Annotated in this window: 56 protein-coding genes, 1 tRNA gene and 1 pseudogene (1 of these 58 cut by a window edge); 38 read left to right on the top strand and 20 right to left on the bottom strand. The window is 64.8% G+C overall.

Annotated features, from left to right (window positions below; genetic code table 11):
- The 11 genes and pseudogenes from LB528_RS16345 to LB528_RS16295 form a co-directional block, all read left to right on the top strand.
- Nucleotides 1-433: the 3' portion of a glutathione S-transferase family protein gene (locus LB528_RS16345; protein ID WP_224715575.1), read on the top strand. The gene continues 260 nt to the left of window position 1, outside the view; the window shows 433 of its 693 coding nt (coding positions 261-693); its start codon lies beyond the left edge, outside the window; it ends in the stop codon at nt 431-433.
- Nucleotides 414-1,559, top strand: coding sequence for a tRNA epoxyqueuosine(34) reductase QueG (gene queG, locus LB528_RS16340; RefSeq protein ID WP_224715525.1), 1,146 nt, complete (start codon nt 414-416; stop codon nt 1,557-1,559). The genes LB528_RS16345 and queG overlap by 20 nt, the downstream gene beginning before the upstream one ends.
- A gap of 11 nt (nt 1,560-1,570) precedes the next feature.
- Nucleotides 1,571-2,473, top strand: a complete 903-nt coding sequence (locus LB528_RS16335; protein ID WP_224715524.1) for an SDR family oxidoreductase — start codon at nt 1,571-1,573, stop codon at nt 2,471-2,473.
- A 140-nt stretch (nt 2,474-2,613) separates the two neighbouring features.
- Entirely contained in the window at nt 2,614-3,693 is a 1,080-nt protein-coding gene (mepA, locus tag LB528_RS16330) for a penicillin-insensitive murein endopeptidase (protein ID WP_224715523.1), read from the top strand.
- Between the two features lie 295 nt (nt 3,694-3,988).
- On the top strand, nt 3,989-5,008 hold the full coding sequence (locus LB528_RS16325; protein ID WP_224715522.1) for a glucokinase: 1,020 nt from the start codon (nt 3,989-3,991) through the stop codon (nt 5,006-5,008).
- Nucleotides 5,009-5,141: 133 nt separating this feature from the next.
- On the top strand, nt 5,142-7,013 hold the full coding sequence (locus LB528_RS16320) for an ABC transporter ATP-binding protein (protein WP_224715521.1): 1,872 nt from the start codon (nt 5,142-5,144) through the stop codon (nt 7,011-7,013).
- Complete coding sequence (gene dapB / locus LB528_RS16315) at nt 7,010-7,831, top strand: 4-hydroxy-tetrahydrodipicolinate reductase (protein WP_224715520.1); 822 nt, start codon at nt 7,010-7,012, stop codon at nt 7,829-7,831. The genes LB528_RS16320 and dapB overlap by 4 nt, the downstream gene beginning before the upstream one ends.
- Nucleotides 7,832-7,866: 35 nt before the next feature.
- Nucleotides 7,867-8,487, top strand: coding sequence for a 2,3-bisphosphoglycerate-dependent phosphoglycerate mutase (locus tag LB528_RS16310; protein WP_224515243.1), 621 nt, complete (start codon nt 7,867-7,869; stop codon nt 8,485-8,487).
- Between the two features lie 80 nt (nt 8,488-8,567).
- Nucleotides 8,568-8,652 (top strand) — tRNA-Leu (locus LB528_RS16305).
- Nucleotides 8,653-8,803: 151 nt separating this feature from the next.
- A pseudogene (locus LB528_RS16300) lies at nt 8,804-10,476 on the top strand (FAD-dependent oxidoreductase).
- A complete protein-coding gene (locus LB528_RS16295) occupies nt 10,476-10,781 on the top strand; it encodes a UBP-type zinc finger domain-containing protein (protein WP_224715519.1) in 306 nt (101 codons plus the stop codon). Before LB528_RS16300 ends, LB528_RS16295 begins: the two are co-directional and overlap by 1 nt.
- 34 nt (nt 10,782-10,815) lie before the next feature.
- Here LB528_RS16295 and LB528_RS16290 read toward each other — a convergent pair whose 3' ends face one another.
- From LB528_RS16290 to LB528_RS16265, 6 genes are all read right to left on the bottom strand, one after another.
- Nucleotides 10,816-10,998, bottom strand: coding sequence for a hypothetical protein (locus LB528_RS16290; protein WP_224515246.1), 183 nt, complete (start codon nt 10,996-10,998; stop codon nt 10,816-10,818).
- A gap of 322 nt (nt 10,999-11,320) precedes the next feature.
- Nucleotides 11,321-12,142: an aspartate/glutamate racemase family protein gene (locus LB528_RS16285; protein ID WP_224715518.1), complete on the bottom strand. Its 822-nt coding sequence runs from the start codon at nt 12,140-12,142 to the stop codon at nt 11,321-11,323.
- Between the two features lie 41 nt (nt 12,143-12,183).
- A complete protein-coding gene (locus LB528_RS16280) occupies nt 12,184-13,425 on the bottom strand; it encodes a D-amino acid dehydrogenase (protein WP_224715517.1) in 1,242 nt (413 codons plus the stop codon).
- A gap of 279 nt (nt 13,426-13,704) precedes the next feature.
- Nucleotides 13,705-14,871, bottom strand: a complete 1,167-nt coding sequence (locus tag LB528_RS16275) for a cystathionine gamma-synthase (protein ID WP_224715516.1) — start codon at nt 14,869-14,871, stop codon at nt 13,705-13,707.
- A complete protein-coding gene (locus LB528_RS16270) occupies nt 14,868-16,304 on the bottom strand; it encodes a pyridoxal-phosphate dependent enzyme (RefSeq protein WP_224715515.1) in 1,437 nt (478 codons plus the stop codon). The genes LB528_RS16275 and LB528_RS16270 overlap by 4 nt, the downstream gene beginning before the upstream one ends.
- Nucleotides 16,305-16,507: 203 nt before the next feature.
- The gene (locus LB528_RS16265; RefSeq protein ID WP_224515253.1) at nt 16,508-16,906 is read right to left on the bottom strand and encodes a RidA family protein; all 399 of its coding nucleotides are present in this window, start codon (nt 16,904-16,906) and stop codon (nt 16,508-16,510) included.
- Between the two features lie 171 nt (nt 16,907-17,077).
- Between LB528_RS16265 and LB528_RS16260 the strand changes: the two genes are divergently transcribed.
- Nucleotides 17,078-17,407: a hypothetical protein gene (locus LB528_RS16260; protein ID WP_224515255.1), complete on the top strand. Its 330-nt coding sequence runs from the start codon at nt 17,078-17,080 to the stop codon at nt 17,405-17,407.
- Nucleotides 17,404-18,051 carry a cysteine hydrolase gene (locus tag LB528_RS16255; protein WP_224515256.1) on the top strand — a complete coding sequence of 216 codons (648 nt, stop codon included), beginning with the start codon at nt 17,404-17,406 and terminating at the stop codon, nt 18,049-18,051. Before LB528_RS16260 ends, LB528_RS16255 begins: the two co-directional genes overlap by 4 nt.
- Before the next feature lie 93 nt (nt 18,052-18,144).
- Here LB528_RS16255 and LB528_RS16250 read toward each other — a convergent pair whose 3' ends face one another.
- Nucleotides 18,145-18,498: a winged helix-turn-helix transcriptional regulator gene (locus LB528_RS16250; RefSeq protein WP_224515258.1), complete on the bottom strand. Its 354-nt coding sequence runs from the start codon at nt 18,496-18,498 to the stop codon at nt 18,145-18,147.
- Between the two features lie 112 nt (nt 18,499-18,610).
- Between LB528_RS16250 and LB528_RS16245 the strand changes: the two genes are divergently transcribed.
- Nucleotides 18,611-19,381, top strand: coding sequence for a type 1 glutamine amidotransferase domain-containing protein (locus tag LB528_RS16245; protein ID WP_224515260.1), 771 nt, complete (start codon nt 18,611-18,613; stop codon nt 19,379-19,381).
- Nucleotides 19,382-19,477: 96 nt separating this feature from the next.
- On the opposite strand, the gene LB528_RS16240 is transcribed toward LB528_RS16245, so the two are convergent.
- On the bottom strand, nt 19,478-20,818 hold the full coding sequence (locus LB528_RS16240; protein WP_224715514.1) for an FAD/NAD(P)-binding protein: 1,341 nt from the start codon (nt 20,816-20,818) through the stop codon (nt 19,478-19,480).
- 692 nt (nt 20,819-21,510) lie between these two features.
- Between LB528_RS16240 and tauA the strand changes: the two genes are divergently transcribed.
- From tauA to LB528_RS16200, 8 genes are all read left to right on the top strand, one after another.
- Entirely contained in the window at nt 21,511-22,524 is a 1,014-nt protein-coding gene (gene tauA, locus LB528_RS16235) for a taurine ABC transporter substrate-binding protein (RefSeq protein ID WP_224715513.1), read from the top strand.
- Nucleotides 22,525-22,756: 232 nt separating this feature from the next.
- Complete coding sequence (locus LB528_RS16230) at nt 22,757-23,530, top strand: taurine ABC transporter ATP-binding protein (RefSeq protein ID WP_224715512.1); 774 nt, start codon at nt 22,757-22,759, stop codon at nt 23,528-23,530.
- Entirely contained in the window at nt 23,527-24,387 is an 861-nt protein-coding gene (locus tag LB528_RS16225; RefSeq protein WP_224515269.1) for an ABC transporter permease subunit, read from the top strand. Before LB528_RS16230 ends, LB528_RS16225 begins: the two co-directional genes overlap by 4 nt.
- A 23-nt stretch (nt 24,388-24,410) precedes the next feature.
- Nucleotides 24,411-24,626 (top strand): hypothetical protein, encoded by a 216-nt coding sequence (locus tag LB528_RS16220; protein WP_224715511.1) that lies wholly within the window; start codon nt 24,411-24,413, stop codon nt 24,624-24,626.
- A 182-nt stretch (nt 24,627-24,808) separates the two neighbouring features.
- On the top strand, nt 24,809-25,783 hold the full coding sequence (locus LB528_RS16215; protein WP_224715510.1) for a sulfonate ABC transporter substrate-binding protein: 975 nt from the start codon (nt 24,809-24,811) through the stop codon (nt 25,781-25,783).
- A 74-nt stretch (nt 25,784-25,857) separates the two neighbouring features.
- Nucleotides 25,858-27,015, top strand: coding sequence for an FMNH2-dependent alkanesulfonate monooxygenase (ssuD, locus tag LB528_RS16210; protein ID WP_224715509.1), 1,158 nt, complete (start codon nt 25,858-25,860; stop codon nt 27,013-27,015).
- Complete coding sequence (locus LB528_RS16205; RefSeq protein WP_224515277.1) at nt 27,012-27,791, top strand: ABC transporter permease subunit; 780 nt, start codon at nt 27,012-27,014, stop codon at nt 27,789-27,791. Before ssuD ends, LB528_RS16205 begins: the two co-directional genes overlap by 4 nt.
- Before the next feature lie 8 nt (nt 27,792-27,799).
- Nucleotides 27,800-28,597 carry an ABC transporter ATP-binding protein gene (locus LB528_RS16200; RefSeq protein WP_224515279.1) on the top strand — a complete coding sequence of 266 codons (798 nt, stop codon included), beginning with the start codon at nt 27,800-27,802 and terminating at the stop codon, nt 28,595-28,597.
- A 47-nt stretch (nt 28,598-28,644) separates the two neighbouring features.
- Here the strand turns inward: LB528_RS16200 and LB528_RS16195 are convergent, their stop codons facing one another.
- Nucleotides 28,645-28,830, bottom strand: coding sequence for a hypothetical protein (locus tag LB528_RS16195; protein ID WP_224715508.1), 186 nt, complete (start codon nt 28,828-28,830; stop codon nt 28,645-28,647).
- Between the two features lie 309 nt (nt 28,831-29,139).
- On the opposite strand from LB528_RS16195, the gene LB528_RS16190 reads away from it, so the two are divergent.
- The 4 genes from LB528_RS16190 to LB528_RS16175 all read left to right on the top strand — a co-directional run bounded on the left by LB528_RS16190 (nt 29,140) and on the right by LB528_RS16175 (nt 32,289).
- Nucleotides 29,140-29,502 (top strand): septal ring lytic transglycosylase RlpA family protein, encoded by a 363-nt coding sequence (locus LB528_RS16190; RefSeq protein WP_224515283.1) that lies wholly within the window; start codon nt 29,140-29,142, stop codon nt 29,500-29,502.
- A gap of 347 nt (nt 29,503-29,849) precedes the next feature.
- Entirely contained in the window at nt 29,850-31,127 is a 1,278-nt protein-coding gene (locus LB528_RS16185) for a polyhydroxyalkanoate depolymerase (RefSeq protein ID WP_224715507.1), read from the top strand.
- Nucleotides 31,128-31,311: 184 nt separating this feature from the next.
- On the top strand, nt 31,312-31,929 hold the full coding sequence (locus tag LB528_RS16180; protein ID WP_224715506.1) for a transglutaminase-like cysteine peptidase: 618 nt from the start codon (nt 31,312-31,314) through the stop codon (nt 31,927-31,929).
- A 111-nt stretch (nt 31,930-32,040) separates the two neighbouring features.
- Nucleotides 32,041-32,289, top strand: coding sequence for a hypothetical protein (locus LB528_RS16175; protein WP_224715505.1), 249 nt, complete (start codon nt 32,041-32,043; stop codon nt 32,287-32,289).
- A 72-nt stretch (nt 32,290-32,361) separates the two neighbouring features.
- Here LB528_RS16175 and LB528_RS16170 read toward each other — a convergent pair whose 3' ends face one another.
- Genes LB528_RS16170 through LB528_RS16155 form a run of 4 tightly spaced genes read right to left on the bottom strand, consistent with a single transcriptional unit; the run spans nt 32,362 to nt 35,095 of the window.
- Entirely contained in the window at nt 32,362-32,730 is a 369-nt protein-coding gene (locus LB528_RS16170; protein ID WP_224515389.1) for a helix-turn-helix domain-containing protein, read from the bottom strand.
- A 10-nt stretch (nt 32,731-32,740) separates the two neighbouring features.
- Nucleotides 32,741-33,265: a Smr/MutS family protein gene (locus LB528_RS16165; RefSeq protein WP_224715504.1), complete on the bottom strand. Its 525-nt coding sequence runs from the start codon at nt 33,263-33,265 to the stop codon at nt 32,741-32,743.
- Complete coding sequence (locus tag LB528_RS16160) at nt 33,262-34,365, bottom strand: murein transglycosylase A (RefSeq protein WP_224715503.1); 1,104 nt, start codon at nt 34,363-34,365, stop codon at nt 33,262-33,264. Before LB528_RS16160 ends, LB528_RS16165 begins: the two co-directional genes overlap by 4 nt.
- Before the next feature lie 22 nt (nt 34,366-34,387).
- A complete protein-coding gene (locus LB528_RS16155; protein WP_224715502.1) occupies nt 34,388-35,095 on the bottom strand; it encodes a Tim44/TimA family putative adaptor protein in 708 nt (235 codons plus the stop codon).
- A gap of 204 nt (nt 35,096-35,299) precedes the next feature.
- Here LB528_RS16155 and LB528_RS16150 point away from each other — a divergent pair, with 204 nt between their 5' ends.
- Nucleotides 35,300-35,794 (top strand): FxsA family protein, encoded by a 495-nt coding sequence (locus LB528_RS16150; protein WP_224715574.1) that lies wholly within the window; start codon nt 35,300-35,302, stop codon nt 35,792-35,794.
- Between the two features lie 116 nt (nt 35,795-35,910).
- A complete protein-coding gene (secB, locus tag LB528_RS16145; protein WP_040986315.1) occupies nt 35,911-36,414 on the top strand; it encodes a protein-export chaperone SecB in 504 nt (167 codons plus the stop codon).
- Nucleotides 36,415-36,712: 298 nt separating this feature from the next.
- On the opposite strand, the gene dnaQ is transcribed toward secB, so the two are convergent.
- The 5 genes from dnaQ to LB528_RS16120 all read right to left on the bottom strand — a co-directional run bounded on the left by dnaQ (nt 36,713) and on the right by LB528_RS16120 (nt 40,700).
- Nucleotides 36,713-37,417 (bottom strand): DNA polymerase III subunit epsilon, encoded by a 705-nt coding sequence (gene dnaQ / locus LB528_RS16140; protein ID WP_224715501.1) that lies wholly within the window; start codon nt 37,415-37,417, stop codon nt 36,713-36,715.
- A 181-nt stretch (nt 37,418-37,598) separates the two neighbouring features.
- Nucleotides 37,599-38,204: a dephospho-CoA kinase gene (coaE, locus tag LB528_RS16135; RefSeq protein ID WP_224715500.1), complete on the bottom strand. Its 606-nt coding sequence runs from the start codon at nt 38,202-38,204 to the stop codon at nt 37,599-37,601.
- Nucleotides 38,204-39,037: a shikimate dehydrogenase gene (locus LB528_RS16130; RefSeq protein ID WP_224715499.1), complete on the bottom strand. Its 834-nt coding sequence runs from the start codon at nt 39,035-39,037 to the stop codon at nt 38,204-38,206. Before LB528_RS16130 ends, coaE begins: the two co-directional genes overlap by 1 nt.
- On the bottom strand, nt 39,030-39,629 hold the full coding sequence (locus LB528_RS16125; protein WP_224715498.1) for a Maf-like protein: 600 nt from the start codon (nt 39,627-39,629) through the stop codon (nt 39,030-39,032). Before LB528_RS16125 ends, LB528_RS16130 begins: the two co-directional genes overlap by 8 nt.
- A 249-nt stretch (nt 39,630-39,878) precedes the next feature.
- Nucleotides 39,879-40,700, bottom strand: coding sequence for a pyruvate, water dikinase regulatory protein (locus tag LB528_RS16120; protein ID WP_224515310.1), 822 nt, complete (start codon nt 40,698-40,700; stop codon nt 39,879-39,881).
- Nucleotides 40,701-41,101: 401 nt separating this feature from the next.
- On the opposite strand from LB528_RS16120, the gene hemE reads away from it, so the two are divergent.
- The 3 genes from hemE (at nt 41,102) to rho (ending at nt 44,174) form a co-directional block, all read left to right on the top strand.
- Nucleotides 41,102-42,130, top strand: coding sequence for a uroporphyrinogen decarboxylase (gene hemE / locus LB528_RS16115; protein WP_224715497.1), 1,029 nt, complete (start codon nt 41,102-41,104; stop codon nt 42,128-42,130).
- Nucleotides 42,127-42,654: a protoporphyrinogen oxidase HemJ gene (gene hemJ, locus LB528_RS16110; protein WP_224715496.1), complete on the top strand. Its 528-nt coding sequence runs from the start codon at nt 42,127-42,129 to the stop codon at nt 42,652-42,654. The genes hemE and hemJ overlap by 4 nt, the downstream gene beginning before the upstream one ends.
- Before the next feature lie 254 nt (nt 42,655-42,908).
- The gene (gene rho, locus LB528_RS16105; protein WP_127230347.1) at nt 42,909-44,174 is read left to right on the top strand and encodes a transcription termination factor Rho; all 1,266 of its coding nucleotides are present in this window, start codon (nt 42,909-42,911) and stop codon (nt 44,172-44,174) included.
- 48 nt (nt 44,175-44,222) lie between these two features.
- Here rho and LB528_RS16100 read toward each other — a convergent pair whose 3' ends face one another.
- Nucleotides 44,223-46,238 carry a thioredoxin domain-containing protein gene (locus LB528_RS16100; protein WP_224715495.1) on the bottom strand — a complete coding sequence of 672 codons (2,016 nt, stop codon included), beginning with the start codon at nt 46,236-46,238 and terminating at the stop codon, nt 44,223-44,225.
- A gap of 121 nt (nt 46,239-46,359) precedes the next feature.
- On the opposite strand from LB528_RS16100, the gene mnmE reads away from it, so the two are divergent.
- The 7 genes from mnmE to LB528_RS16065 all read left to right on the top strand — a co-directional run bounded on the left by mnmE (nt 46,360) and on the right by LB528_RS16065 (nt 54,389).
- Nucleotides 46,360-47,664 carry a tRNA uridine-5-carboxymethylaminomethyl(34) synthesis GTPase MnmE gene (mnmE, locus tag LB528_RS16095; RefSeq protein ID WP_224715494.1) on the top strand — a complete coding sequence of 435 codons (1,305 nt, stop codon included), beginning with the start codon at nt 46,360-46,362 and terminating at the stop codon, nt 47,662-47,664.
- A gap of 159 nt (nt 47,665-47,823) precedes the next feature.
- Nucleotides 47,824-49,698, top strand: coding sequence for a tRNA uridine-5-carboxymethylaminomethyl(34) synthesis enzyme MnmG (mnmG, locus tag LB528_RS16090; protein ID WP_224715493.1), 1,875 nt, complete (start codon nt 47,824-47,826; stop codon nt 49,696-49,698).
- Nucleotides 49,695-50,336 (top strand): 16S rRNA (guanine(527)-N(7))-methyltransferase RsmG, encoded by a 642-nt coding sequence (gene rsmG, locus LB528_RS16085; protein WP_224515322.1) that lies wholly within the window; start codon nt 49,695-49,697, stop codon nt 50,334-50,336. Before mnmG ends, rsmG begins: the two co-directional genes overlap by 4 nt.
- Before the next feature lie 17 nt (nt 50,337-50,353).
- Nucleotides 50,354-51,151 (top strand): ParA family protein, encoded by a 798-nt coding sequence (locus LB528_RS16080; RefSeq protein WP_040999223.1) that lies wholly within the window; start codon nt 50,354-50,356, stop codon nt 51,149-51,151.
- Between the two features lie 62 nt (nt 51,152-51,213).
- Nucleotides 51,214-52,107, top strand: coding sequence for a ParB/RepB/Spo0J family partition protein (locus LB528_RS16075; RefSeq protein ID WP_224715492.1), 894 nt, complete (start codon nt 51,214-51,216; stop codon nt 52,105-52,107).
- Nucleotides 52,108-52,942: 835 nt separating this feature from the next.
- On the top strand, nt 52,943-53,569 hold the full coding sequence (locus tag LB528_RS16070; protein WP_224715573.1) for a DUF1326 domain-containing protein: 627 nt from the start codon (nt 52,943-52,945) through the stop codon (nt 53,567-53,569).
- 34 nt (nt 53,570-53,603) lie between these two features.
- The gene (locus LB528_RS16065; protein ID WP_224715491.1) at nt 53,604-54,389 is read left to right on the top strand and encodes a DUF2182 domain-containing protein; all 786 of its coding nucleotides are present in this window, start codon (nt 53,604-53,606) and stop codon (nt 54,387-54,389) included.
- Between the two features lie 134 nt (nt 54,390-54,523).
- Here LB528_RS16065 and holA read toward each other — a convergent pair whose 3' ends face one another.
- Nucleotides 54,524-55,570 (bottom strand): DNA polymerase III subunit delta, encoded by a 1,047-nt coding sequence (gene holA / locus LB528_RS16060; protein ID WP_224715490.1) that lies wholly within the window; start codon nt 55,568-55,570, stop codon nt 54,524-54,526.
- Nucleotides 55,571-55,807 lie beyond the last annotated feature (237 nt).

The raw sequence follows: 55,807 nt of genomic DNA, 5'->3' as shown, positions 1-55,807 counted from the left end.
GGACCCGATGCAGCGCGCCGAAATCCGCCGGCTGACCGACTGGTATCTGGCGAAGGCCGAAAGCGAAGTGACGCGGCATCTGGTGCGCGAGCGCGTGCTGAAGCCGGTCATGCCGGAAACCGCCGGCGGCGGCTCGCCGGATTCGGCCGCGATCCGCGCCGCGCGCGCCAACATCCGCCAGCACATGAAATACACCAACTGGCTGGCCGGCACCCGCCATTGGCTGGCCGGCAACAAAGTGACCTATGCCGACCTCGCCGCGGCGGCGACGCTTTCGGTGCTCGATTATCTCGGCGAGATCGACTGGCGCGAACATGGCGCCGCGCGCGAATGGTACACACGGGTGAAATCACGGCCGTCGTTCCGGCCGCTGCTCTCCGACCGGGTGCGCGGCCTGTCGCCGGTATCGCATTATGCGGACCTCGACTTCTGAAAAACTGCGCGCGCTGATCGAGGCGGAGGCGCGCCGCGCCGGCTTCGAGGCGGTTGCCGTCACCAGGCCGGATGCGATCCCGCTGGCGCCCGCGCGCTTGGCCGAATTCGTCTCCGACGGTTTCCACGGCTCGATGGCGTGGATCGCCGAGACGCTTCAGCGCCGGGCCGAGCCCTCGACGCTGTGGCCGGAGGTGCGCTCTATCATTGTGCTGGCGATGAATTACGGCCCGGACCGCGACCCGCGCGATGTTCTCGCAAAGTCCGACCGCGGCGCGATCTCGGTCTATGCGCAAAACCGCGACTATCATGACGTGATGAAGGGCCGTCTGAAGGAGATCGCCGGCAAGATCGTCGCGCGCGCCGGCGGCGATGTGAAGGTGTTTGTCGATACAGCACCCGTGATGGAAAAGCCGCTGGCGGAAGCCGCGGGGCTCGGCTGGCAGGGCAAGCACACCAATCTGGTCAGCCGGGCACATGGTTCGTGGCTGTTCCTCGGCACGATCTTCACCACGGCCGAGCTGGAGCCGGACAAGCATGAGATCGACCATTGCGGCTCCTGCCGCGCCTGTCTCGACGTATGCCCGACCGGCGCGTTTCCCGCGCCCTACCGGCTCGATGCGCGGCGCTGCATCTCCTACCTCACTATCGAGAACAAGGGGCCGATCCCGCGCGAATTCCGCGAGGCGATCGGCAACCGCATCTATGGCTGCGACGATTGCCTGGCCGCCTGCCCGTGGAACAAGTTCGCCAGTGCGGCTTCGGAGGCGAAGCTTGCCGCGCGCACCGATCTGCGCGAGCCGCCGCTTTCGGAGCTGTTGCTCCTCGACGATGCAGGGTTTCGCTCATTCTTCTCGGGCTCGCCGATCAAGCGCATCGGCCGCGACCGTTTCATCCGCAATGTGCTGATTGCCGCCGGCAATTCGGGCGACGCTTCGCTATCGCCCATTGCGCGCCGCCTGCTGGGCGACGCCTCGCCGCTGGTGCGGGGTGCGGCAATCTGGGCTCTGTCGCGACTGCTCTCCAAGGGCGAGTTTGGCAGCCTTGCCGCGACCGCTGCGAAAACCGAGACCGATGCGACGGTCCGGGAGGAATGGCTTGCAGCGCTGGCCGTAAAGGCCGGGTGATGGGGTTTTTGATGGGCGAAAGACGCTTCTTCATCTTCGGCGCTGGCTATTCGGCCAAGGCTTTCGCGCGAGCAAACGCCCAACATGCACCGACCCTTGGCACCACCCGGGCGCCAGAAAAGTTCGAGGCGCTGCGATCGGCCGGCATCGAGCCGCTGCGCTTCGACGGCGCACTATCGACCGAACTGGGTGAGGCGCTTGCAGGGACGACGCATCTCATCGTCTCGATCGCCCCCGACGAGGCCGGCGACCCGGTGCTCAGCGCCGCCGGCGAAACGATCCGGGCAAACATGCCGGCGCTGGAATGGATCGGCTATCTCTCCACCGTCGGCGTCTATGGCGACCATGGCGGCGCCTGGGTGGACGAGACCAGCGACTGCCGGCCGGTATCGAAGCGTTCGACCATGCGGGTGGCGGCCGAACAGGAATGGCTGAAGCTTGGCCGGGAGATCGGCAAGCCGGTGGCGATCCTGCGGCTTTCCGGCATCTACGGGCCGGGGCGCAATGCGCTGGCCAATCTCGAGGACGGCACGGCGCGGCGGCTGGTCAAAAGGGACCAAGTGTTCAACCGCATCCATTGCGACGACATCGCCGGCGCGCTCTGGCATCTTGCCGAAAAGAATCTCGGCGGGATCTTCAACGTCACCGATGACGAGCCGGCGCCGCCGCAGGATGTCGTGGCTTACGCCGCCGGGCTGATGGGCGTCACACCGCCGCCGGAAATTCCCTTCGAGACCGCCCAACTTTCGCCCATGGCGCGGTCTTTCTATGGCGAGAATAAGCGCGTCGCGAATCAGACGATCAAGGCGGCCGGCTACCGCTTCCGGTTTCCCAACTACCGGGTGGCGCTGGAGCGGATGTGGGCCGAAGGCAACTGGCGGGACGGAGAGCCGCGTAGCTCGATGAGAAGATGACGGCGGAGTGAAGCGGTCGGACGAGACATCGTGTTCTACTGCTTTGATCGATGCGGGACGGGCGGCGTGGTATGATTCGTTCCTGGCCGGGTTCGCCTGACCGCGCGGCAACGTGATAGACTGGAGAGGGACCCAGCCTGATGAATTTGCGATCGCTGCCTGACCGCAAGCCGTTCCTGACCGCCGCCCTGGCGCTGGTGGCCCTGGCCGCGCTGGCGGCTGTGGCCATTTCGGCCGAACCCCGCGCCAAGGAGTTGTTCGGCGCCCGAAAACTGCCGGCCGTGGCGCCCGCGCAATCGTTCGGCTTCTACTCCAAAGGCTGCTTCACCGGCGGCGTGGCGCTGCCGATGGACGGCCCGACCTGGGAAGTGATGCGCCCGTCGCGCAACCGGCGCTGGGGCCATCCGGCGATGATTGCGCTGATCGAAAAGCTTTCGCGCGATGCTCAGGCCGACGGCTGGCCGGGGCTTCTGGTCGGCGACGTCTCGCAACCGCGCGGCGGACCGATGATGACCGGCCACGCCTCGCATCAGATCGGGCTCGACGCGGATATCTGGCTGACGCCGATGCCGAAGCGGCCGCTGACCATCGCGCAGCGCGAGACCATGAGCGCGACGCTGATGGTCGACGAGAAGACGCATCTGGTGAAGGACGCGCTGTGGACGCCGGCGCATACGCGGCTTTTGAAGCGCGCGGCGAGCTACCCAGAGGTCGAGCGCATCCTGGTCAATCCGGGTATCAAGAAGAAGCTCTGCGACACCGTTACCGGCGACCGCTCCTGGCTGCGTAAGATCCGGCCGTTCTGGGGCCATGACTATCATTTCCATATGCGCATCGGCTGCCAGCCTGGCTCGCCCTTCTGCAAGGGGCAGGAAGCGACGCCGGGCGACGACGGCTGCGGCAAGCCGCTGGCCTGGTGGTTCACCGAGGAGCCGTGGCGGCCGAACAAGAACCCGGATGCGCCCAAGGCGCGCGACCTGATGACGATGGCCAACCTGCCGAAGCAATGCGAGGACGTGGTCAACGCACCTGACGCGCCATCGCTGGAGGCGGTGACCTATCGTGGCGGCGGCGCCGCGATCGCCGTGGCCGAACCTCAGCCGGCCGAACCGGCGGAAACGATCTCCAGCGGCAGCGCCGCGATCCCGGCGGCGGCAAGCGCTTTCGCGCCGACGCCAAAGATCGGCATCCCGCTCCCAAGGCCAAGGCCGGGGAACTGAGGCCCTGGGTGATCTCCCCTCTTGCGGGGGAGATGTCGCCGAAGGCGACAGAGGGGGTCGCCGAGCGTAAAGCGCCCGCGTCTTCCGCGACGAAAGACAACGCTGGCGATCTATGTGAGACGGCCCCCTCTGGCCGCTTTGCGGCCATCTCCCCCTCAAGGGCGAAGCGCCGGCGAGCCAGGAGTTCAAGCCTGACGCCGAACCCGCTTCCCCTTTGCGGGGTCATGCGCTAGTCAATCGATTGAATGGGCGATTGAAACGCCGCAGCGGCGCCACAACGAGGACGATCAAGAGCATGGCAGGCGAAGACGAGAAGGGACTGCGGTTTCCGGTCCTGATCGGCGACATTGGCGGCACCAATGCGCGCTTCTCGATCGTGCTCGACGCCAATTCGGAAGCGACCGAGCCGCAGATCGTCCAGACGGCGAATTTCAGGACCATCGACGAGGCGATCCAGGCGGCGGTGCTCGACCGTTCGTCCATCCGGCCGAACTCGGCCGTGCTGGCGGTCGCCGGGCCGGTCGACGGCGACGAGATCCCGCTCACCAACTGCCCCTGGGTCGTAAAACCCCGGCAGATGCTTGCCAATCTGGGCCTGGGCGAGGTCGTCGTGCTCAATGATTTCGAAGCGCAGGCGCTGGCGGTGGTGGCGCTCGGCGAGGAGCATATGGAAAAGATCGGCGGCGGCGCGCCGGAACCCCATGCAAGCCGCGTCGTGCTCGGCCCCGGCACGGGCCTTGGCGTCGCCGGGCTGATCCATGCGCTCAACCACTGGATCCCGGTGCCGGGCGAGGGCGGCCATATGGATATCGGCCCGCGCACACCGCGCGACTTCGCGGTGTTCCCGCATATCGACAAGCTCGAAGGCCGCATCTCCGGCGAGCAGATCCTGTGCGGACGCGGGTTGGTCAACGTCTACCGCGCCGTGGCCAGGACGGATGGCAAGCCGATGCCCTTGACGACGCCGGCCGAGATCACCGCGGCCGCGCTCGCCAAATCCGATCCGGTAGCCGAGGAGGCGCTGGAGCTGTTCGTCACCTGCCTCGGCCGCACCGCCGGGGATCTGGCGCTGGTGTTCATGGGCCGCGGCGGCGTGTTCCTCACCGGCGGCATCGCGCAAAAGATCGTGCCGGCGCTGAAGGAAGGCAATTTCCGCACCGCCTTCGAGGACAAGGCGCCGCACAGGGCGCTGATGCGCGAAATGCCGGTCTATGTCATCACCCATCCGCTGGCGGCGCTGCTCGGGCTTGCCGCCTATGCCAGGACGCCTTCGCTGTTCGGCGTGCAGACGGCGGGACGGCGCTGGCGGGCCTGATCGCGCCCGGTTTCGGGATATTGATCGGGCGCCGCGACGAAGTTTCGCCATAGGCAAGCCGTAGCCGGGGCGTTAAGAGGATGCCGGAAATGCGGCCCATCCGACCCGCGGAAAACCACGAAGCGCCCCTGATTTGACTGTTCAAACTTCGCTCAAACTGAAAGTCCAGCCCGCCGAGGTCAGCGCGGTGCTGCGCCGCATCCTGGCTGAAAACGGCAGGGAATACCGCTGGACCTATGTCGTCGCCGTCGCCTGCCTGCTGATCGTCTCCGGCACCACCGCCTTCACGGCGTGGATCATGGCCCCGATGATCAACCAGATCTTCTACGAGCGGCGTAGCGACATGATCGTCTGGATCTGCGCCGGTTTCATGGGCGCCTCCCTGCTGCGGGGCTTCGCCGGCTACGGCCAGGCCGTGGCGCTTGCCAGGATCGGCAACAATCTCGTCGCCCGCTACCAGAAGCGCAGCTTCGACCATCTGATGAAGCTCGGCGTCGACTTTTTCAACGAGACCCGTTCCGGTCGGCTGGCGGCGCAGGTCAATGAGAATGTCGGCGGCATTCGCGACCTGCTGTCGCTGACGCTGACCTCCATCAGCCGCGACGCGGTCTCGCTGGTCGCGCTTGTCGGCGTGATGATCTACCAGGACCCGGTGTTGTCGCTCAGCTCGCTGCTGATCGGGCCGCCGCTTATCTGGGCCGTCGTCTACATCACCCGCCGGCTGCGGCGGATCAACCGGGAATCGGTGCTGATCAACTCGCGGCTGAACGGGTCGGTGCAGGAGGCCACGCAAGGCATCGCCATCGTCAAGGCCTTCACCCTTGAGGACGAGCTGGCGCGCCGCATCGGCATCATGGCCGACGCCGCCGAGCAGCGTAACAACAAGATCGCCCGCGTCGCGGAGCGGCTGTCGCCGATTTCCGAGATTCTGGGCGGCCTCGCCATCACCGCCGTGCTTGCCTATTCCGGCTATCGGGCGCTTGTGCTTGGACAACCGCCGGGCGCGGTGTTCTCCTTCATCACCGCGCTGATCATGGCCTACGACCCGGCAAGACGCCTGGCGCGCACGCAGGTCGGCATGGAACGCGCGCTGGTCAATGCGCGCATGATCTACGAGCTGCTCGATCTCGAGCCGAAGCAGGGCGACGCGCCCGATGCGGTCGAGGCGAAGGTCACCACCGGCGAGGTGCGCTTCAACAATGTGACCTTCGGCTACAAAGCCGACACGCCGGTGCTGAGGGACCTGAGCTTTACCGCGGCGGCCGGCAAGGTCACGGCCATCGTCGGCGCCTCGGGCGTCGGCAAGTCGACGATAGTGGCGCTGCTGCAGCGCTTCTACGACGTCGACAAGGGCTCGATCGAGGTCGACGGCCAGGATATATCGAAGGTCACGAAGCATTCGCTGCGCCAGTCGATCGCCTATGTGGCGCAGGCGCCTTATCTCTTCGAAGGCACGATCCGCGACAATATCCGCTACGGCCGGCTGTCGGCCACCGACGCCGAGATCGAGCAGGCGGCGAAACAGGCGGCGGCCGACGAGTTCATCCGCCAGCAGCCGCAAGGCTACGATACGCCGGTCGGCGAAGGCGGCTCGACGCTTTCCGGCGGACAGCGGCAGCGCGTGTCGATCGCGCGCGCCATCGTTCGACACGCGCCGATCCTTTTGCTCGACGAGGCGACCTCGGCGCTCGACAACGAGGCCGAGGCGCGGGTTCAGGAAGCGCTGACCCATGTGATCGAAGGGCGCACGACGATCGTGATCGCGCATCGGCTGTCGACCGTGGTCAATGCCGACCACATCATCGTGCTGGAAGAGGGGCGGTTGGTCGAGGAAGGCACGCATGCCTCGCTGATGGCCGACCCGCACAGCATCTATGCCCGCTTCCACCGGATCCAGGGCAAGAAGGGGCTGGGGCTTGTCGACGACGTCAAGGCAAGCCAGACTTCGGCCCAAACTCCCGCACCGCGCAGCCGCACCAAGAAAACCGTCAGGAGAAGCGCATGAGTGAAGCCGGCGATATGGGCCTGGTGGTGGTGGGCGCCGCCGGCCGCATGGGCCAGACTCTGATCCGCGCCATCCACTTCATGCCCGGCGCGCGCGTCGCCGCCGCGGTCGAGCGGCCGGACTCGGCCCATCTCGGCAAGGATGCCGGCGAGCTCGCCGGCATCGGCATCATCAACGTGCCAATCGTCGACGATCCGCTGCCGGCCTTCGCCAAGGCCGACGGCGTGCTCGATTTCACCGCGCCCGCGGCAAGCGTGGAATTCGCCGGCTATGCCGCGCAGGCGCGCATCGTCCATGTCATCGGCACCACCGGCTGCTCGGCCGAGGACAATGCGAAGATCGCCGCCGCCGCGCGCCATGCCACGATCGTCAAATCCGGCAATATGAGCCTCGGCGTCAATCTTTTGGCCGTGCTGGTCGAGCAGGCGGCGAAGGCGCTCGACCCTGAGGATTTCGACATCGAGATCCTGGAGATGCACCATCGCCACAAGGTGGACGCGCCGTCCGGCACGGCGCTGCTGCTCGGCGAGGCGGCGGCGAAGGGGCGCGGCATCGACCTTGCCGAGAACAGCGTGCGGGTGCGCGACGGCCATACCGGCGTGCGCAAGGCCGGCTCGATCGGCTTCGCGACGCTGCGCGGCGGCTCCGTCGTCGGCGACCACAGCGTGATCCTTGCCGGCACCGGTGAGCGCATCACGCTGTCCCACCATGCCGAGGACCGGGCCATCTTCGCCCGCGGCGCCGTCAAGGCTGCGCTTTGGGCGCGCGGCAAAAAACCCGGGCTTTATTCCATGCGGGACGTGCTCGGCTTGAGCTGAGGCGTCTCTCTTCTGCAAATCTCGAAGGAGCAAACATGTCGGGAACTCTCGTGCTCGTGCGCCACGGCCAGAGCGAATGGAACCTGAAGAACCTGTTCACCGGCTGGCGCGACGTCGACCTGACCGACCAGGGCACCGCCGAGGCGCTCGCGGCCGGCGAGAAGCTCAAGGCGCGCGGCCTGAAATTCGACATCGCCTACACGTCTGCCTTGAAGCGGGCGCAGAAGACCTGCCAGCACATTCTCGACATCGTCGGCCAGAGCGAGCTCAAGACGATCCGCGACCAGGCGCTGAACGAGCGCGACTATGGCGATCTCTCCGGCCTCAACAAGGACGACGCGCGCAAGAAGTGGGGCGAGGAGCAGGTGCATATCTGGCGCCGCTCCTACGACATCGCGCCGCCCGGCGGCGAAAGCCTGAAGGACACCGGCGCGCGCGTGTGGCCCTATTACCTGCACGAGGTGCAGCCGCATGTACTGCGCGGCGAGACGGTACTGGTCGCCGCGCACGGCAATTCGCTGCGCGCGCTGATCATGGCGCTGGACGGCAAGTCAGGCGATGAGATCGTCAAGCTCGAGCTCGGCACCGGCGTGCCGGTGATCTACAAGCTCCACGCCGATTCCACCGTTGCAAAGAAAGAAGTGCTGGAGGGGTGAGGCAAGCCGGCTCAGGCAATGCGGTCTCGAAAAAAGCGCGTTGACACATATCGCTTGCCCGCTTACATGAGCGCCCACCAGCCCAGATGGCGGAATTGGTAGACGCGCACGGTTCAGGTCCGTGTTCCGCAAGGAGTGGAGGTTCGAGTCCTCTTCTGGGCACCATCTCATCCCGACTGTCAACGGGATAGCTTGTGAGATGGCATTCACAATTACCCCTGGCCTCTGAGTTGCAGGCCGTGGGCCAACCTCCCTTCCGGCCAGCCCCCCAACAAACCGCTTCAAACACATCGCCCCTGACGCTACGGTCCGTCTCATGGCCCCTTCCGTCAGCCCGACCATCGCCGCGCGCCGCGACCAAATGTTTCCGATCCTCACCGACGCAGACATCGAGCGCATGCGCCGGTTCGGCGAGGCACGTGCCTATGCCGCCGGCGATCGCATCGTGACCGCCGGCACGGTTTCGCCAGGCGTGATCCTCATCCTGTCGGGCAAGGTCGACATCACCGAGGCCGGCGGGCTTGGCCCGCGCGAGGCGATCATCACCTACGGCCCGGCAACTTTGTCGGCGAGCTGGCGCAGTTGTCGAACCGGCCGTCGCTGGTCAATGCCGAGGCGAACGGACCGGTCGAGGCGATCGTCATCCCCTCGCAGCGGCTGCGCGACCTGATGGTGCAGGAGGCCAATCTCGGCGAGCGCGTCATGCGCGCGCTGATCCTGCGCCGTGTCGGCCTGCTCGAAAGCGGCGTCAGCGGGCCGGTCGTGATCGGCCCGCCGGGCAATGGCGACGTGCTGCGGCTGCAGGGTTTCCTGCGGCGCAGCGGACTTCCCCATCGTGCTCTCGATTCCGACACCGACCCTTGCGCGAAAACGCTGATCGAGCGCTTTCACGTCGACCCGCACCACTTGCCGATCGTGCTCTGTCCGAACGGCAAGCTGATGCACAATCCGGGCGAGACCGAGCTTGCCCGCTGTGTCGGCCTGCTGCGGCCGATCGACGCCGATAAGGTCTATGACGTGGCGATCGTCGGCGCCGGGCCGGCGGGGCTGGCGGCCGCGGTCTATGCCGCCTCGGAAGGGCTGTCGACCATCGTGCTCGATTGCCGCGCCTTCGGCGGGCAGGCGGGCGCCTCGGCGCGGATCGAAAACTATCTCGGCTTCCCGACTGGTATCACCGGCATGGCGCTGATGGCGCGCGCCTACAACCAGGCGCAGAAATTCGGCGTCGAGATGGTCATCCCCGACGAGGCGAAGCTGCTCGACGACGCCGGCGACGGCGCCCGCTACCAGCTTGCCATCGGCGACGGCCAGAGCGTGCGCTCACGCGCGGTGGTGATCGCCAGCGGCGCGCGCTACCGCCGCCTTGACATCGCGAACCTCGCGCAATTCGAGGGAACCTCAGTGCATTACTGGGCTTCGCCGATCGAGGCGCGGCTTTGCCAAGACCAGGAGGTGGCGCTGGTCGGCGCAGGCAATTCGGCGGGACAGGCGGCCGTCTATCTGGCGAGCCAGGTGCGCAAGGTGACGCTGCTGGCGCGCCGCGACAGCCTCGACGCCACCATGTCGCGCTATCTGGTCGAGCGCATCGCGGCGCAGCCCAACATCGAGGTGCTGACGGAGACCGAGATCGCGGCGCTGGAGGGCCAAGACGGCAATCTGGAAGCGCTGCGCTGGCGCAACCGGACGACCGGCGAAGAGACGACGCGCGCCATCCGCCACCTCTTCCTGTTCATCGGTGCCGACCCGAACACCGACTGGCTGGCGAATTGCAACGTGGCGCTGGACGCCAAGGGTTTCGTGCGCACCGGGCCGGACGTGGCGCCGGGCCGCGGCCTGATGGAGACCAGCCGCAGCGGCGTGTTCGCCATCGGCGACGTGCGCTGCGGCTCGACCAAGCGTGTCGCGGCCGCCGTCGGCGAGGGCGCGCAGGTGGTGGCGGCGCTCCATGGCTATCTGGCGCAAAATGCCGAACCGGCGAGGAGACCGTGATGGACGAATGCAGGCACACCAAGGACATCAAAAAGGTCACGCCGAGCGCGCTGGGCTGCGAGGAATGCCTGAAGAGCGGCTCCTGGTGGGTGCATCTCAGGCTCTGCCGCACCTGCGGCCATGTCGGCTGCTGCGACGACTCGCCCAACCGCCACGCGACAAAGCATTTTCATGCCACGCGGCATCCGATCATCGAGGGCTACGACCCGCCGGAAGGCTGGGGCTGGTGCTTCGTCGACGAGGTGTTCATCGACCTCGAAGGCGATACGACGACGCAGAACGGGCCGATCCCGAAGTTTGTTTGACGGCGCCGGGCAAGCCGGCGGCCAAGCGTCCGGTTTAACGCACCGAGCTCGTCACGGTCGGATCGACGGCGTCGGGAACGGATTTTCGCTCATTGCCGGCGACGAGACCGATGAGGAGGAGGCTGAGCACAACCGGCACAAACAGGATAGCGACGCGCGCCTGCACGTAAAAGATAGCACGCCATTCATTTCGCTTTTCGGGGCTGTCGTTCATCATGCTCGCTCTGTCTTTGCCTCCCGGGGGAGGGACATAGAGAGGAAGCGTTAAACATCTCCTTCCGATTCGGTTAACACGGCGATCTGCGTTAATCGCAAAAGGGCAGCGCTCCCCCTCTCCGTCCGCTGCGCGGCCACCTCTCCCCCACTTTGTGGGGGCAAGGAAACGCCAATCGCCTAGGCAGCGCCCTTCGCAAGGGTTCCTCGCCCCCGCCAAAGGCGGGGGAGAGGTGGCTCGGCGAAGCCGAGACGGAGAGGGGAGCGCCCTATGCGATTGGATGCCGGATGCGCTTCCGATCGGCCCGAAAGTCCGCCTCCGCCGATCAAACGGCAGGCAGCGCGAAAAGCCTCCCACCCGCCGGCACGATGTCGTCGATGCCGGCAAGGCGCAGGCAATGCCAGGCCATAGCGTGGTTGGAGGAGGTGACCGGAATGCCGATGCGCCGCTCCAGCTCGGCGACCGCTTCCGCTACGCGCAGGCTGGTGCAGGAGATGAAGATCGCGTCCACCCCCGGCACGGCGGCCATGCGCTCTGCCGCCGACTCAATCGAGGCGAGCGAGATGCGGGCAGCCTCGCGGTCGTCGCGCCGGTCGAAAGTGGCGACGGCTGATATGTCGAGGCCGCGGCCGGTGAAGTAGCGGACAAGGCCCTGGTTGATCTCCGGCGCATAAGGCGTCAGCAGGCCGATGCCCCTGGCGCCGAGCGCTTTGAACGCGGCAAGCGCGCCGGTGACCGGCGTGGTGCAGGCGACGCCCGGCCGCGCCTTCCTGATCTCGGCAAAGACGGCTTCCTCGCCGAGCGTCATGGTGGCCGAGGTGCAGCCGAAGCCGACGACGTCGAGCGGGATGCTGGGCAAAATGAGATCGACGGTGGGCGCGATGCGTGGGCCGATGGCGCGCAGCGTGTCGGGCGTGATGTCGTTGTCGTTGAACAGGCGCGCCTCGTAGAAGGCGACGCCCGGAATGCGGATCAGCGCGCGGAACTCGTGCTCCAGCGTCTGGTCGGTGGCAAGAATCGCCAGGCCGATCGCGGCGCGCGAGGCGAGGCCGCCGTCGATCTCGGAGGGCAGCACGCCCAAGTCGACAGGCTTGGGGTCGACAGGTCCTGACGATTGAGGGCGGGTAGCGGCCGCGCTGACAGACATGGCATTCCCTTTCCTGGTCGATCCGTTGCCGGATCATGCGCTCAATTCAAAAGTCCATCCATTGAAATCGCCGGCTCGCGGCCGGCGATCAGGTCGGCGGTGATACGGGCCGAGCCGTGCGACATGGTCCAGCCGATATGGCCGTGCCCGGTGTTCAGATAGAGGTTGCTGAGGCGCCGCCGGCCGAATTCGGGCAGATTGTTGGGCGTCATGGGCCGCAAGCCCGCCCACATCTCGGCGCGGTCGTAATCGGCGCCTTCGGGATAAAGCTCCTCGGTCACGCCCTTCATGAAGGCGAAATCGGCCGGCTTGTGGCTGGTGTCGTAGCCGGCGAACTCGGCGGTAGCGGTGACGCGCAGCCGGTCGCCGAAGCGCGAGACAGCGACCAGATTGTGCTCGTCGACCGCGGCGATGGTCGGGGGCCGCGGCTGGTTGCCGATCGGAATGGTCAGCGAATAGCCCTTGATCGGATAGATCGGCAAGCTGATGCCGACCGACTTCGCGATCAGCGGGCTGTAGGAGCCGAGCGCCAGCACATAGGCATCGCCCTTGACGCTTCCCTTGTCGGTGAGCACCCGGGCGACGCCGTCGCCGGATGTCTCGATGCCGGTGACGGTCGTGCCGGTGCGGATCTCGCCGCCGCGCTCGGCGACCTTGGCGGCCAGCGCGCGGGTGAATTTCGCCGGGTCGCCGGTCTCGTCGGTCGGACAGTGGATGCCGCCGGCGATCTTTTCCTTGGCGGAAGCCAGCGACGGGTCGAGCGCGACGATGCCGTCACGGTCGAGCACCTTGATCAGCTGGCCGTCGGATTCAAGCAGCCGCATCTGCTCGACGCCTTTGTCGAGCGCCTGCTGGCTGCGATAGAAATAAAGGATGCCGCGATCGTTGCGGTCATAGTCGATCGCCTCGTCGGCGACGACCTCATGCAGGACCGATTGCGAATAGGCGGCGAGCCGATGCTTAAGCAGCGTGTTGCGCCTGGCCTTTTCGGCCGTGCATTCCATCAGGAACAGCCATGACCAGCTGTAGAGCCGGAGATCGGCCGAAAGCCTGAAGCGCAGCGCTTGGTCCTTCAGCACCAGCGATTTCAAGAGGATCATCGGCGCCTTGGGCGACGACCAGACGAAGGAATGCCCCGGCGCGATCATGCCGGCATTGCCCCAGCTGGTTTCGGCGGCGACTTCGGCGCGGCGCTCGAGGATGGCGACCTCGTGCCCGTCCTTCTGCAACTGATAGGCCGTGGTGACGCCGACCACTCCGCCACCCAACACGATCACGCGCATGGCGCCTCCGGAGATCGCAAGTGGGAGCAGTTTAGAACGTAGATGGCGGTGCGCAATGGCACACATCGCGATATGTCAGCGGGACAGCACCCCCTCTGCCCTGCCGGGCATCTCCCCCGCAAGGGGGGAGATGCGCAGCTCCGCCGGCGGCGGGCTTCCTGCAACGTCGATGATTGGCGAAGGCGGTCCCGACGTCCATTCTCCCCCCTTGCGGGGCAGATGGCCGGTAGGCCAGAGGGGGGTGTGACGGAACTCGACGACTGCCCCCAAGACCCTCACCTATCCCAGCGCCTGCTCCAGATCCGCGATCAAATCATCGCCGTCCTCGATCCCACACGACAGCCGCACCAGCGAATCCGATATTCCGATCGCGCCACGCTTTTCCGCCGGGATCGAGCCGTGCGTCATCAGCGCCGGGTGCTCGATCAGGCTTTCGACGCCGCCGAGGCTTTCGGCCAGCGTGAAAAGCTGCGTGCGTTCGAGGAAGCGTTTCGTGCCGGCCAGGTCGCGGTCGAGGTCGACCGAGATCATGCCGCCGAAGGCGTGCATCTGCTGGACGGCGATGGAATGCTGCGGATGGCTGGCAAGGCCGGGATAGATGACCCGGCGGACATCTTTTCGCGTCTCCAGCCATTGCGCTATTTTGAGGCCGTTGGCCGAGTGACGCTCCATCCTGAGCGCCAGGGTTTTTATGCCGCGCAAAGCGAGAAAGCTGTCGAACGGACCGGAGATGGCGCCGATGGCGTTCTGCAGGAATTTCAGCTGGTCGGCGAGATCCTTGTTGTCGCCGACGACCGCCACGCCGCCGACCATGTCGGAATGGCCGTTGAGATATTTCGTCGTCGAATGCACGACGATGTCGATGCCGAGCTCCAGCGGGCGCTGGATATAGGGGCTGCAAAAGGTGTTGTCGGCGACGGTGAGCAGTCCCTTGCGCCTGGCAAGCGCGGCGACGCCTTCGAGATCGACGATGCGCAGCAGCGGGTTGGTCGGCGTCTCGACCCAGAGCAGTTTTGTTTCCGGGCGGATCGCGGCTTCGACCGCGGCGAGGTCGGTGAAGTCGGCAAAGCTCACCTCAAGCCCCGCCGAGCGCTTGCGCACCCGCTCTATCAGGCGGAAGGAGCCGCCATAAATGTCGTCGGTGGCGACGATATGGGCGCCGCTGTCAAGCAGCTCGAGCACCGTGCCGATCGCCGCCAGGCCGGAAGCGAAGGCGAAAGCCTTGCTGCCGCTTTCGAGATCGGCCACGGCGCGCTCGAAGGCGAAGCGGGTCGGGTTCTGGCTGCGGGCATATTCAAAACCCTTGTGCACGCCGGGCGACTGCTGGCTATAGGTGGAGGTGGCATAGATCGGCACCATCACCGCGCCGGTGAGCGGATCGTGGCTCTGGCCGCCATGGATAGTGCGGGTGGAAAAGGCCAGGCGGTTCTTGCCGTTCGAAGTCATTTTGCGCGGCGCCTCAGATGGTTGATCAGGTCGATACGGGTTATCAGGCCGATGAACTCGTCGCCGTCGAAGACGATGGCGACCTCGTTGCGGTCGAAGACAGGCAGCAGCGCGTCCAGCGTCTGATTGGCCTGCAGCGTGTGCAGGTTCGACGTCATGGCGGTGCGCACCGGCGCGTTGAAACGGTCCCAGCGGCCGTCATAGGGGCCGTCGACCTTGGCCAGGATGTCGCTTTCGTCGACGATGCCGACCAGCCTGCCCTCGTCCAGCACCGGCAGTTGCGAGACGTCGGAACGGCGCATGCGGCCATAGGCGTTGAGCAGGCTTTCCTCCGGGCCGACGGTCACGATGTCGCCGGTGCGCGGCGAGCGCATGACCAGGTCGCGCAGATCGCCATGCTGTTCCTGGTCGGCAAGGCCCTGCTCGGCCAGCCAGATATCGTCGAAGACTTTCGAAAGATATTTGTTGCCGCTGTCGCAGACGAAAGTGACGACGCGCTTGGGCACCGTCTGCTCGCGGCAATAGCGAAGTGCCGCCGACAGCAGCGTGCCCGAGGACGAGCCGGCCAGGATGCCTTCCCTGGACAACAGATCGCGCACCGCAAGCATGCTTTGCTTGTCAGGAATGGAGTAGGCCTTTTTCACCAGAGAGAGATCGGCATTGGGCGGCACGAAATCCTCGCCGATGCCTTCGACGGTCCAGCTGCCGGCCTCTTCCATCTTGCCGGTCTTGATCAGCGGCGCCAGCACCGAGCCGACCGGATCGGCCAGCACCATCTCGGTCTTCGGCGAGTGTTTCGTAAAAAAGCGGCCGAGGCCGGTGAGCGTGCCGCCGGAGCCGACGCCGACCACTACAGCGTCGACATCGCCTTCGAGCTGCGAAAAGATCTCCGGGCCGGTCGTCGTCTCATGCGCCAACGGGTTGGCCGGGTTGGCGAACTGGTTGGCATAGAAGGCGCCGGGCAGCTCGGCGGCGATCTTCTCGGCCATGTCCTGGTAATATTCGGGATGGCCCTTGCCGACATCGGAGCGGGTCATGCGCACCTCGGCGCCCAGCGCGCGCAGATGCTGGATCTTCTCGCGCGACATCTTGTCGGGCACAACGAGGATGATGCGGTAGCCTTTCGGGATGCCGACCTGGGCGAGGCCGAGGCCGGTGTTGCCGGCCGTGGCCTCGACGATGGTGCCGCCGCGCCTCAACTTGCCCGCCTTCTCGGCGGCGGCAATCATCGACAGCGCGATGCGGTCTTTGATCGAGCCGCCCGGATTCTGGCTTTCGAGCTTGATGAACAGGCGGCACTTGCCGGTGTCGAATTTGGTCAGCTCGACGATCGGCGTCTGGCCGATCAGGTCGAGCACCGAAGCGTAAGGCGGACGAAGTCTCGACAGGCTGATGTGCGCGCCCTTCGGCGCCGCTTTTGTCTGCTCGCTCATCTTGAGTGCTCCATCGAAGCAGTTCGAGGCGGATGTCGGCAATCTCGCGCGGGAAGCCGCGGGAATCCATTCCGGTTTCGCGGATCGCGCGCCCTGTCTTTTCCAGCCCTTTTCATCAGGAAAGAAGATAGATCGTGCCAATCCGGCGGCGAGTGGAGGAATGGAATTTCACGGACGCGTCGTCTGTCCCCTCAAGCGGGAAACTACGCAACCGCCGCCTGGCCCTCGATCTCGATCAGGAAGTCCGGATTGCCGAAGCCCACAACGCGCAGCACCTTCATGATGGGCGGCGGAGCACGGTTGGCCCAGAACGCCATCCAGGCGCCAAAGCCCGGAGCGATATCCTGGTCGCCAGCGACATAGACCGACAGGCTGACGAGATTCTCCAGCTTTGCTCCGCCAGCTTCCAGCACCTTGGCCAGATTGGCCAGCGCCTGCGTCGTCTGCGCCGCGAGATCGCCCTTGCCGACGATGTTGCCCTCGCCATCGACGCCGTTCTGCCCTCCGACCAACACGATGCGTGCGGAAGCAGGCAGCGACACGCCTTGCGAATAGGCGGGGTTGCTGTGCATGCCTCGCGGGTTCAACCTTTCGATGGTCACTCTCGTTCCTCCATGCCGGCAATGACCGGCCGCCTTCGCCTCAAATCAAGCGACACAGAGGACCAGCTCAAGGGGCTGTTCAACGCACCATATCGTTCGTTGCCGATGCCGATTCCATCATGCTAGCCGAATGAAGCGCGGGGGCGGACAGCAAGTGCCAAGGAGCGGCCGATGAAGATTCTTGCTTATGACAATTTCAAGGCCGGCGTCACGCTCGACGATCTCAGGCCCTATCTGCGCGACGAGGTCTCGAATGTATGGCGGCTGTGGAAGCAAGGCATCGTGCGCGAGAACTATGCGCGCGCCGATGTCGGCGGCGTCATCATCGTCTTCGAGCTCGACAGCATCGAGCAGGCCATGCGCTATACCGATGATTTCCCGCTCTCCAAGGCCGGGCTGCTGGAATGGCATTTCATCGCTTTCGACGCGCCGCTGCCGCTGGAATTCCTGTTCGACCCGACCGTCGACATCGCCAAACCCTGGGATCGGACGGCGGCATGATCTGCTCCGGCGAAGGCATCGAGATTCCGCAGCGCCTGGCCGAATGGTGCGATCCGCGCCGCATGGCGCTGGTCGTCTACGACATGCAGGTCGGCATCTGCCGCCAGGTCGAAGGCGCTGCGGCGATCGTCGAACGCACCGGCACGGCATTGGAAGCGGCGCGCTCGGCAGGCATGCGGGTAGCATTCACGCGTCATTTGTCGCTGCCGAAAAAATGGATGGGCGCCACGCAGCTGCGCACCGCCATGGCCTGGCAGCGGTGCGATAGCCCCGACGCGGTCCAGCCATGGTTCCCGCGCGACGCTGAGGCGACGCGGATCGTGCCGGAACTCGCCCCGCGCGCGGACGAGGCGGTGTTCGACAAGCTGACCCTCTCGGCCTTCGATTCCACGCCGCTCGGCTTTGCGCTGCGTGACTGCGGCGTCCGTGCGGTGGCGCTCGCCGGGATCGCCATGGAGATCGGCATCGAGCCGACGGCGCGCCAGGCGACCGACAACGGCTTCGTCGCCGTGGTGATCGAGGACGCCTGCGGCTTCGGCAATGGCGAAGCGCGCGACCGCTCGATGGCGACGCTGCGCTTTGTTGGCGAAGCCGTCGTCACCGACGTCGCGGGCTTTCGCGGCGCGCTTGCCGATGCTGTTTGATTTAGGGCTAGAGCTTTGTTTTACGCAATTGCGGACAGAAAGCTACGGCGAAGCCGCCGAGCCCAACCGCTGCGCACTTTTCCCGGAATTGCTTTAGGCCGCGGCTTCGATGTCGGTGCGGAAGCGCACGCCCTCCGCGCGGCCATGCAGGATGCCCCAATCGTAGAGCGCCTGCAGCGCCGCGGCGAGGTCACGGCCGCGCTCGGTCAGCGCGTAGCGCGCCTTGCCATCCGGCGAGGTTTCGAGCGTGACGAAGCCGATCTCGACAAGATCGGCCAGGCGCTGCGTCAGCATCTTGTCGGAAAGCGCAGGGATCAGCCGGCGCAGTTCGGAATAGCGCAGCGGTCCTTGCTTGATCCGCGCAATGATCACCGTCTTCCATTTGCCGCCGAGCGCGTCGAGCGCGAACTCGACCGGGCAGCCATAGAGTCTACCGCGTTGTGTCATGCGCCGATCCTAGGCAAGGGCCGCGCGCGGCAAAAGCGGAATTTACCCCGCCATGTGGCCAGATTGCCGTGCCTGGCTTTGTCGGCGACGACTTCATAAAAGGGAGAGCAAAATGAGTGTTCGGGACCCCAATCCGGTCAATGCACGAAAGCCGAAGCGGGTGGCGATCGTGATCGCCAGTCCGTCCGTCTCGACCATAACGGGGTGGCCGGTCGGCTTCTGGTGGAGCGAGCTCACCCATCCCTGGTTCGCTTTCACCGAGCGCGGCTACGAGGTCGAAATTTTTTCGCCCGATGGCGGCAAATGCGAAGCCGACGCGCTGAGCGATCCGCGCGATCCGTCGGGCTATTCGGAAACCGATCTCATCTCGCTGGGTTTCATTTCGAACCCAAAGCTCCAGGCGATGGTCGACAACACGCGGCCGGTGGCCGAGATCGATGTCGCTCGCTTCGACGCCATCGTCGTCGCCGGCGGCCAGTCGCCGATGTTCACCTATGAGGGCGCGACCGGTCTCCAGCAGACCTTCGTCGCCTTCCACGAGGCCGGCAAGGTGGCCGCCGCGCTCTGCCACGGCACCGCCATCCTGCGCTATGCCAGGCGCGCCGACGGATCGCTGCTTGCCGCGGGCAAGACGGTGACCGGCTTTGCCAATGCCGAGGAGGATTTTGCCGACAACGCCACCTGGGCGATGGGGGCACTCGAACGCGGCAAGCATTTGATGCCGTGGCGGATCGAGGACGAGCTCAAGGCGATCGGCGCCAATTATATCCAGGCCGGGTTGTGGCGCGGCTTTGCCGTGCGCGACGGCAACCTCGTCACCGGGCAGCAGAATTTTTCCGGCGCCGAAACCGCGCGCGTCGTCTGTGAGGCGCTGGGCGGCTAGAGTTTTTTGTTTTTACGCAATTGTGGACGGAAGGCTACGGCGAAGTCGCCGAGCCCAGCCGCTACGCACCTTTCCTGGAATTGCTCCAGCTCTGCCTTATCCCAGCAACTGCTTGCTCAGCTTCGCGCACTGCACGCGGATGTCGGGAATGGCGTCGATCTCGAAGAAGGTGCCGCGCGTCAGCGGGCCGACGGCGAGCAGCTTCGACGACACCGTGCCGTCGGCCGCGATCAGCTCGCATTTCGCGGTGACATCGAGGCCGAGGCGCAGCGGGTCGGGCCGCGCCAGGCCGCGCTCGATCAGCGAGCGCACGACACCGTTGGACGTCCTCGAACTATCGCGGGCGATGCCCATGCAATCATAGAGGCGGGTGACCTCCAAGGTCTCGACATCCTGCGTGCCGCGCGGCTGGATCTTCACGACGAAGCCATCGTTCGGTTCTATCTCCACCACCCTGCCGGCGACGAGGCGGATGCGGCCTGAGCTGACCGCTTCGGTGACGCGCGCGTAGACTTCCGGCGCCATGCGGTGGCGGTGGATGTCCCACCAGGCCTTGGTGTGCTCGACGAAGCGGCGCTTGGCCGAGGACGGCCAGTTCTGCCAGATCGTCTGGTTGAAGGGGCGCAGGCCGTCGACGACGTCGCGCCAGTCGCCGCCCGCCTTCTGGGTCTCGCGGATCAGGTTGCGGAACCAGCCGACGAAATAGGAAAGCTGGGTGCCGAGCGGGATATCGGCGATATCGAGCTTGATCGGATTGCCCTTGCGATGCGGCGACGGCAGCAGGCCGCGCCGCGACACCGCGACGATGGCGCCGCGATGGCCGCGTTGTTCGAGCGACAGGAAAGCGTCGACCATGCTCAAGCCCGTGCCGAGCAGCAGGACGGCGGCTTGCGGATCGAGCGCGGTATCGGCCTCCGTCCCCATGCGGATGGCATGCCCCTGGAAGGCGCCGGGCTGCTCGTCGTGGCCGGTGGCCAAAACGGCAAGATGCGCCACGACGCTGGTGCCGTTGGCGAGCGCGACCTCGACACCCGACGGTGTCGGCGAGATCGACAGGCTCTCCTCGCGGATCAGCCTGAGACGCCCGGTCTCGCGCTCGCGCTCCTCGAGGCTATCGAGCAAGTCCTGCAGATAGCGGGCGTAGAGGCTGCGCGGCGCATAGAACGGCCCCTGGTCCGGCTTGGCGAGGCCGCGCTCCAGCACCCAACGCGCGAAATGGGTCGGGTCGTCGGCGTAAGCGCTCATGCCGGAGGCGTTGACGTTGAGCACATGCGCCGAAAGCAGCGTCGAATAGGCCATTCCCTGACCGAAATGCGGCCGCTTCTCGATCAGAGTGACGCGCAGGTCCGGATTGGGCGACTTCAACAGATGCGCGGCCAGCACGACGCCGCTGGCGCCGCCGCCGACAATGATGATGGAATTGGCGCGTCCAACCATGACTGTTAGCCGAAACGTGACGGAGCGATCAGTGCGCGGCGAACACCGCGGGCGGCCTCGGCTGCAGGCCGCGAACGATCGCCGGAACGGTCTTCAGAGGGTCGCGCATCGTTGTCTCACTCCCAATGTTGATAAGATTACTATACTAAGCAGCCCGGGCACGAAACCGCAGTTCCAATTGCCGCGCCATTTGCGGCATGGATTTGCCGAGATGGGATGATGAGCGGATTTTTCGTTCGACTGGCATCCGGCGGCCTACTACATCTTCGTCATTCTAGGGCGGAGCGACGCGAAGCGGAGCGTAGACCCTGGAATCCATGACGTTACCTTCGCGAGAGATGCAGCGGTTGAGAATGGAACTCCGTCGAACCTGTCTGAAAAGATAGTTCTGCACCGCCGCATCGCTCCTGTGTCACGGCATGGATTCTAGGGTCTGCGCGCGTCGCTTCGCTCCTTGCTCCGCCCTAGAGTGACGACCTGAGGGACGGCTCCGCCAACCCCAAGGGCGACCGAAGGTGCAGCAGGCGTCCTCCCCCGCTATCCGCGACCGTCCTTTTGCGCCCATTCCGTCGGTACCCGGTGACACTTTTCCAACAATGCGCCCTTCGTTGGAAGGATGTAACTCTACAAACTAAATAGAATTAGCAGACGATAGAAAGGCAATCCAGTTTCAGGGGTTATGGAGCCTTTCAATGTCAATCCTTTCACGACGCGTTCTGCTTTTCTCGTCGGCGGCGCTTGCCACCGCCACCTTGCTCGGTCCGGCCAGCGCCGAGGATTTCAAGATCACCATCGGCTACCAGACGGTGGTCGAGCCTTCGAAGGTGCCGCAGGCCGACGGCGCCTATGAAAAGGCGACCAAGGCCGCGATCGACTGGCGCAAGTTCGATTCCGGTGCCGACGTGATCGCCGCGATCGCCTCCGGCTCGGTCGATATCGGCTATGTCGGCTCGAGCCCGCTGGCCGCGGCCGCCAGCCGCGAATTACCGATTGAGACCATCTTCGTCGTCGGCCTGATCGGCCCGTCGGAAGCGCTGGTTGCCCGCAACGGCTCAGGCATCGAGAAGGTCGCCGACCTCGCCGGCAAGAAGGTCGCCGTGCCGTTCGTCTCGACCACGCATTACAGCCTGCTCGCGGCGCTGAAGCATGAAGGCGTCCACCCGAAGTCGGTGCAAATCCTGAATCTGAGGCCGCCGGAGATCGCCGCCGCCTTCGCGCGCGGCGACATCGACGCAGCCTATGTCTGGGATCCGGCCCTCGGCCAGGTCAAGACGTCCGGCAAGGTGGTGCTGGACTCCTCGCAGGTGGCCGCCTGGGGCGCGCCGACCTTCGATGCGTGGATCGTGCGCAGCGATTTTGCCGAAAAGCACCCCGAGGCCGTGAGCGATTTCGTCAAGGTGACCGGCAAGGCCTATGCGCAGTTCCTCGCCAAGCCGAAGGCGTGGTCGGTGTCTTCGCCGGAGGCCGGCAAGATCGCCAAGCTCACCGGCGCCAAGCTGGAGGAGGTGCCGGAACTGCTCAAGGGCTATGTCTTCCCGTCGCTCGAAGAGCAGGCTTCGGACAAGTTCCTCGGCGGCGCAACCGTCAAGGCCGTCGCGGCGACGTCGGCCTTCCTCAAGGAGCAGGGCAAGGTCGATGCCGTGCTGCCCGACTATTCGAAATATGTGACGGCGAAATATGCCAGCGAGGCGCTCGCCTCGAATTGAGCTTTCTCCATGCAATTCCCGGAGGGATGACCGCCTTTCCGGGGATTGTCCGAAGCGCGGCGCCTTCTTCCCTGGCCTTGCGCTTGCCTGTCCCGAAACCGCTTACGAGGCGCGGCTTCGGGGCAGGCGCCCTTTCTCGTTTAACGCAATTCCGGACGCAAGCTACGGCGAAGCCGCCGGGCCCAAGCGTTTCACACTTCCTGGAATTGCTTGGCAGCAGAGGCAGAACCCAATGCCGCATCTTACCCTCGATAAGGTCAGCGTCCATTATAACGGCCAGCCGGCACCGGCGGTCGAGCGCGTTTCGCTCGACGTCGGCAAGGGCGATTTCGTCGTGCTGGTCGGCCGTTCCGGCTGCGGCAAGACCTCGCTGCTCAACGTCGCCGCCGGCCTGGTCGAGCCCGCGGCTGGTCTGGCCACGGTTGGCGGCCGGCCGATCACCGGGCCCGGGCCGAACCGCGCCGTGGTGTTCCAGAACGATGCTTTGTTCCCCTGGCTGACGGCGCGGGAAAACGTCGCCTTCGCGCTCAGGCTGCGCGGTGTGTCGGCCGACAAGCGGGCGCGCCGCGCCGACGAATTGCTGTCGCTGGTCAAGCTCGGCGATGCCGGCGACAAGCGCGTCTGGGAGCTTTCCGGCGGCATGCGCCAGCGCGTCGGCCTTGCCCGCGCTTTGGCCGCCGAACCCGAATTCCTGCTGCTCGACGAGCCGCTCGGCGCGCTCGACGCGCTGACGCGCGAGCGCATGCAGACGACGCTGATCGATCTGTGGGCCGCAAGCAAGGTCGGCGTGCTGATGGTGACGCACGGTATCGAGGAGGCGCTGGTGCTGGCCACCCGGATCGTCGTGCTGGCGCCGGCACCGGGGCACGTCGTGCGGAGTTTCGAAACCTGTTTCGGCCGCCGCTACGCGGCCGGCAAGCCGATCCGCGCGATCAAGGCGGATCCGGCCTTTGCCGCGGCACGTGCGGAGTTGATCGATGCGATCTTCGAGGGAGAAGCTGCATGAGCGTCGACGCCTATAGCGAACGCGCGAAAGCTAAGGCCGGCGAGACCGAGGGATTTTCGGTACCATGGTCGCGGCCGCGGCCGAAACGGACGGCCGTTTCAGCCAGGCTCGTCAGCGCGATCACCATCCTCGTGCTGCTCGCCGCCTGGACGGTGTCGGCCTCGCTGCAGCTGGTGCCGCCGGTTTTCCTGCCCTCGCCGGCGGCTGTCTGGGCCAAGTTCGTCATCGTCGCCCGCGACGGTTTCATCGACGCGACGCTGCTCCAGCACGTCGTCGCGTCACTCTGGCGCGTGTTCGCGGCGCTGATCGCCGCGATCCTCGTCGGCGTCCCGGTCGGCCTCGCCATCGGCATCAGCCGGGTCGGGCGCGGCGTGTTCGATCCGCTGCTCGAATTCCTGCGGCCGATCCCGCCGCTCGCCTATCTGCCGCTGATCATCATCTGGTTCGGCATCGGCGAGCCGTCGAAGATCCTGGTGATCGCCATCGCCATGCTCGCGCCGGTCGCGCTGTCGACCGCCGCCGGCGTGCGGGGTGTTTCGCGCGAGCGCGTCGACGCGGCGCGATCGCTCGGCGCCACCCGAGCCCAGGTCATCCGCCATGTGATTCTGCCCAGCGCGCTGCCTTCGATCCTCACCGGCCTGCGCATCGCGCTCGGCGCCGGCTGGTCAACGCTGGTGGCGGCCGAGCTGGTGGCGGCGACGCGCGGGCTCGGCTTCATGATCCAGTCGGCGGCCCAGTTCCTGGTCACCGACGTGGTGGTGATGGGCATTCTGGTGATCGCGATTATCGCCTTTGCCCTGGAATTCGTCATCCGCCGGATCGAGCGGGTCCTGGTGCCCTGGGCGGGGCGGGAATGAACGCAAGCGAAAGGTGAAGGACGATGACCCATTCCACCGCAGTGCTGTTCGCGCATGTCGGCACATGGCTGTTGCGTCTGCCGCCGAGCGACAACTGCGTGGAGGACGGGCGCCTGGAAGACAAGCGCCTGGAAGACGAGCCGAAATCGCCGACCCCTGTGCTGTTTGCCGGCGAACGCGATCGCCTGCCGCCGCGTGACGAGAGCTTCTACTGGGCCTGGCAGTACTGGTCGCAATGACGGGCCGCAGCGGCGTTCCCTGTTCCAGGCGGACCGGCGCGTGGCGGCGGAGCCGGTTGTGGAAAAACGATTCCAGCTTGCGCCGCGAACTCGCAAGACCATTCCTCTACTAACTTTATAGACTTACCTAACCTGACCTCATTCCAAACGGCCCCACAGCCGGGTCATCGAAGGAGAGGATCATGTTCAATCTGACGAGAAGACGCGCTTTCGGCGTCGGCCTGCTGGCAGCGGCGGCCCTTGCCACATCTTTTGGGACGACATCCTTCGGCGCCGCGGCGCAGGACCTCAAGGCGTTCAACATCGGCTACCAGAAGGCCGGCCTGCCGGTGATCGCCCGGCAGCAGCAGATCATCGAAAAGGCATTGGCCGACAAGGGTGTGGCGGTGAAATGGGTCGAGTTCACCGCCGGCCCGCCGCTGGTGGAAGCCTTGAATGTCGGGGCCATCGATGTCGGCTGGACTGGCGACGCGCCGCCGATCTTCGGCCAGTCGGCCGGCGCCAACATCGTCTATGCGGCGGCGCTGCCCTCCAATGGCGACGGCGAAGCGATCTTCGTCAAGCCGACCTCGCCGACCCAGTCGCTGGCCGATCTCAAGGGCAAGCGCATCGGCGTCGGCAAGGGCACCAGCGCGCATAATCTCCTGGTCGCGGCGCTGGAGAAGACGGGCATCTCCTTCGACCAGGTCACGCCGGTCTATCTCAGCCCGGCGGACGCGGCCGCCGCTTTCGCCAGCGACCAGATCGACGCCTGGGCGGTGTGGGATCCGTTCTTCGCCATCGCCGAGACCCGCTACCAGCCACGCGTGCTTGCCCGCTCCAGCGACGTGCTCAAGGTCAACACCTATTTCCTCGCCAACAAGGATTTCGCCAAGGCGCATCCGGATTTCGTCTCGACGACGATCGCCGCGCTTGGCGACGCGGCGAAATGGGCCGACCAGAACCGCGACAAGGTGGCTGAGGCGCTGCATGAGGTGACCGGCGTGCCGCTCGATGCGCAGACCATCGCCGCCAACCGCTCCAAATTCGGCATCTACCCGATCGCCGACGAGATCGTCGCCGGCCAGCAGGCGACGGCCGACCGCTTCTTCAAGCTTGGGCTGATCCCGAAAGCCGTGCGCATATCCGACGCCGTCTGGACCGCGCCGGGCAACTGAGCCCTGTCACCGCGCCGGGCGGCGAACGCCAGGCGCCGCCTTTGTTTTCGTCCGTCTTCTCCCGGGTATCAGCCATGACCGCATCATCAAGCCCGCTCGATTTCTTCTGGTTCATCCCCACGCATGGCGACGGTTCCTATCTCGGCACCGAGAAGCAGCAGCGTCCGCCCGAATTCGGCTACTTCAAGGAGATCGCGCAGGCGGTCGACAGGCTGGGTTTCCCCGGCGTGCTGTTGCCCACCGGGCAGAACTGCGAGGATTCCTGGATCACCGCCGCCGGCCTTGCGACGCTGACCGAAAGGCTGAAATTCCTTGTCGCGCTGAGGCCCGGCGTGACGCTGCCGACCTTCGCGGCGCGCCAGACCGCGGCGCTCGACCGGCTGAGCAACGGCCGCCTGCTGCTCAATGTCGTGGTCGGCGGCAATCCGACCGAGCTTGCCGGCGACGGCGTGTTCCTGCCGCATGACGAGCGTTATGCGCAGGCGCAGGAATTCCTCACCATCTGGCGCGGCCTGGTGTCCGGCGAGCGGGTGAATTTCGACGGCAGATATTACCGCGTCGAGAACGGCCGCCTCGATCTCTTGCCGCTGCAGGAGCGGCCGCCGCTTTATTTCGGTGGCTCGTCCGACGCCGGCCAGGAGCTCGCGGCCGACCTCGTCGACATGTATCTAACCTGGGGCGAGCTGCCGGCGCAGGTCGCCGGCAAGATCGCCTCGGCGCGCGAGAAGGCGGCGCGGCGCGGCCGCAAGCTGCGTTTCGGCATCAGGCTGCATTTCATCGTGCGCGAGACCGAGGACGAGGCCTGGCGCGCCGCCGAGCGGCTGATCAGCCATGTTACCGACGCGCAGATCGAAAACGCGCAGGCGCGTTTCCTCAAGGAGATGGACTCGGTCGGGCAGCGGCGCATGGCCGAACTGCATGGCGGCCGGCGCGACCGGCTCGTCGTCTCGCCGAATCTGTGGGCCGGCGTGGGACTTGTGCGCGGCGGCGCCGGCACGGCGCTGGTCGGCACGCCGGAGCAGATCGCTGAGCGCATCGGCGAATACCAGGCGATCGGCATCGACACCATCATCGGCTCCGGCTATCCGCATCTCGAGGAAGCCTACCGCGTCGCCGAACTCCTGTTCCCGCGGCTCGGCCTCGGCACGCAGCGGCAGCGGGCGCACAAGGACATCGCCAACGAATTCACCGTCGGCTTCCACGGCGCCGGCCGACTGCAGGCGGCGTCGTGAGGCTTGCCGCGCGTCTTGCCCACAACGGCGCGGCCGGCTGGCTGCTGCCGGCGGCAATCATCGCCGGCTGGGAAGCCGCCGCGCGCGCCGGCTTGATCCCGGCCAATGTGCTGCCGGCGCCGAGCGCGGTGGCCGAGGCCTTCTGGCGGCTGACGCTGTCGGGCGAACTGATCCGCAACATCGGCGTCTCCACTTTGCGCGCGCTGTCGGGCTTCGCCATCGGCGGCTCGATCGGCTTCGCGCTCGGCCTCGCCAACGGATTGTCGACGCTGAGCCGCGGCCTCACCGACACCACGCTGCAGATGATCCGCAACGTCCCGCATCTGGCGCTGATCCCGCTCGTCATCCTGTGGTTCGGCATCGACGAGGAGGCCAAGCTCTTCCTGGTGGCGCTCGGCGTGTTCTTCCCGATCTATGTCAACACGCTGCTCGGCATCCAGAGCGTCGATCCGCAGCTGGTCGAGATGGGCCGGGTCTACGGGCTCGACCGGCGCGCCTTGTTCTTGCGCGTGATCCTGCCCGGCGCGCTGCCCTCGATCTTCGTCGGCCTGCGCTATGCGCTGGGCATCATGTGGCTGACGCTGATCGTCGCCGAGACGATCTCGGCCAGTTCCGGCCTCGGCTACATGGCCATGCAGGCGCGCGAGTTCCTGCTGATCGATGTCGTGGTGCTGTCGATCCTGATCTATGCGCTGCTCGGCAAGCTCGCCGACAGCCTGGCCCGCCTGCTGGAGCGCCTGTCGCTCGGCTGGCATCCCGCCTTCCAGAAAGGGTGAGAACAAAGATGCCGGCCGCCACCCTGACTGCACGTTCCCTCATCGCGGCGCCCGCGCATGCGCGGGCGATCGGCTCGGTCGGGGGCCGCCGGGCCTTCGCCTTCAAGGAGGTGGGGAAACGTTTCGGTGACAAGATCGTCCTCGACGGCATCAGCCTCGACGTGCGGGCCGGACAATTCCTGGCCGTCATCGGCAAAAGCGGCTGCGGCAAGAGCACGCTGCTTCGGCTGCTGGCCGGGCTCGACCGCCCGAGCAGCGGTTCAGTGACCCTCTCGGACGAGGAAGGTCACAGCCGCACGCGCTTCATGTTCCAGGAACCGCGCTTGCTGCCCTGGACCAGCGTGGTGAAAAATGTCGAGATCGGACTGACCGGCATCGCCGGCGGCACCGAGGCCAGGCAGCGGGCGCTTGCCATGCTGGACGAGGTCGGGCTCGCCGATCGCGCCGGCGAGTGGCCGTCGGTGCTGTCGGGCGGTCAAAAACAGCGCGTGGCGCTTGCCCGCGCGCTGGTCGGCCAGCCGCAGATCCTGGCGCTGGACGAGCCGCTCGGCGCGCTGGACGCGCTGACCCGCATCGAGATGCAGCAGCTTCTGGAGCGCATATGGCTCGACCAGAAGTTCACCGCCGTGCTGGTGACGCATGATGTCGGCGAAGCCGTCGCTTTGGCCGACCGCGTCGTGGTGATCAGCGCCGGCAAGATCGCTTTCGACCTCGACGTGGCGGTGGCCCGGCCGCGGCGGCACGGTTCGGCGGAGCTTGCCCGGATCGAAGGCGCCATCCTGGACCAGCTTTTCGGCCGGGTTTGAGCGCGGCGCCGGCGTCGGCCGGCAATTCAAAAATCACATGCGCAAGATCAGATGCGCGAGCGGTTCGCCCAGCGCAGCCCGACCAAGCCGACCAGCATGGTGACGAGGCCGATATAGAGCCATTGCGCCTGCCCGGTCATGAAGCTGCCCTTGATCAGACCGAGGCCTTGCAGCGACCACAGCACACCCACAGACAGCACAATCAGCGCCAGCACAAATCTGATCAATCGCATCGGCTGGACCCTCTTCTAAAGTCGATCCTGAACAGCAACGGGGACGCAACAAAGACGCTGAGGAATCGAAACAGTTCGGTTCCTCTGTAGTGCAAATTCTGCAGACCGATCTTGCCCGGAACATTCCCGGATGCCGGTCCGATATTCCTTAAGAATACGGCCCTCCGGCTTCAGAAATATCATGACAAACTGTTTCGCGGCGACTCCAAACGTGTGCCGCCGCCATGGAACCGCCAGAACGCTGCCGCATTTCCCGCCTCATTCGGCATCTAGGCGGGGCTATTCGATCAACGGAGCCTCCCCCAAAGCATGAAGAAAACCAACCGGACCGCGCTTGTCGCGGTAACGATCGCGGCTGGCCTGATGGCTGGCGCCTCGTCCGCCTCCTCCGCCGCCGCGCAGTGCGGTCGCGCTTCCTGGTATGCGCTGCATTCCAGAACCGCCTCAGGGGAACGCATGAACCCCTCGGCACTGACCGCCGCCCACCGCTCCCTGCCCTTCGGCACCAAGCTCAGGGTCACCAACAAGAACAACGGCCGCAGCGTGGTCGTGCGCATCAACGATCGCGGTCCGTTCGTGAGGGGACGCATGCTCGATCTGTCCCGCGGCGCCGCCAGCGAGCTCGGCTTCATCGGTTCGGGCCACACCGCAGTCTGTATGGCGCGCGTCTGATCCGGCTCTGAATCGAAAACGGAGCCTGGGCTCGACCGAGCCGCCTCGCGCTTTTTCGGCACCACGCTCTTGCTGTCGCACCACGATCCAAGGCGAGCCTGCGGGTCCCGGATCGTGGCCGGTGTCCGGCATGAGGGGCCGGACACATATCCTTCACACTTCGGCACTGCACACTGAGCCGGCTCCACCGTTCGAGGCTGATTCTCAACAGGTTAAACCAAAGAAGCATTCGTCAGACAAAATGACGTATTGCATCGCAACAATATCTTGCTAACCTCGCCGGGAGACATTCAAGGCTCGGCGCTGTTCGTCGTCCTTTTGGTCGTCGGACGGCAGCGAGGTTCGCGATGTTCTACCAGCTCTACGAACTGAACCATGCGGCGCTGCAGCCGGCCCGTCTCTATGCCGACGCGGTGCGGCTCTTCTACTCCAACCCGCTCAATCCGATTTCCCACACACCCTTCGGCCGCTCGGTGGCTGCGACCGCCGAGCTCTTCGAGCGCACCACCCGGCGCTACGGCAAGCCGCAATTCGGCCTCGACAAGACCGTGGTCGACTGGAAAAACGTCGCCGTCACGGAAAAGACGGTTTGGTCGAAGCCCTTCTGCAACCTCATCCGTTTCGAGCGCGCGCTGCCCGCCGGCCGCAAGCCCGACCCGAAGCTTTTGATCGTGGCGCCGATGTCGGGCCATTACGCGACGCTGCTGCGCGGCACGGTCGAGGCGATGCTGCCCCATGCCGACGTGCACATCACCGACTGGGTCGATGCCCGCATGGTGCCGGTCTCGCAAGGCAGCTTCGATCTCGACGACTATATCGACTATGTCATCGACATGTTCCACGCGCTCGGCCCCGACACGCATGTGATGGCCGTGTGCCAGCCTTCCGTTCCGGTGCTGGCGGCGGTGGCGGTAATGGAGAAGCGCGGCGACCCCTTTGTGCCCTCGACCATGACGCTGATGGGCGGTCCGGTCGACACCCGCCGCAATCCGACCGCGGTCAATCTTCTGGCCGAGGAAAAGGGCAGCGACTGGTTCCGCGACAATGTCATCATGCAGGCGCCGTGGCCGGGGCCGGGTTTCGGCCGCGAGGTCTATCCGGGTTTCCTGCAGCTTTCGGGCTTCATGAGCATGAACCTCGATCGCCACATCATCGCCCACAAGGATTTCTTCATGCACCTTGTGAAGCATGATGGCGACAGCGCCGAGAAGCACCGCGACTTCTACGACGAATATCTGGCGGTGATGGACCTGACGGCGGAATTCTACCTGCAGACGGTCGACACTGTGTTCGTGCGCCACGCTTTGCCGAAGGGCGAGATGACGCATCGCGGCGAGCCGGTCGATCCGAAGGCGATCCGCAACGTCGCGCTTTTGACCATCGAGGGCGAGAACGACGACATTTCCGGGCTCGGTCAGACCCAGGCCGCGCATGACCTTTGCGTCAACGTCCAGGCAGACAAAAAAGCGCATTACATGCAGCCGGCGGTCGGCCATTACGGCGTTTTCAACGGCTCGCGCTTCCGCTCGGAGATCGTGCCGCGCATCGTCGACTTCATTTCCAGCTATGGCCGCCAGAACCGGGTGGCGACAAAGCCGAAGCTGGTCCGTTCCGCAAAAAGCTGAACGGCGCAACTCCTTCGTTCCGCTGCCGCCCGGCGGCTGGCAGTGTTGCGCCCATGCCTCTGTTGCGAAAGTGCCGCTACGGGATCGTGCAAGTAACCATGCCGTCAAACTGGCCGTCGTCTCTAATTGACACGGACTGTAAATCGCCCTTAACGTTTCGTTAATAAAGAACAGGGCGGGGGCAATGACTTCCTCAGCGATGACGCGGATACTGCGCTTATGTGCAGCCGCAGGACTGGCGATCTCTGCGCATTGGGCGGTGCCGGCATGGGCGGCGGGCGCAATGTCCACGGGCGGCCTAACGTCGCAGCCGATCGGCCATTATGATTTCTGCAAGTCGCATCCGAGCGAATGCAACATCCGCCCGGTCGATCTCGATCCGGCCAGGATGACGGACAGCCTGTGGCGCCGGCTGATCAGCGTGACGGCCAAGGTCAACGCCGCCGTCAAGCCGATGAGCGACCTCGATCACTATGGCAAGGACGAAGTCTGGGCCTATCCGGACGACGGCTATGGCGATTGCGAGGACTATGTGCTGGAAAAGCGCCGCCAGCTCTACCGAATGGGCATGTCGCTGGCGGACCTTTTGATCACCGTCGTGCGCAAGCCCGATGGCGAAGGCCATTCGGTGCTGACGGTGCGCACCGACAAGGGCGACTACGTTCTCGACAATTTGACCGACAAGATCAAAGCCTGGGACGCGACCGGCTATCGCTTCCTCAAGCGCCAGACGATCGACAACACCGGACGCTGGGTCTCGATCCGCGACGGCCAGCAGGTGCTTGTCGGTTCCGTGCAGTAGGCGAAAGCCTCAGGCTCACGCACTTCGAAATTTTTCTCGACTCCATGAACCGTTTCCGTTCGGCCGGCGACACATAGCCGTGGACGACAAACCCAACCATGGAGAATTTCAATGACTGCTTGCCTGCGAAACACTTTGCTTGCGGCCATCGCCGCGTCGGCCCTGAGCGGATCGGCCCTGGCGGACGAGACCACCAAAAGCTGCGCCAAGACCAATCTCAACGACCTGTGGAGCGGCCGCTGCTGCAGCGTCAGCTCCGCGAACTGCCTTGGCGGCGGCAATGGTGGCCGCGATCATCAGGGCCATCAAGGCAATGGCGGCCGGGGCAGCACCAATGGCGGCAGCGCCGGCAAACCCTGATCTCAAGACTTCAGACAGAGCCGAACCAAGCGCCAGCGGACAATGCGATCCGCGGGTGCCAGACACCTGGAATTATGGACGCCGGCCAAGAGCCGTGCGGATCGATGCGCTGAGGCGGCGCAGTTCCGCCTCATCGAGCCTCTCGATGCTCTCGGCGAGCAGATTGGCCAGCTCGGTCGCCGCCGGCGACAGGCCGGACGTGTCGATCCTGACCCTGGGATGCGAGCTTTCCGCGAGCCGGGCTAGGTCCTCGGCATCGTCCCAGATGATATTGAAATAACCGATGATCTTCTGGATCAGGGTCCAGGTCGGCGCGCCGCGGCGGCCGTGCTCGAGCGCCGACAGATAGGCGGCGCTGACGCCGATGGCTTCGGCCATCGCCTTCTGGCTGACGCCGCGCTCGGCGCGCAGCGCCCTGAGCTTCTCGCCGAACGGGGTCACACCGGTCGCCTCATGGACGCGTCCGCCGCAGCCGAACATAGAGAGCGCCCGAGCCGCCATGGTTGCGGGCGGCATGGTCGTGGCTGGAAACGAGGTGGCGGAAGGCGGGCGTCGACAGCCAGGCCGGCACGGCGCGGCGCAGGATGCCGTCGCCGCCCGAGGACGATCCCTTGCCGGTGATGATCAGCACGTAGCGGACGCCGCCGGCATGTGCGCGGTTGAGGAAGGTCAGCAGCAGCGAATAGGCCTCGTCCTGCGTCATGCCGTGCAGGTCGACGCGGCCTTCGATCGGCAGCCGGCCTTTCTTCAACTTGTGCAGCGTCTGGTCGTCGAGCGAGTGCGCCACATGCGGGGTCTTCGGCTTGGCGGCCACGGCCGCGACGCCATTGGCGGCAGGCCGCGGCGGCTCGGGCTTGGGCTCGACGATGTCGGGGATCTCGATGGCGGTCTTGCCCTTCAGCGGCCGGGCCGAGCGGGCGACCAGGTTCCACAGGATGCGGTCGTCGTCGCTGAGATGGTCGTCACGGCGGCTCATCGGATCGCTCCATCCAGAAGCGCACGCGGCACCAGCGCATAGAAGTCGGCTGCGTTGCGGACCACGCCGGCGATTTCGCCTGCCGCGTCGCCCGAGCCGGCGAAGAGATCGCCGCGCGCGGGTCCGGTTATGGCCGAGCCGGTGTCCTGCGCGATCATCAGCCTCCGGAACGGTTTTTGATCGAAGGCGGTGAGGGTCGGCGCATCGATATAGAAGGGCGTGCCGAATGTGTGCAGCAGGCGGTCGACCGCGACCGAGCGGCCCGGCGTCAGCGGCACCTTGGCGGCGGCGATCGGACCAAGCGCGGCGTCATCGACCGCGGCCTCGCGGAAGAAGATATAGGAGCGGTTCTGCCAGAGGATCTCGTCGACCCGGTCGGGATGCTCCTTGAACCAGGCGCGGATCGACTGCATCGTCACCTTTTTCAGCGGGATTTCGCCGAGGTCGCTCAAGATCTTGCCCGGGCCGGTGAAGCGCTGGCCGGACTTCGCGGCATAGGTGACGCGGGCGAGCCTGCCGTCGGTCATCTTCAGGCGCGCAGCGCCCTGCACATGGATGAAGAAGGCGTCGACCTTCTCGGCGAGCCAGGCGATTTCGAGATTTTTGCCAGCGAGCGCGCCGCGCTCGATTTCGCCGCGGTCGAAATATTCGACCGGAACACCATCCGTCCGGCGGGCGAAGGCCAGATAGGCATCCATGCCGGCCGGCCGGTTGCCGTCGTCGACGTCGATCAGGTCGGAGGGGCGGGACAGCAACGGCACGGTGAACCGCCCGGTCCTGACCGGCGAGGCCTCGACCTCGGGTTCGTAGAAGCCGGTGACGAGACCCGAGCCGTTTTCAGCCTTGACCAGCATCGGTACGAAATGCCGCTCGAAGAAGGATCGCGCCTCGGACCTGCCCGGCGCCGAAACGGCGCGCGCCTCGGCATAGGCATCGGCAAACGCATTGAAATCGACGCCAAGCGATCCGGTCCGGTAGGGTTTTATCGGCGCCTGGAAAGCCGAGCGGCGAAACGCAGCGAAGGCTGCAGTATGATCATCCCCGCGCCACCCGGGCAGGTCGTCAAAAGATGTTTCGCTGAGTATGGGAGAGAGCGGCACGACCGAGCCCCGCCGCCTGGATCTAGTCTTCTTCTTCGGTGGCGACGAGCTTCCAGTTCGGGTCGCGCGAGCGGGTGTCGCGAGCGAAGGTCCAGACATCCTTGACCTCGGCCACCGTTTCCGGGTCGCCATCGATGACGGCGCCGGCCTGGTCGCGGGTCGCCGAGATCAGCTCGGAGACGACGCGCAGCGTGATATGCGCTTCCGAACCCTTCATTTCGGCGGCGACGATGTCGGCCTTGTCGATGCCGACGAAGGAGGATTGGATTTTTTCCGACTTCGCCTCGCGTTCGCCGATGGCAGCGACGAAGCCGTCATAGACTTCGCGCGACAGGAGATTCTTCAGTGTCTTACGGTCGCCGTCGGCATAGGCCATGACGATCATCTCATAGGCCATCTTGGCGCCGTCGACGAAGGTCTTGGGATCGAAGGATGGATCGTTGTCCTTGATCGTGCGCAGGCCCTTGTTGAGGTCGGTATCCGGCTTGGCGAAGGCGTCGATCGCGGCATAGGTCTCGGCCGCGGGTTCGCCCGGCATGCGCTTGCGCGGCAGCGACACGACATTTTCAGGCTTCTGCGCCGCATCGGCCTCGCGCGTGCGGCTCGCCGAATAGGGATCGAAGGGCGGGCGCTCGTTTCCGGTGCGACGTCCAAGCACGTTGCGCAGCTGGAAAAAGATCACAACCGCCGCAATCAAAAAGAAAATCGTGCCGAAGTCGAAGAAACCCATAATTTCCGCCAACTCGATCCCTGTCCTTGCCGCACCGGCGTAAACCCCTCGGGGATCGCGGTCGCATAGCGTTCAACACCCAAAGCATATAGAACGGCAGGCGCTATCATTCAAATCAAAGGCAGCCATACCTATCTAAAGGCGCCAAGGCCAGCGGCGATTGTCCGCGAGCGCCGCAAAAGAAGAAAGCGATTGGTCGAGACTTTGCGCATTTCCTTCATCCCGTTGTTCCTGCTGTTGCTGCCGCTGCTGGAGATCGGCGGCTTCGTCGTCGTCGGACGCGAAATCGGCGCTTTGGCCACGGTCGGACTGGTCATCCTGTCCAGCGTCGCCGGCAGCCTGCTGCTTCGGCATCAGGGTTTCGGCGTCATGGCGCGGGTGCGGACGGAAATGGATGCCGGGCGCGATCCCAGCCGCCAGCTCGCGCATGGGGCGATGATCGTGCTGGCGGCGATCCTTTTGATCATCCCGGGCTTCATCACCGACATCTTCGCCATTCTTCTCTTGTTGCCGCCGGTGCGCGACTTCGCCTGGCGCCTGCTCAAGAACCGCATCGTCATGGCGACCAGCTTCGGCCTCGGCTTTTCGGCCCGCCGGCGCGACAACGTCATCGACCTCGACGACAGCGACTATTCGCGCGACGATTATCCGAACCGGCCGGACCACAATTCACCCTGGCGGCGACTGAAGAACGATTAGTCTCGGACCTGTCGCCGATAGGGGCGGCAAAACTTGTTTTGTCCGGCCGAGCATGGTAGCGAACCCGCGATTTCAATCCGGTCAGCAATGCTGCCCAGGCAAAAGGACTAAGGCTCATGGCCAGCAACGATGACGCGGCGACCGGCGCCGCCAACGGCAACGGCACCCAGAATCAGCCCTCGCTCAATGTGCTTGCGCAATATGTGAAGGATCTGTCCTTCGAGAGCCCCGGCGCGCCCAACTCGCTGCGCGGCCGCGACAAGGCACCGGGCATCGCCATCAATGTCAACGTCAACGCCAACCCGCTTTCGGACAAGCAGTTCGACGTCAATCTGACGCTGAACGCCAAGGCGTCCTTCGACCAGGAAGTGCTGTTCAATGTCGAGCTGGTCTATGGCGGCGTCTTCGCGATTTCGGGCTTTCCGCAGGAGCACATGCTGCCGCTGCTCTTCATCGAATGTCCGCGGCTGCTGTTCCCGTTCGCCCGCCAGATCATCGCCGACGCCACCCGCAATGGCGGCTTCCCGCCGCTGATGCTCGACCCGATCGACTTCGCGCAGATGTTCCAGCAGAGGATTGCCGAGGATCAGGCTGCGGCGAGCAAGGTCCAGGTGAGCTGAGGCGAGCGACGCCATACCACTTCGAGAGCCCGGCTTCGCGCCGGGCTGTTTTGTTTAGACGTCGGAGATTGGCGAAAACCTCCGCGCGGTCGTCATTCCAGGGCGGAGCAAGGAGCGGAGCGACGCGCGCAGACCCTGGAATCCATGCCGTTACGCCAAGGCGTTGCTGCGGTTACAGAATTCTGCACCGTTACGCCCTACGGCAGAGGTCACGGCATGGATACTCGGGTCAAGCCCGAGTATGACGACGTCACGGAGGTTTTGGCCAATCTCCAACGTCAGCGCCAACAGCGCCCGCTCAACCCACCGCCACCTTGAGCCAGAGCGCCTTTTCACCGAGCGTCGAAACCAGCCCGGCATGCGCCGCGCGGTCCGCTTCGCTCAGCCGCGGCGGCAGGGCGATGGGCCGGGCGCCGATGGAGATGTCGATATCGGCCACCTCGCCGGCGCCGTTCATCTGCACGGCCACGGATTCCAGAACCAGTGCCGCCTGCTTGCCGCCGATGAGCTCGATATAGACCTCGGCCAGCAATTCGGAGTCGAGCAGCGCGCCGTGCTTGGTGCGGCGGGTGTTGTCGATGCCGTAGCGCCGGCAGAGCGCATCGAGCGAGTTCGGGCCCATCGGATGCTTGCGGCGGGCCAAAGCGAGCGTGTCGACGATGCGGCCGGGATCGATGGCCGGATGGTCGAGCCGGCTGTATTCAAGATTGAGGAAGCCGAGGTCGAAGGTGGCGTTGTGCGCGATCAGCTTGGCGCCGTCGGTGAAGGCCAGCCACTCATCGACGATCTCGGCGAAGGTCGGCTTGCCGACCAGGTCGGCGGCGCTGATCCCATGCACGGCCTGGGCCTCGGCGTGGATGGCGCGGCCTTGCGGATTGATGAATTTGTGGAAGGTGCGGCCGGTCGGAAAACGGTTGACCAGCTCGACGCCGCCGAGCTCGATAATGCGGTCTTCGCGCAAATCGAGCCCGGTGGTTTCCGTATCGAAGATGATCTCACGCATTCGAATCAGTTCGCTTCCCAAGCGAGCAGAATCATATACCAGAACAAAATGGCAATGGGGGCTGGTGACGGCCTGACGCATGACCTCCGAAAATCGGAATCGATTTTCGGAAAAGGATCATGCGCGAAATCAAGCGTTACAGCGTCCTTGCGCGTCCGAACGGACGCGCGGCGCTGTAATGTCAGAAGCCGGCTTTGCCGGACTTTTCCCCTGAGAGTTCGGCGATGATCGCCTCGACCGCCTTTCGCGCCGCATCGAAGCCATGGCCGGTGTCGATGATGAAATCGGCATGGCGGCGCTTTTCGGCGTCGGGCACCTGCTTGGCGAGGATGGACGAAAACTTCTCCTCGTCCATGCCGGGCCTGGCGAGCACGCGCTCGCGCTGGATTTCGGGCGACGCGGTGACGACCACGACCTTGTCGACGCGGTTGCGGCCGCCGGTTTCGAACAGCAACGGGATGTCGAGCACGGCGAGCGGCGCGCCGGCGGCGCGATGTCTCGCCAGAAACGCATCGGCGTCGGCGCGCACCAGCGGGTGAATGATCGCCTCGAGCTGCTTCAGCGCAGCCGGATCGGCGAGCACTTTTACGGCGAGCTTCGCGCGATCGACCGCGCCTGCCTGCGTCGTGCCCGGGAAAGCCGCTTCGACCAAAGGCGCTGCCTTGCCGGAATAAAGGCGATGCACCGTCTCATCCGAATCATGCACAGGCACGCCGGCCTCGGCGAACATTTTCGCCGTGGCGGACTTGCCCATGCCGATCGATCCGGTGAGGCCGAGCACGATCATCAATGGCCCTCGATGTCGGCAACGATCATGCGCCGCAATTCGGGCGTGACGTCCGGCTTCCGGCCGAACCAGCGTTCGAAGCCGGGCACGGCCTGATGCAGCAGCATGCCGAGCCCATCGACGGTCTTCAGGCCACGCGCCCTGGCCGCGGCAAGCAAAGGCGTTTCGAGCGGCACATAGACAATGTCGGTGACGATGGTGTGGCCGGGCAACGCGCTCGGCTCGGCGGCGAGGGCTTCGTTGCCATGCATGCCAAGCGCCGTGGTGTTGATGAGCAGGCCGGCATCGGCAAGCAGCTCGCGGACCGCGCCCGCGCCGTGCGCCGAAACGCCGGCGCCGAAGTGGCGGCTGAGTTCCTCGGCTCTCGCGAGCGTCCGATTGACGATGCGGATATCCTTGATGCCGCGCTGTTTCAGCGCGTGGATGACCGCGCGGGAGGCGCCGCCGGCGCCCAGAACCACGGCCGGCCCATTGGCAGCCCAGCCCGGCGCATGGTCGTCGAGGTTGGCGGCGAAACCGTAGCCATCCGTGTTGCCGCCCCAGAGAAGGCCATCTTCGAACCACAGCGTGTTGGCGGCGCCGATCGCGTCGGCGGCATGGTCTCGGCGGGCCACTCCGGCGAAAGCGGCTTCCTTGTGCGGAATGGTGACATTGCCGCCACGGTAGCCGTTCTCGCCGAGGGATTTCAGGAAGGCGGCGAAATCCGCCGGCGCGACGTCGATCGCTTCATAGCTGCCGTCGATGCCATATTGCGCCAGCCAATAACCATGGATCTTCGGCGAGCGCGAATGGGCGATCGGATGTCCGGTGACAAAAGCTTTTGCCTCAGCCATCGATCGCTCCCAATCCGCGCAATTCCTTCAGCAACGGCAAAAGCGGCAGGCCGACGATGGTGAAATAGTCGCCCTCGATCTTCTCGAACAGCTGGATGCCTTCGCCTTCGATCTGATAGGCGCCGACGCTGGACAGCGCCTTGGCGCCGACGCGGGCCAGGTGCCGGCCGATGAAGGCAGGATCGAGCTTGCGCATGGTCAGGCTGGCGACGCCGACGTGACGCCACAGCACCTCGCCGTCGCGGCAAAGCACGGCAGCGCTGTTCAATTGATGCGTCTTGCCCGAGAGCGCGAGCAGGTGGCGGCGAGCGCCTTCCATGTCGGCGGGCTTATGAAAAATCTCGTCGCCCAGCGACAGGGTCTGATCGCAGCCGAGGACGAGGGAAGCTGGCTTGCGCTCGCTAACTTCGGTCGCCTTGGCCTCGGCCAGGATCGACGCGACATCCTCCGGCGAAACGCCGCTGTCCTTCAGCGGAGCCTCAAGCGCGCGCTCGTCGACATTTGCCGGCACCGCCTCGATGTCGAGGCCGGCATTGACGAGCATCGCCTTGCGGTACGGGCTGCCCGAAGCGAGGATGATTTTCTCGGCCATGATGGTTCATCCAACGATTGCGACCCGTCCGACACCCCTCATCCGTCTCGGCGCTGTCGCGCCGATCCACCTTCTCCCACAAGGGGAGAAGGAAAGTCCTGGGCCATCGCCGCTGCAAAACCGCTATCTAGTGGTAATTGCGGGATGCCGGTGCCGCGTTCTTCCTTCTCCCCTTGTGGGAGAAGGTGGCCGAGCGAAGCTCGGTCGGATGAGGGGTGTTGGACGGAGTGCTCACCTATGTCGCTTGCCCTAGCGCGTCTTGCCCCGCAGGGCAACAATCGCGGCCGCCGTTTCCTCTATGGAGCGGCGGCTGACATCGATCATCGGCCAGCCATGCCTCGTGCAGAGCTGGCGGGCATAGGCGAGCTCCTCGTTGATCGCGGCGCGGTCGACATAATCCGTTGGCACGAAGGCGGCGCTGTTGCCGAGAATGCGGTTCTGCCTCACATGCGAGATACGCTCGGCCGTGGCGACCAGGCCGACGACCAAAGGCGTCTTGGCGACGATCAGGCTTTCGGGCAGCGGCACGCCGAGCACGATCGGGATGTTGGCGGTCTTGATGCCGCGATTGGCGAGATAGATGCTGGTCGGCGTCTTCGAGGTGCGCGAGATGCCGATCAGCACGACATCGGCATCGTCCATATTGGCCGGGAGCTGGCCGTCATCATGCTCCATGGTGAAATTCAAGGCATCAATGCGGCGGAAATATTCGGCATCGAGCACATGCTGGGCGCCGACGCGGCGGCCGGCCGGCGTGCCGAGATAGGACTGGAAGACGGTGAGCACCGGTTCAAGCACCGAGACGCAAGGCAGGCCCATCGCCGCGCAGCGCTCGTCGATCGACCGGGCAAGCTTCTGGTCGACGACTGTGTAGAGGATGATGCCGGGCTCCTCCTCGATGTCATCAAAGACCTTGGCGACCTGCTTCTCGGTACGGATCAGCGGATAGATATGCTCGATGGCGCGCGCGTCCTTGTATTGCGCGGACGCCGCGCGGCCGGCCGCCAGCAGCGTCTCGCCGGTGGCGTCGGAGATCAGGTGCAGGTGGAAGAAGCTCTGAGGTTTGTTCACAGGGGATGGGTCCAGGCTGTGGGCAATTGTGGACAAGGCTGGATGGACAGGCCTCGGGTAAGGAAGCGACTGTATCAGATGGCCGCTTGTCCACAATTCGACCCGCTGTAGGCTTTGTCGCGGTGCTGGGGACAAAACCGGGGATCAACTTTTGTTGGCCGATTTCGTCCACAGCACGCAGTTCGGAACGGAAAGCTCAAGCTTTTGACTCCAAAGCCTGAATCCGCTTCGTCCCCAGATCCCTCCAAATTGCGAAAGCGAGTACGCGACAATATGCTGACTGGCCTTTTCGAGCCGCAGGCTGGACAGGTCGCAACCATCACAACCAACAGACTCTTAGAATCAGAAGACTCTTTTAAAATAGATATTTGATTTAAGAGGACCAGAGAGGGCAGCGCAGGATGGCTGGGAAACGGATCATGCTGGACGTCCTCAAGGGCGAGACGGTTTCACCGCCGCCGCTCTGGATGATGCGTCAGGCGGGCCGCTATCTTCCGGAGTATCGCGAGACCAGGAAGCGAGCAGGATCCTTCCTCGATCTCTGCTACGATCCGGACCTCGCGGTCGAAGTGACGCTGCAGCCGATCGAGCGCTTCGGCTTCGACGCTTCGATCCTGTTCTCCGACATTCTCGTCGTGCCCAATGCCCTGGGACGCGAGGTTCGTTTCGAGGAAGGCCGCGGGCCGATCCTGAAGCCGATCTCGGCGGCCGAGATTGCGGCATTGAATGGCAATGTGTTTCACGTGAATCTCGAACCGGTCTATGAGACCGTGCGCCGGTTGCGGGCGAAACTGCCCAACGAGACGACGTTGATAGGCTTCTGCGGCGCGCCCTGGACGGTGGCGACCTATATGATCGCGGGCCACGGAACGCCCGACCAGGGCCCTGCCCGGCTTTTCGCCTATCGCGAGCCCGAGGCCTTCGCGAGGCTTTTGAAGATTCTGGCCGATCATTCGGCCGCTTATCTCATCCGCCAGATCGAAGCCGGCGCCGATGTGGTGCAGATTTTCGACTCGTGGTCAGGCGTGCTGGACGAACCGTCCTTCGAGGCCTTCTGCGTCGAACCGGTGGCCGAGATCGTCCGTCAGGTGAAGGCGGCCTACCCCGATGTGCCGGTGATCGGCTTTCCGAAGGGAGCCGGCGAACGCTATCGCAACTACAGGAAGAAGACCGGCATTGCCGGCCTTGGCCTCGACTGGACCGTGCCTTTGTCGATGGCGAAGGAATTGCAGCGCGACGGCGCGGTGCAAGGCAGTCTCGATCCGCTGCGCCTAGTTGCCGGTGGCAAGGCGCTGGCCGACGGCGTCGATGCCATTCTGAGGAGTTTGGGCGGCGGGCCGCTGATCTTCAATCTCGGCCACGGCATCACGCCGGAAACGCCGGTGGCGCATGTCGAGGCGATGGTCAAGATGGTGAGGGGCCAGCGATGAGCAACGAGAACAGCACCGGCCAGGCGATGAAGCGCATGGTGATCGGCAATGCCCTGCTCGTCGTGGCGACGGCGCTTCTCTATGCCGTGGCCGGCGACGGCTTCTATCTCTGGGCGAAGGCGATCCATGTGATCGCGGTCATCTCCTGGATGGCCGGCATGCTCTATCTGCCCAGGTTGTTCGTCTATCACATCGATGCCGAGAAAGGCTCGGTCCAGTCCGAGACCTTCAAGGTGATGGAACGCCGGCTGCTCAGGGCCATCATCAATCCGGCGATGATCGTGACCTGGGTGTTCGGGCTTTGGCTGGCCTGGAAAGGTTTTGCATTCCAGGGCGGCTGGCTGCACGCCAAAATCGCGCTGGTGCTCGTCCTTTCGGGCCTGCATGGCTATCTCGCCGGCGCGGTCAGGAAATTCGCCGAGGACAAGAACGAAAAACCGGCACGCCACTGGCGGATCGTCAACGAGATCCCCACATTGTTGATGATCGTCATCGTCATCCTGGTGATCGTGAAGCCGTTCTAGATCAGGAGCATGGTTTTTTCCGAAAGCCGGTTCCCACTTTTTAGCTCACGCTGACCCCGGTTCGGGGATCATGCTTTAGCTTCCCCCGGCCAGCCAGGATCCGCAAAAGGCGGCTTGCTCTTTCAGGCGACCGACGATAAAAGACGGGTCTTCCTTCCCGTCATGCGCCGCCCCTTTTACTCGCTTTCGGCCGCGCCCGGCATTTGTCGTATTCAGCCGATTTTTCTCCCCAAAGCCTACCCAGAGTCTATCTAATGCAAGAAATGAAACTCGCAGAGTTCAAGAACAAGAAGCCGCCAGAGCTGATCGCTTATGCCGAATCGCTCGAGGTGGAGAACGCCAGCGTCATGCGCAAGCAGGAGCTGATGTTCGCGATCCTGAAGAAGCTCGCCGCCCAGGACATCGAGATCATCGGCGACGGCGTCGTCGAGGTGCTGCAGGATGGTTTCGGCTTCCTGCGCTCGGCCAACGCCAACTACCTGCCGGGCCCCGACGACATCTATATCTCGCCGTCGCAGATCAGGCGCTTTTCGCTCAAGACCGGCGATACGGTCGAAGGACCGATCCGGAGTCCGAAAGAGGGCGAGCGCTATTTCGCGCTGCTCAAGGTCAACACCATCAATTTCGACGATCCCGAAAAGATCCGGCACAAGATCCATTTCGACAATCTGACGCCGCTCTATCCGACCAAGCGGCTGAAGATGGAGGTCGACAATCCGACCTCCAAGGACATCTCGCCACGCGTGATCGATCTGGTCGCGCCGATCGGCAAGGGCCAGCGCGCGCTGATCAACGCGCAGCCGCGCACCGGCAAAACGGTGTTGATGCAGAACATCGCCCATTCGATCACCGCCAACCATCCGGAATGCTATCTGATCGTGCTTCTGATCGACGAGCGTCCGGAGGAAGTGACCGACATGCAGCGTTCGGTGAAGGGCGAGGTGATCTCCTCGACCTTCGACGAGCCGGCGGCACGTCACGTGCAGGTCGCCGAAATGGTGATCGAGAAGGCCAAGCGCCTGGTCGAGCATGGCCGTGACGTGGTCATCCTTCTGGATTCGATCACTCGTCTCGGCCGCGCCTACAACACAGTGGTGCCGTCATCCGGCAAGGTGCTGACCGGCGGTGTCGACGCCAACGCGCTGCAGCGCCCGAAGCGCTTCTTCGGCGCCGCCCGCAATATCGAGGAAGGCGGGTCGCTGACCATCATCGCGACCGCGCTGATCGATACCGGCAGCCGCATGGACGAAGTCATCTTCGAAGAGTTCAAGGGCACCGGCAACTGCGAAATCCAGCTCGACCGCAAGGTGGCCGACAAGCGCATCTACCCGGCGATGGATATCCTCAAGTCCGGCACCCGCAAGGAAGACCTGCTTGTGCCGCGGGCGGACCTGCAGAAGATCTTCGTGCTGCGCCGCATCCTCGCGCCGATGGGCACGACCGACGCGATCGAGTTCCTTATCGACAAGCTCAAGCAGACCAAGACCAACGCGGATTTCTTCGATTCGATGAATACGTGATTGGGCGGCCCTTCCCCCTTCTCCCACAAGGGGAGAAGGGGGAAGGCGCTATCGCCGCAGCAATTTCTCCAACTCCTCCGCATCCGTCACCACCGGCAGACACACCTGTCCGCTGCAGAACCAGGCGCCCGCCTTGTCCGTCGGCCGCAAAACGCCGCCCGGCAGCGACGGTCGATTCGCTTGCGTACCAATCGGCACAAAGATGTCGACCCGACGTGGGTCGGGGTTCCGATTCGCAACCGGAACGAGGCTTGAAGACTCCGGCTTGTCTATGATGACGAGCTTCAATGGTTCGAGCGCCAGCGCGCAGGCGTTGACGATGCCGGCCTGGCCATAGGCCTGCTGGGATGCGCGGCCCATGGCGTGTTCGGCGGTCGCCCAGGCCTTTTCCCAGAGATCGGGATCGCCGGTGAGCGAGGAAAGCCGCACCAGCGCCTCGACGATCTGGCTGGTGGCCGAGGGGATTGCTTCATCGACATCGCCGCGGATGCGGATCGGCACGTCGCCGCTGTCCGACGCCGTCAGCCAGTAGCCGGTCTGATCGCCATCCAGATGCCAGCGGTCGAGCTCGCCGACGAACTGCCTGGCGCGATCGGAATAGACCGGATCGCAGGTCGCCTCGAACAGCGCGATCGCCGCGTTGGTCATGGCGGCGTAGTCGCTGGACAGCGCCGGAAAGAGTTTTTTCGTGCCGAGCATGGAATGCGGCAGGCGGCCGTCCTGGCTGGCCTCGACAATATGGCCGAAGGCCTTGGCTGCCGCCTCGATCCAGTCAGGCCGCCCAAGGGAGCGACTCGCTTCGGCAAGCGCGGCGATCATCAGCCCGTTCCAGTCGGTGAGCGCCTTGCCGTCGCGCCCTGGCCTGACCCGCCCTTCGCGAACGCCCAACAGCTTTGCCTTTAGAGGCGCAAGTTGCGCGTAGTCGGCGACGCCTTGAGCTTGCTGCGCCTCGCTCTGGCGAATGATCGGCTTGCCTTCCCAGGCAGACGGGGCGGCGAGCTCGAAATACCGGAAGAAGGTCGACGCATCGTCGCCGAGCGCGGCTTCGACTTCGTCGCGGTTCCAGGTGTAGAAAAGCCCCTCCTCGCCGTCACTGTCGGCATCGAGACTTGCGGCGAAGGCGCCGCCGTCGACCCGCATTTCGCGCAGCAGCCAGTCGACGGTCTCTTCGATTCGTATTCGGAACAGGTCGTTGCGGCTCGCGGCATAGGCCCAGTTGCACAGGCGGATCAGCTGGGCGTTGTCGTAAAGCATCTTCTCAAAATGCGGCACCAGCCATTCGGCATCGGTCGAATAGCGGCTGAGGCCGCCGCCGATGTGATCGTAGATGCCGCCGGCGAGCATTTTATCGAGGCTGATGAGCACGGCATCACGATGGTTCGCTTGGCCGGCGCGCAGCCAGGACAGCCAGAGCGTGTGCATGAAGGGCGCATTGGGGAATTTCGGCGCGCTTTTCAAGCCGCCGAGATCGCGGTCGATCATGCCGTCGATGCGGCCGGCGAGATCGGCGAGCGTGTCGCGGGCGAGCTCCGCCTTGCCTTTGGCGCCAGCCAGTTGCTGCTCGACATGGGCGATCAACCCGTCGGCGCTTCCGGCGAGGCTCTGCTGCTTTTCGCGCCAGGCCTTGTCGACTGCTTCCAGCACCTGGATGAAGCCTGGCCTTCCGTAACGCGCCTCGCGCGGAAAATAGGTGCCGCCCCAGAAGGGCTTGCCGTCGGGCGTCAGGAACATCGTGAGCGGCCAGCCGCCCTGCTCGCCCATGGCCTGCAACGCCGCCATATAGATCTGGTCGATGTCGGGCCGCTCCTCGCGATCGACCTTGATATTCACGTAGAGCCGGTTCATGACGGCCGCCACGGCGTTGTTCTCGAAGCTTTCGTGGGCCATGACATGGCACCAGTGGCAGGCGGCGTAGCCGATGGAGAGCAGGATCGGCCGCCCGAGCTCCTTCGCTTCGGCAAGGGCGGCAGGCGACCAGCCGCGCCAATGGACAGGATTGTCGCTGTGCTGCCGCAGATAGGGGCTGGCTTCGTCGGCAAGCAGGTTTCGCGCGGGCAAGGTCACGATGGGGAGCTCCGCGTTCGGGTTTTGATGCGGCAAAGGCTAAAGTGCGAAGCGGTTTCGGCCGCATCATGCTCTACCTTTAATCTAGGCGGTTCGGCAGGTCCGGCAAATGATTTCGCCAATGGCTTCGAAGGATTCGATCGTAGCTCTATCCAGCGGCCGCTTGCCTGCCGGGATAGCCGTCATCCGTATTTCCGGCCCCAAGACTCGATTCGTGGTCGAAACGATCGCAGGGCCTGTTAAGAATCGGTTTACCAACTTGCGGACGCTCAGGGCGTCCGATGGCTCCACGATCGACCACGGCCTCGTTCTGTTCTTCCCAGGACCCGCCAGCTTCACAGGCGAGGACGTCGCCGAATTCCAGGTCCATGGCAGCCGCGCCGTCGCGGCCAAGATGCTGGAGACGATCACCGGCTTCGAGGGCGTCAGGCACGCCGAGCCGGGCGAATTCACCCGGCGCGCCTTTCTCAACGGCAGGCTGGATCTGGTGGAGACGGAGGCATTGGCCGATCTGGTCAATGCCGAGACGGAGGCGCAACGCCGCTTCGCCCTGCGCAATGCCGAAGGCGTGCAGAGCGAACTCTACTCGAACTGGCGCCGCCGGCTGATCCATGCGCGAGCCATGATCGAAGCGGAGATCGATTTCGCCGACGAGGAGGATGTGCCAGGCTCCGTTTCGGATGCGGTCTGGTCAGACGTGTCGGCAATGATTGGAGAAATCGAGCGTCACATCCAAGGGTTCAAGGCCGCGGAGATCATTCGCGACGGTTTCGAAGTGGTGATCCTTGGCTCCCCGAATGCCGGCAAGTCCAGCCTGTTCAACGCCCTAGCGCGGCGCGAGGCGGCGATCGTCACCGACGAGCCGGGCACGACCCGTGATCTGCTCGAGGTTGTCATGGACCTCAATGGGCTGAAGGTGCGGCTTGTCGATACGGCCGGGCTGCGGGAGGCTGCGGGCAAGGTCGAGTCGATCGGCATCGAAAGAGCGCGGGCCAAGGCTGACGTGGCGGATCTCGTCCTGCTGTTGGAGGACATGGCCGATCCGGCGCCCGTTGGGTTCCCAGGTGAGGCTCCGTTGCTGAGGATCGGAACGAAATCGGATATCGCCGAGACCGGCAGCGGCGACTACGACTTGGTGATTTCTTCCAAGGACGGCAGCGGTCTGGACCGCCTCCTGAACGAGATCGGAGCCCGCGCCGCCGCCGCGGTTGGCGAGGCGGGCGACGTCATGCCATCCAGGCTGCGTCATGTAGAGTTGCTCAAAGAGGCATTGCATTTCCTGCGGGCGGCGCTGTCGGGCCAAAGCCAGGAGCTGCGCGCCGAGGAACTGCGGCTGGCGGCCGAGCGCCTTGGGCGCATCATCGGTGCGGTCAATGTCGAAGATTTGCTCGACGTCATCTTTTCGCAGTTCTGCATCGGCAAGTGATTCACGTGAAACACTGGCGCGCCCCTGCCCGGCAGTGACTCACGTGAAACACTGATGCGATTTACCGGATCGATGTTTCACGTGAAACGCCTTCGTCCTTGACAGCAGGCGATAGCGGGGACATGTGTCAACCCAATCTCTGAAAGCGGATTGTTGAAAATGACCGATCACTATGATGTGGTGGTGGTGGGCGGCGGCCATGCCGGATGCGAGGCGGCGAGTGCTGCCGCGCGCGCCGGCGCCAGGACCGCGCTGGTGACGCTGCGCTTCGAGACAATCGGCGTCATGTCCTGCAATCCGGCGATCGGCGGTCTCGGCAAGGGACATCTCGTGCGTGAGATCGATGCCATGGACGGGCTGATGGGGCGCATCGCCGACGCCGCCGGCATTCAGTTCCGCCTGCTCAACCGCCGCAAGGGCCCCGCGGTCCGTGGTCCGCGCACCCAGGCCGACCGCAAGCTCTATAGGCTTGCCATGCAGGCCGCGATCAGCGAACAGGCCAATCTCGATGTGGTCGAGGGCGAAGTCCTTGACCTCGAGATCGAAGACGGTCGCGTCGCGGCGGTGCTGGTTTCGGGCGACCGGCGGCTGGCCTGCGGCGCGGTCGTGCTGACCACCGGCACCTTCCTGCGCGGGCTGATCCATATCGGCGAGAAGAAGATCGTCGCCGGCCGGATGAACGAGCAGGCGAGCCACGGGCTGTCGGCCACCATGGCGCGCGCGCGCTTCAAGCTCGGGCGCCTGAAGACCGGAACCCCCCCTCGCCTCGACGGCCGCACTATCGACTGGGCCTCGCTGGAAAGCCAGGCCGCGGACGAGGATCCGGTGCCGTTCTCACTGATGACGGACGCAATCGCCAATCCGCAGATCCATTGCGGCATTACCCGTACCATGCCGGGGACGCATGAGCTGATCCGCGCCAATCTCGGCCGCTCGGCGATGTATTCCGGTACGATCGAAGGCGTCGGGCCGCGCTACTGCCCGTCGATCGAGGACAAGATCGTCAAGTTCGGCGACCGCGAAGGCCATCAGATTTTCCTCGAGCCGGAAGGCCTCGACGACGACACCGTCTACCCGAATGGCATCTCGACCTCGCTGCCCGAAGATGTGCAACTCGAGATCCTGAAGACCATTCCCGGGCTGGAAAAGGCAACCATGCTGCAGCCGGGCTACGCGATCGAATATGACCATGTCGATCCGCGCGAGCTGAAGACGACGCTGGAGACGAAGCGGGTCGCCGGCCTTTTCCTGGCCGGGCAGATCAACGGCACGACCGGTTATGAAGAGGCCGGCGCGCAAGGGTTGCTTGCCGGCATCAACGCGGCGCGGACGGCATCTGGCGATGAGGCGGTCGTGCTCAGCCGCACCGAGGCCTATATCGGCGTGATGGTCGATGACCTGACCAGCCGCGGTATCGCCGAGCCCTATCGCATGTTCACCTCGCGCGCCGAGTTCAGGCTTTCCCTGCGGGCCGACAATGCCGACGAGCGGCTGACGCCGCTGGCGGAAAAGCTTGGCATCGCGTCGTCGGAACGGCTGCAGCGTTTCGGCGGGATGGCGCAGAAGCTCGACGAGGCGCGGGCCTTGGCCAAGTCGGTTACCTGGACGCCTAACGAGGCGGCGCGGCATGGGCTTGAGATCAACAAAGACGGCGTGCGTCGCTCGGCTTACGAGCTTCTGGCGCATCCGGGCGTCGGCATGGCCTGGCTCAGTCGCGTCGAGCCGCGCTTTGCAAATCTTGACGCCAAGACCGCCGAGCGGCTCGAAACCGAAGCGAAATATTCGGTTTACCTCGATCGCCAGCAGGCCGATGTCGCGCAGATCAGGCACGAGGAATCGCGGCTTATCCCGGAGGCGATCGACTTTTCTGAGGTGCCGGGCCTGTCGAACGAGCTGAAGCAGAAGATGAAGACGCGCCAGCCGCGTTCGATTGCCGATGCGCAGCGCATGGAAGGCATGACGCCGGCGGCGCTTGCCATCATTGTCGCACATGTCCGCAATGCCGAGCTAGCCGCGCGAAGGTCTGTGGCGTGAGTTCGGATGCCTGGGCGGACCTGCAGAAAGCAGCGGGACCGGTTTCACGTGAAACATTCGGGCGCCTGCAGGCCTTCGAGCAGCTGTTCCTGAAATGGAACCGCAGCATCAATCTGGCGGCGCCGTCGACGCTGGACGATGTCTGGCGCCGGCATATCCTGGACAGCGCCCAGCTCGCGCGAATCGCGCCCGCCGCGACACGCTGGGTCGACCTCGGCTCGGGCGGCGGGTTTCCCGGATTGGTGCTTGGCTTCCTTCTGGCCGAGCGTCCCGGCGCCTCGATCGATCTGGTCGAAAGCAACCGCAAGAAAGCGTCGTTCCTGCAGTCGGTCATTGGCCAGTTCAACCTTCCTGCACGCGTTCTGGCCAAGCGTATTGGCGACAGCTATGCGCTTGTTTCCGCGCCGGAAATCGTCACGGCGCGGGCGCTGGCCGCGCTTCCGGATCTGCTCAATCTGGCAGCGCCTTGGCTCACCAAAGGAGCGCGCGCGCTGTTCCACAAAGGCCGGGATTACCGGGCCGAAGTGGAAGAAAGCACTCACCGCTGGGCCTTCGATCTGGTAGAACATTCGAGTATGACCGACCCACTCGGTGTCATCCTCGAAATCACTGACTTGCGCCCGGCGAAACAGCAATGAATTACTGGCATAAGCCCATGAGCACAGCACCGCGTATCATCACCGTCGCCAACCAGAAAGGCGGCGTCGGCAAGACGACGACTGCCATCAATCTGGCCACGGCGCTGGCAGCGATCGGCGAGCGCGTGCTGATCGTCGATCTCGATCCGCAGGGCAATGCCAGCACGGGGCTCGGCATCGACCGCAAGGACCGCACGGTTTCTTCCTATGATGTGCTGACCGGCGAGCTCGAGCTGGAGGCGGCTGCCGTGCCGACGGCGGTGCCGGGCCTGTCCATCGTGCCCTCGACACTCGACCTGCTCGGCATCGAGATGGAGATCGCCTCGGCCCCTGACCGCGTGCTCAGGCTGCGCAATGCGCTGCGCGCTGCGGCCGAACGCTCGGCGCCGTTCGGCTATGTGCTCATCGACTGCCCGCCCTCGCTCAATCTCTTGACTTTGAATTCAATGGCGGCAGCCGATTCCGTTCTCGTGCCGCTGCAATGCGAATTCTTCGCGCTGGAAGGTCTCAGCCAGTTGCTGGAGACGGTCGAGCAGGTGCGCCATACGATCAATCCGGACCTCACCATCCAGGGCATCGTTCTCACCATGTATGACGGGCGCAACAACCTCGCCAACCAGGTGGTGCAGGATGTGCGCACCCATATGGGCGACAAGGTGTATGAGACGATCATTCCGCGCAATGTACGCGTCTCCGAAGCGCCGTCCTACGGCAAGCCGGCGATCCTCTATGACCTGAAATGCTCGGGCAGTCAGGCCTATCTGCAGCTCGCCTCCGAGGTGATCCGCCGCGAGCGCAAGCTGCGCGCGGCTTGAAGGCTCGCCCTGCGGTCTTGGTTAATCTGCCGATTCGATTCCGAAACGATCTGGACACTATAATGAGCGAAGACCAATCGAGAAAAAGACTGGGCCGTGGCCTCGCGGCGCTGATCGGAGAAATCGATCGTCCGGCGGCGCCGGAAAAGCCGAGCCCGGCGGTGGCGGCCGACGGCAAGGTGCCGATCGAATTCGTCAGTCCGAACCCGAAGAATCCGCGCCGGCATTTCGGCGAGGCCGAGCTTGCCGACCTCGCCCAGTCGATCCGCGAGCATGGCGTGGTGCAGCCGGTGGTGGCGCGCCCCTCGCCTTCGCAGCCCGGCCGCTACGAGATCATCGCCGGCGAGCGGCGCTGGCGGGCGGCGCAGCGCGCCGGCCTGACCGAGATCCCGATCATCGTGCGCGACGTCAATGACCGCACCGCGCTGGAGCTGGCGATCATCGAGAACGTGCAGCGCGCCGATCTCAACCCGGTCGAGGAGGCGCAAGGCTATCAGCAGCTCATCGACGAGCATGGCTACACCCAGGCCGATCTCGGCCAGGTGATTGGCAAGAGCCGCAGCCATGTCGCCAACACGCTGAGGCTGTTGAAGCTGCCCAATGTCATCCAGAGCATGCTGGTGGATGGCGACCTGTCGGCCGGCCATGCCCGCACGCTGGTCACCGCCGAGGACCCGGCCGGGCTTGCCAAGCGCATCGTCAAGGAGGGGCTTTCGGTGCGCCAGGCGGAAGCGCTGGCCCAGATGCCCGCCGGTCCGACGCCGGCCAAGGTGAAGTCCGCCGCGAGCGCGCCCGATAAAGACCCCGACACGCTGGCGCTGGAGAAGCTGATGACCGATACGCTCGGCATGATCGTCAGCATCGAGCACAAGGGCAAGAGCGGCACGCTCAAAGTGGATTACCGCTCGCTGGAGCAGCTCGACGAGCTCTGCCGGCGGCTGAAGGACGAGCGGTAGACAGCTGGAGCGTCACGATATTTGGCTGTCGCTGAGACTTTGGCTGAACGCTGGATACGGCTGATATATTGGTGATAGACAGGGCGGGCGGTGTGCCGGCGGCGGTGGCTGGCGAGCCGGGGACGGCTAATCTCCTCCCCTTGTGGGGAGATGCCCGGCAGGCCAAGGGGCGCGGAGGAACGCTACATCTCCCGGAGCGAGCCAAGGAACGAGCGGCGCAGACATTAAAGCGACTGGCGTGACTGATCAGGCCGAGGCTTGATTGCCATGTTCAATCCGTCGCTGCTTCGCAGCGCCACCTTTCCCCTCTCCAGAGGGAAAGGAAGGGAGCGTTGCTGGACGAGCGTTGACGGTGAAAAGGCTTGGCGACTTCCTCTACCCCGTCGATCGGGGGAGAGGTGGCTCGGCGAAGCCGACGGAGCGGGGGTTCGACCAGCGCTACATTAGCCAATGCATTCGCCAAGCTGCCATGCACGCTATCGCCAAAGACCAGCCGCTTGGAAATGTGTGCATGCCGTAAAAAAAGGGGAGATCAGCCGGCATCGCGGTTTTCGCCAATCACAGGCAGCGACCGACGCTACATTGCGGCCGCGGCTCTTTATCCGGCCGCGCTTGATCTGTTGCCTGGACGAGAAGGTGTTGGATTCAGCGCCGGCGCCCTCCGCTTGACAGCCTAGGGCAACGGCGTACCTTGTATTAGTCCAAACTAAATTATGCCCTGGCGTGCCGATCAGTCGCGATGAGGGCTATCTGCCGTTCCGCCAGTGTTCGCGGAAACGGCACCGCCCCGCCGAAGCGATGTGCCCGACGCGCCTGACGCAAACGGGAGGTGGAAATGGCGGTCAGTTGGCGATTGTCCGGAAATTATTTCGAGAACTGCAGCTGCGATGTCGTGTGTCCGTGCCTGCTGTCCACCAAGGCGCAGCTGACATCGAAGCCGACGAAAGGCGTTTGCGACGTCGCTCTGGTCTTTCATATCGACAAGGGCAATTACGGCGACGTCCAATTGGATGGGCTCAACGTCGCGATGGTTGCGCACACGCCGGGTCCCATGGCGGACGGCAATTGGACGGCCGCCGCCTATATCGACGAACGCGCGAATGACAGGCAAACAGAAGCGCTGGGCGCCATCTTCACCGGTGCGGCCGGTGGGCCGATGGCTGCTTTGGCGCCGATGATCAGCACCAACCTCGGAGCCAAGAAGGTGCCGATCACATACCAGGTGGACGGCAAGAAGCGGTCGGTGGAGATTGCCGGCGTGATGCAGCTCGCGGTCGAACCGCTGCCGACAATGCGTGAGGATGGCGAGATGTGGGTGGCCTCCGGCCATCCCGTCAATCCTGACTGGCTCGGTCTGGCAATGGGGATGGAAGGCAATACTTTCACCGATCATGGCATGAGTTGGGACAACTCCCGCCGGAACGGACACTACGCCCCGATCAACTGGTCCGGCCAGCAGTAGTTCTTGCTGCGCATAGTCGGGACGAGCATCGCCGATGCTGACGTTGCAGCGAAACATTGTCCTCGCGCTGCTGATCGCAGCCGCAGCGGCGGCGTGGGCCGTGCTTGTCCGGCAGCAGACCGGCATGGACGCGGGCATGCGCATGGATATGTACTCACCCACCATGGGCATGACGGCCGCGCTCTTTGTTGCCGTCTGGTTGATCATGATGATTGCCATGATGTTTCCGGCGGCCGCGCCAATGATCCTGACCTTTCACCAGGTCCAGAGCGGCAAACGGGGGCGCGGCCAGGCGTTTGTCTCGACCTGGGTGTTCGTGGCCGGGTACATGCTGGTTTGGGCGTCGACGGGCGTTCTCGCCTTTGCCGGCGCGGCGGGCGCGGAGATGCTTGCTGCGCATGCGGGATTGGCCGCAGCGACAGCCGCGCGCATCGGCGGCGCGTTGCTGATGGTGGCGGGCGCCTATCAACTCTCCCCGTTGAAAGATCTGTGCCTCGCCAAATGCCGCTCGCCGATCGGTTTCATCCTGACCTCATGGCGCGATGGGCGCTGGGGGGCGGTGCGCATGGGCCTGCAGCATGGGCTCTTTTGCCTGGGCTGTTGCTGGCTGTTGTTTCTCGCCCTGTTTCCGCTCGGGATCATGAACGTCGCTGCAATGGCTGTGGTCACGCTGCTGGTCTTTGCGGAGAAGACGCTCCCGTATGGAGAGCGGATAGCGAAGGTGTCGGGCGTCGCCCTGCTTCTTTACGGCGCGGCGGTGCTGGTCTTTCCGCAGGCGCTGCCAACCTTCCAGCCGGCGGACACGATGACGATGAACTGATCGGAGGCGACCCTCGGACGAAAGGATCGCCGCGCACGGATCGCCAGCGTTATCGCTCGTGCCGGAACGCGTTGACGCCTCACGCGAGGCCCCCTCTGTCGCCTGCGGCGACATCTCCCCCTCAAGGGGGGAGATCAGCCGCGTTGCCCCAGCCTCGCGCTTTCGATGGCGATGCCGAGCAGCGCCTGCCGGGCCAGCGCTTCCGACAGATCGGGTCGTTTGCGTGTCTGCAGAACAGCCGTCTGCAGTCGGCCCAGCGCGCGGCCGAGCGCCTCGCTGTTCCAGCGTTCCAGCGTCTTTTCCACCAGCTTGCGACGCGAGAAGAAGACGGGCGGCCGGGCGCCGGCGACGACCGAGGCGGCATTGCGGCCGCCGGTCTCCATCTGAGCGCGCATCAGCTGGATAGCCTGCAATTGCCGCATCGCCGAGGACAGCACCAGGAAGGGATGGCCGCCCGATTGGCAGTGGCGGTTGAAGGCGATGTCGAAGTCGCCGGCCTTGCCGTCCAGCATGGCGTCGACCGCGGCGTCGAAGGAAGCGCCGGAGACATCGCCGGACAGCGCGTTGACGTCGTCGACGTCGATTTCCTTGTGGCCGTGCGCATAGAGCACCAGCTTCTCGATCTCGCCGCGCGAGGCAAGCCGATCGCCGCCGAGATTGCGCCGCAGCGCCTGGCGCGCGTCCAGCGTCATCGACATGCCGGCCTTGCGCAGCTCGTCGTCGATCACCGTATCCAGGTCGCGGGCCTCATCAGCGTAGCAGGGCAAGGCGATCGCGTTGCCCGCGGCCTCGACGATGGCCCTGAGGCCCGTGCCTTTCTTCAGGTCGCCGGCCTCGATGAGGATGATGGCGTCGCGCGCGGGCTCGGCGGTCAGCGCCTTGATGTCGTCGGCCAGCGCCTTCTGGCCGCTGGCGTTGCGCACCCAAAGCAGCCGCCGGTCGGAAAACATCGGCACCGTGCGCGCTTCGTCGAGCAGGCGGCCTTCGTCGCGGTCGACTTCGGCGCCGTCCAGCCTGACGACGGAGAACGGGTCGTCGAGCGGCAGGCCGGTTTTCGCGGCGAAGGTTTTCGCCCGCTCGGCGACAAGGCCGCGGTCTGGACCGTAAAGCAGGACGATTCCCATGGCCGGATCCGGCCTCGCCAGCCACGAATCGACCTCGTATCCCTTCTTCTGTGCCATGCCAGGTGGGTTAGCACGGGGCGGAGGCCGAGTGAACGGAGAAGCGGCCGGCCTCTCTCGTCATTCTCGGGCTTGACCCGAGAATCCATGCCGTGACCTCTGTCGAGGGCGCAAGGGTGCAGAATATTCTGTAACTGCTGCAACGCCTTAACGTCACGGCATGGCAACTGTGTTCATGCGAATGCGGTTTTGTCGCGCATGATGGCGTTGAGGACGACGAGGAGCTTCCTTGCGACG

Source organism: Mesorhizobium sp. CA4, assembly GCF_020165075.1.
In the GTDB taxonomy this organism is placed as follows: domain Bacteria; phylum Pseudomonadota; class Alphaproteobacteria; order Rhizobiales; family Rhizobiaceae; genus Mesorhizobium.
Note: the sequence above shows the minus strand (reverse complement) of the source record. Positions and strands in the feature narration are given on the sequence as shown.

Bases quoted from the DNA above. Each gene is read 5' to 3' on its own strand.
- dapB (WP_224715520.1), top strand. From the start codon at position 7,010: ATGAGTGAAGCCGGCGATATGGGCCTGGTGGTGGTGGGCGCCGCCGGC.
- LB528_RS16295 (WP_224715519.1), top strand. From the start codon at position 10,476: ATGGACGAATGCAGGCACACCAAGGACATCAAAAAGGTCACGCCGAGC.
- mepA (WP_224715523.1), top strand. From the start codon at position 2,614: ATGAATTTGCGATCGCTGCCTGACCGCAAGCCGTTCCTGACCGCCGCC.
- secB (WP_040986315.1), top strand. From the start codon at position 35,911: ATGGCCAGCAACGATGACGCGGCGACCGGCGCCGCCAACGGCAACGGC.
- LB528_RS16195 (WP_224715508.1), bottom strand. From the start codon at position 28,830: ATGCGATTGATCAGATTTGTGCTGGCGCTGATTGTGCTGTCTGTGGGT.
- LB528_RS16270 (WP_224715515.1), bottom strand. From the start codon at position 16,304: ATGAGCGAGCAGACAAAAGCGGCGCCGAAGGGCGCGCACATCAGCCTG.
- queG (WP_224715525.1), top strand. From the start codon at position 414: ATGCGGACCTCGACTTCTGAAAAACTGCGCGCGCTGATCGAGGCGGAG.
- LB528_RS16225 (WP_224515269.1), top strand. From the start codon at position 23,527: ATGAGCGTCGACGCCTATAGCGAACGCGCGAAAGCTAAGGCCGGCGAG.
- LB528_RS16155 (WP_224715502.1), bottom strand. From the start codon at position 35,095: ATGGGTTTCTTCGACTTCGGCACGATTTTCTTTTTGATTGCGGCGGTT.
- tauA (WP_224715513.1), top strand. From the start codon at position 21,511: ATGTCAATCCTTTCACGACGCGTTCTGCTTTTCTCGTCGGCGGCGCTT.
- LB528_RS16325 (WP_224715522.1), top strand. From the start codon at position 3,989: ATGGCAGGCGAAGACGAGAAGGGACTGCGGTTTCCGGTCCTGATCGGC.
- hemE (WP_224715497.1), top strand. From the start codon at position 41,102: ATGGCTGGGAAACGGATCATGCTGGACGTCCTCAAGGGCGAGACGGTT.
- LB528_RS16250 (WP_224515258.1), bottom strand. From the start codon at position 18,498: ATGACACAACGCGGTAGACTCTATGGCTGCCCGGTCGAGTTCGCGCTC.
- LB528_RS16185 (WP_224715507.1), top strand. From the start codon at position 29,850: ATGTTCTACCAGCTCTACGAACTGAACCATGCGGCGCTGCAGCCGGCC.
- mnmG (WP_224715493.1), top strand. From the start codon at position 47,824: ATGACCGATCACTATGATGTGGTGGTGGTGGGCGGCGGCCATGCCGGA.
- LB528_RS16165 (WP_224715504.1), bottom strand. From the start codon at position 33,265: ATGAGCCGCCGTGACGACCATCTCAGCGACGACGACCGCATCCTGTGG.
- LB528_RS16175 (WP_224715505.1), top strand. From the start codon at position 32,041: ATGACTGCTTGCCTGCGAAACACTTTGCTTGCGGCCATCGCCGCGTCG.
- LB528_RS16310 (WP_224515243.1), top strand. From the start codon at position 7,867: ATGTCGGGAACTCTCGTGCTCGTGCGCCACGGCCAGAGCGAATGGAAC.
- dnaQ (WP_224715501.1), bottom strand. From the start codon at position 37,417: ATGCGTGAGATCATCTTCGATACGGAAACCACCGGGCTCGATTTGCGC.
- ssuD (WP_224715509.1), top strand. From the start codon at position 25,858: ATGACCGCATCATCAAGCCCGCTCGATTTCTTCTGGTTCATCCCCACG.
- LB528_RS16230 (WP_224715512.1), top strand. From the start codon at position 22,757: ATGCCGCATCTTACCCTCGATAAGGTCAGCGTCCATTATAACGGCCAG.
- LB528_RS16280 (WP_224715517.1), bottom strand. From the start codon at position 13,425: ATGCGCGTGATCGTGTTGGGTGGCGGAGTGGTCGGCGTCACCACGGCC.
- LB528_RS16075 (WP_224715492.1), top strand. From the start codon at position 51,214: ATGAGCGAAGACCAATCGAGAAAAAGACTGGGCCGTGGCCTCGCGGCG.
- LB528_RS16215 (WP_224715510.1), top strand. From the start codon at position 24,809: ATGTTCAATCTGACGAGAAGACGCGCTTTCGGCGTCGGCCTGCTGGCA.
- LB528_RS16125 (WP_224715498.1), bottom strand. From the start codon at position 39,629: ATGGCCGAGAAAATCATCCTCGCTTCGGGCAGCCCGTACCGCAAGGCG.
- LB528_RS16255 (WP_224515256.1), top strand. From the start codon at position 17,404: ATGATCTGCTCCGGCGAAGGCATCGAGATTCCGCAGCGCCTGGCCGAA.
- LB528_RS16290 (WP_224515246.1), bottom strand. From the start codon at position 10,998: ATGATGAACGACAGCCCCGAAAAGCGAAATGAATGGCGTGCTATCTTT.
- LB528_RS16220 (WP_224715511.1), top strand. From the start codon at position 24,411: ATGACCCATTCCACCGCAGTGCTGTTCGCGCATGTCGGCACATGGCTG.
- LB528_RS16130 (WP_224715499.1), bottom strand. From the start codon at position 39,037: ATGGCTGAGGCAAAAGCTTTTGTCACCGGACATCCGATCGCCCATTCG.
- LB528_RS16070 (WP_224715573.1), top strand. From the start codon at position 52,943: ATGGCGGTCAGTTGGCGATTGTCCGGAAATTATTTCGAGAACTGCAGC.
- LB528_RS16190 (WP_224515283.1), top strand. From the start codon at position 29,140: ATGAAGAAAACCAACCGGACCGCGCTTGTCGCGGTAACGATCGCGGCT.
- LB528_RS16275 (WP_224715516.1), bottom strand. From the start codon at position 14,871: ATGACTTCGAACGGCAAGAACCGCCTGGCCTTTTCCACCCGCACTATC.
- LB528_RS16065 (WP_224715491.1), top strand. From the start codon at position 53,604: ATGCTGACGTTGCAGCGAAACATTGTCCTCGCGCTGCTGATCGCAGCC.
- LB528_RS16240 (WP_224715514.1), bottom strand. From the start codon at position 20,818: ATGGTTGGACGCGCCAATTCCATCATCATTGTCGGCGGCGGCGCCAGC.
- holA (WP_224715490.1), bottom strand. From the start codon at position 55,570: ATGGCACAGAAGAAGGGATACGAGGTCGATTCGTGGCTGGCGAGGCCG.
- LB528_RS16080 (WP_040999223.1), top strand. From the start codon at position 50,354: ATGAGCACAGCACCGCGTATCATCACCGTCGCCAACCAGAAAGGCGGC.
- LB528_RS16180 (WP_224715506.1), top strand. From the start codon at position 31,312: ATGACTTCCTCAGCGATGACGCGGATACTGCGCTTATGTGCAGCCGCA.
- LB528_RS16285 (WP_224715518.1), bottom strand. From the start codon at position 12,142: ATGTCTGTCAGCGCGGCCGCTACCCGCCCTCAATCGTCAGGACCTGTC.
- coaE (WP_224715500.1), bottom strand. From the start codon at position 38,204: ATGATCGTGCTCGGCCTCACCGGATCGATCGGCATGGGCAAGTCCGCC.
- mnmE (WP_224715494.1), top strand. From the start codon at position 46,360: ATGGCTTCGAAGGATTCGATCGTAGCTCTATCCAGCGGCCGCTTGCCT.
- rho (WP_127230347.1), top strand. From the start codon at position 42,909: ATGCAAGAAATGAAACTCGCAGAGTTCAAGAACAAGAAGCCGCCAGAG.
- hemJ (WP_224715496.1), top strand. From the start codon at position 42,127: ATGAGCAACGAGAACAGCACCGGCCAGGCGATGAAGCGCATGGTGATC.
- LB528_RS16245 (WP_224515260.1), top strand. From the start codon at position 18,611: ATGAGTGTTCGGGACCCCAATCCGGTCAATGCACGAAAGCCGAAGCGG.
- LB528_RS16260 (WP_224515255.1), top strand. From the start codon at position 17,078: ATGAAGATTCTTGCTTATGACAATTTCAAGGCCGGCGTCACGCTCGAC.
- LB528_RS16335 (WP_224715524.1), top strand. From the start codon at position 1,571: ATGGGCGAAAGACGCTTCTTCATCTTCGGCGCTGGCTATTCGGCCAAG.
- LB528_RS16200 (WP_224515279.1), top strand. From the start codon at position 27,800: ATGCCGGCCGCCACCCTGACTGCACGTTCCCTCATCGCGGCGCCCGCG.